This window comes from Gammaproteobacteria bacterium, assembly GCA_037388465.1.
In the GTDB taxonomy this organism is placed as follows: Bacteria; Pseudomonadota; Gammaproteobacteria; order SpSt-1174; family SpSt-1174; genus JARRKE01.
This window is the reverse complement of record JARRKE010000008.1, coordinates 1-55,079: the sequence shown is the minus strand read 5'-3', so window position 1 is coordinate 55,079 and position 55,079 is coordinate 1. Positions and strand designations below refer to the sequence as shown.

Here is a 55,079-nt window from a genome sequence, read left to right as displayed (position 1 = left end):
GGTATTCGGGCGCATTCAGGCTGCGCAGGCTGACCCAGGCCATGTCGCGCAGGGCGCCGGTATCGAACTGGGCCCCGACCGCATCGAAGCGGGCCGCGATGGCGTCCGCATCCATACCGTCCGCGCCACTGCCCACCAGGTTGCTGGTGAGCTGGGCGAGGCCGGGGTGTTTGCCGTCGTAGGCGCTGCCCGCGTGAAACACCAGCCGGATATCCAGCATCGGTACCTGCGGGGCGTGAACGAAATACACCTTCAGTCCGTGCGTGGTGATCCAGTGCTGGATGTCCGGATTCGCCTCGGCCCTGACCGGGCCCAGCAGGACCAGGGCCAGCAGCAGGAACAACGGTTTGCGCGGGGAAATAGCCATTAACGGATCGGACCGGAGCTGGCGCCGCCGGAACGCGGCGGGCGGTTGGGATCGATGGGCAGGGGCTTGAGTTCGGCGATGGTGCGGCCCGCAGCCACCAGGTATTTGCGGGCCACGGCCTGTACCTGGGCGGCGGTGACCGCCTTGATGTGCGCCGTATAGGTCTCGGCGAGATGCCAGTCCAAACCGAGTGCGGCGAGCATGCCCAGCTGCGTCGCCTGGTGCGAAAGCGAATCGCGGGCGTAGACCTCCTGGGCGATCAGGCCGGCCTTGACCCGCGCCAGTTCGTCGGCGGCCACCGGCTTGTTGCGCAGATCGCCGACCTGCTTCAGCAGGGCCTGCTCCACGTCGTGGATGGAACGGCCCTCGGCGGGCGTGCCGTCCAGCATGAACAGGGTCTCGTAGCGCGCGTAGGGGTTGTAGCCGGCACTGGCGCCGGCGGCGACCTCCCGGCCGCGGATCAGGATTCTCGGCAGGCGCGCGCTGTCGCCGCCCGAAAGAATGCCGCCCAGCACCTGCAGGGCATAGGGCTCCCAGGACTCGGTGGCGGTGGGAATGCCCGGCACCTTGTAGCCGATCAGCACATAGGGCAGCTTGGCCGGGGCCTCGACGGTAATACGCCGTTCACCACGCTGCGGCACCTCGGTGCGCGGCTTGTCGACCGGCAGGGGATGCGCCTTGAGCGGACCGAACGCCTGGCGGGCGAGCTTGAATACCTGCTGCGGCTCCACATCGCCGGCCACGACCAGAATGGCGTTGTCGGGCACGTACCAGCGCCGGTACCAGCGGCGCAGGTCATCGATGGTCAGGCTTTGCAGGTCGGGCATCCAGCCGATCACCGGATGGTGATAGGGACTGTTGACGAAGGCGGCCGCCATGAAGCGCTCGAAGGTCAGGGACTCCGGATCGTCCTCCACCCGCATGCGTCGCTCCTCGCGCACCACGCGGATCTCGCGCTCGAAATCACTCTTCCCCAGCGTGAGGTTGTGCATGCGGTCCGCCTCCAGCGCCAGCGCCGTCTTCAGGTGGCGGTGGTCCAGGACCTCGTAGTAGGCGGTGTAATCGCGGCTGGTGAAGGCGTTTTCCTGGCCGCCCAGCCGGTCGATGGTGCTGGTGAAGGTCCCGCCCGGGTGGGCGTGCGTGCCCTTGAACATCATGTGTTCCAGCGCATGGGAGATGCCGGTGATGCCGTCGTTTTCGTCGCTGGCACCGACGCGGTACCAGACCTGCGATACGACGATGGGCGCGCGGTGATCCTCCTTGACGATCACCTGCATGCCGTTGGCGAGCTTCAGGGTGTGGACGTCGCCATTGCCGGCCAGGGCCGTGCCCAACCAGCCCAGCAGCGCCAGGCACAGCCAGAGCCGCCACCGGCGGGCGCCGGTGGTGGTAGCATACGCGGCCTGATATTCGTGATGTTTGTAGCCCGGCAAGACGGAGTCACCGATGTTCGGTTTCAAGAAAAAGCAGCCGAAGGATAACACTGAAAAGGCGCCCGCCGCCGAGGCCAGCCGCCCCGGCATGTTCGCCCGCCTGCGCCAGGGCCTGTCCAAGACGGGACACGGCCTGACGGACGGCATGGCCACCCTGATGCTGGGCAAAAAGCAGATCGACGACGAGCTGCTGGAAGAACTGGAGACCCGCCTGCTGATGGCCGACGTCGGCGTGGAGGCGACCCAGCGCATCCTCAAGGAACTCACCGCCCGCGTCTCGCGCAAGGAACTGACCGATGCGGCGGCCCTGATCGACGCCCTGCACCAGAGCATGGCCGACATCCTCAAGCCCTGCACCGCCCCGCTCGAGGTCGACCGGGAAAAACGGCCTTATGTCCTGCTCATGGTCGGCGTCAACGGCGTGGGCAAGACCACCACCATCGGCAAGCTGGCGCGCCGCTTCAAGGACCAGGGCCTGTCGGTGATGCTGGCCGCGGGCGACACCTTCCGCGCCGCCGCGGTCGAGCAGCTGCAGACCTGGGGCGAGCGCAACGAAATCCCCGTCATCGCCCAGGGCAGCGGCGCCGACTCGGCCTCGGTGATCTACGACGCCCTGCAGGCCGCGCAGGCGCGCGGCGTCGACGTGCTGATCGCCGACACGGCGGGACGCCTGCACACCCAGTCCAACCTCATGGATGAGCTCAAGAAGGTGCACCGGGTGATGGGCAAGCTGGACGAGACCGCCCCGCACGAGGTCATGCTGGTGGTGGATGCCGGCACCGGCCAGAACGCCCTTAACCAGGCCCGCCAGTTCCACGAGGCGGTGAACGTCTCGGGCATTACCGTGACCAAGCTGGACGGCACCGCCAAGGGCGGCATCGTGTTCGCCCTGGCCGAGCAACTCGGGCTGCCGCTGCGCTTTATCGGCGTCGGCGAGGCGATCGAGGACCTGCGCGTGTTCGAGGCCGAAGAGTTCGTCAGCGCCCTGCTGGCGGGTCCGCAAGAAGAGTAGACAGGGGAGTAGCAACGACTCGTGAGGGCAGGCAGAATGTCCCCCGTGACCGTGCACACGCACCATCGCCGCAGAGACCCGGCATGATCCTCCTGCAAAACGTTTTCAAGCGTTATCCCACCGGCCAGGAAGCCCTGTCGGACCTGAGCCTGGAAATCCCCGCCGGGGAGATGGCCTTTCTGACCGGCCATTCCGGCGCGGGCAAGAGCACCCTGCTCAAGCTGATCTCGGTGATCGAGCGCCCCACGCGCGGGCAGATCGTGGTCGACGGCAAAAACCTCTCCAGCCTGGGCCGGCGCCAGATCCCCCGTTTTCGCCGCAAGATCGGCATCATCTTCCAGGACCATCACCTGCTGTTCGACCGCAGTGTGTTCGACAACGTCGCGCTGCCGCTGATCATCGCCGGCTTCCGCCGCGAGGAAATCGGCAAGCGGGTGCGCGCCTCGCTGGACAAGGTCGGCCTGCTGCACAAGGAAAAAGCCCAACCCATCACGCTCTCGACCGGCGAGCAGCAGCGCGTGGGCATCGCGCGCGCGGTGGTCAACAAGCCGGACATCCTGCTGGCCGACGAACCCACCGGCAACCTGGACCCCGACCTGTCCCGCGAGATCATGAACCTGTTCACCGAATTCAATCAGGTCGGCGTGACCGTGCTGATCGCCAGCCACGATCTGGGGCTGATCCGCCCCATGGGCAAGCGCATTCTGCAGCTGAGCAACGGACATCTGGCGGACGCGGCGGCATGAAAACAACCCGCCGCCAGCGCGATCCCCAGATGCACGCCCGGCTGCAGGCCTGGGCGGTCAATCATGTGCGCGCCTTCTTTTTCAGCTTGGGCAAGCTCTACCGCGCGCCCTTCGCAAGCCTGATGACCGTCGCCGTGCTGGGCATCGCCCTGGCCCTGCCCAGCGTGCTCTATCTGGCGATCAAAAACCTGCAGGGGGTGAGCAGCGGCTGGGACCGCAGCGCGAACATCTCGCTCTATCTCAAAATGGAAACCAGCGCCGCCCAGGCTCAGTCGCTGGCACAGCAGCTGGAGGGGTGGCCCGGCGTGGCCCAGGCGCGCTACATCTCGCGCGACCAGGCCCTGGCGGAGTTCAAAAAGACCTCGGGTTTTACCGCCGCCCTGGACGCCCTGCCCGACAACCCGCTGCCGGCCGTGGTCGTGGTGACACCGACGCTGGATCACAGCCAGCCGGCCGCCCTGTCCGGGCTGTTGTTCGAGCTGCGCAAGCAACCGCAGGTCGCACAGGCCCAGCTGGATCTGCGCTGGGTGCAGCGCCTGTTCGCCATCATGGACATCGCCCGCCGCGCCGTGCTGGTGCTGGCCTGGCTGCTGGGGCTGGCGGCCCTGCTGGTGGTCGGCAACACCATCCGCCTGGACATCCAGAACCGGCGCGAGGAGATCGAGGTCGCCAAGCTCATCGGTGCGACAGACGCCTTTATCCGCCGCCCGTTCCTGTACGGCGGCCTCTGGTACGGACTGCTCGGGGGAATGCTGGGCCTGCTGATCGTCGGCCTGGTCATGGGCGCCCTGGGCGGCCCGATCTCGCACCTGGCCAGCCTCTACAACAGCTCGTTCCGCCTGGGAGGGCTGAACGGCGGGCTGGTTTTGCAGCTGCTGGCCTTGAGCGCCCTGCTCGGCCTGGCGGGCTCCTGGCTGTCGGTATGGCGGCATTTGCGGGACATCGAGCCGCGCTGACAACCCCGGATTCTGATCACCCCCGGCCAGAGGGGTGGCATTGAACGCCGCGGCGGCCGATACTGCGCCGCACCCTGTACCATAGGGGAGGAGACAGTTTTCACATGGACATCGACGACAGCGCCCACAAGATCATGCTGGTGGATGGCTCGGAATCCGCCCGCAAAATGGTCGGCCAGCTGCTCAAGAAGGGCATCGACAACGCCGAAATCACCAGTTTCACCTCGGCCCGCGAGGCCCTGGCGCATTTGCAGTTCGAGGATTTCGACCTGATCACCACCGCCCTGGCCCTGCCGGATATGGACGGCGTGGAGTTCACCCGCCAGTTGCGCGACATTCCGGGCCGGCAGCACGTGCCGGTGGTGGTGGTCTCCGGGGATGCCGACAGCCGCCAGCAGGAGGACGCCCACCAGGCCGGTGCCACGGGGTATTTCGACAAGGCCCGCGGGCTCAAGGCCCTGGTCGACTATCTCAAGGGGGTCCTGGGCGTCAGCCCCATCCGCCAGGGCGGCCACGTGCTGTACATCGAGGACAGCGCCACCGCCGCGGCTGCCGTGCGTCAGATACTGGAGATCCATGAAATCGACGTCACCCACGTGCTGAGCGCCGAGGACGGCCTGGAACTCCTGCGCCGCGACGGGCTCGAATCGCCCAAGGGTTACGATATCGTCATCAGCGACCTGTTCCTGCGCGGCGACATGACCGGCATCCACCTGACCCGCATCATCCGCAACGAGATGCGCCTGTCCCCGCTGCAGATGCCGGTCCTGCTGGTTACGGTGAGCGGCAACGAGCCCGAGGAGTACGTCAAACTGCTGAAATCGGGCGCCAACGACTTCGTCACCAAACCGGTGATCGAGGAGATCCTCATGGCCCGGGTGAACATGCTGCTGGCCCTGAAACAGCTTTACCTGGAGCAGCATCCCGCCCAGCCGGCATCGGCCCTGAACGCCTGAACGGGAACTCCCGGCCCGATTAGCACTCTAATATTCCGAGTGCTAAACTGAGTATGTGCTAATAGGGGGTACTAGTTTTCATGACTGAACAGTCCCTGATCCTCAAAGGCTCGTCCATGCCGACCCCGGTCGGCAACCTGGAAACCTATATCCAGGCGGTCAACCGCCTGCCGGTGCTCAGCGCCGACGAGGAACAGAAGCTGGCGCGCCGCTACGGGGAACAAGACGACCTCGACGCCGCCCGCCTGCTGATCATGCATAACCTGCGCTTCGTGGTGCAGGTGGCTCGCGGCTACCTGGGTTACGGGCTGCCGCTGGGCGACCTTGTTCAGGAAGGCAATATCGGCCTGATGAAGGCGGTCAAACGCTTCGATCCCGGCATGAACGTCCGGCTGGTCTCCTTTGCCGTGCACTGGATCCGGGCCGAGATCCACGAATTCATCCTGCGCAATTGGCGCATCGTCAAGGTGGCCACCACCAAGGCGCAGCGCAAGCTGTTCTTCAACCTGCGCAGCAGCCGCAAGCGCCTCGGCTGGCTGAACATGAAAGAGGCCGAATCCATCGCCGAACAGCTGGGTGTGTCCACCAAGGACGTGATGGAAATGGAATCGCGCATGAACGGCCAGGACCTGGGCTACGACCTGTCGGCCGATGACGACGAGGAATCTTCCTATTACGCCCCCGCCGCCTACCTGAGCCAGGAGGGCGAGGACCCGGCCGAACAGCTCGAGGCGGAGGACTGGGAGTCCTACAACCATCAGCGCATGGGGCAGGCCCTGTCGAGCCTGGACGAACGCGCCCGCGACATCGTCGCCCGACGCTGGCTGAGCAGCGAAAAGGCCACCCTGCACGAACTGGCCGCCGAATACGACGTCTCGGCTGAGCGCATTCGTCAGATCGAAAGCGGGGCAATCAAAAAACTGCGCAACGCCATGGCGGACTGACGCCACCCGGCACAACCCGCATCAAACGAAAAAGGCTCCCCTCCGGGAGCCTTTTTCGTTTGATGATGCCGATCGTGAATCAGTGCGCGATCAGCACCGAGAAGAAACTGATCCAGGACCAGACAATCAGCGCAATGATCAGGTAAAGGGGAAGCTTGTTGTAAAACATGGCGGCTCCTGCGCTTTAAAGTCGTACAAATCGGGTGGCTATGCTACTCAATCAGTCCTTGTCCTGCAAGGAATCCTGCTTGTTCCGCTGGGGAATGCGCGGGTCGTCGTCGTCCATCAGAATCCGGTGGGAGACCCCCTCCAGGTCGTCGTACTGGCCGCTCTTCACCGTCCAGGCGAAAAACACCAGCGCGATGACCATCAGTACGATCCCGATGGGAATCAGCAAATAAAGAATACTCATGCCTGCATGTCCTTTACGGCGAACTCAAAACTTGGACCGCATCGAGCGGGGCGGGTTCTTGAGACGCAGGGCATTGATCACCACCATCAGCGAACTGGCCGACATTCCCACCGCCGCCATCCAGGGCAGGATCACCCCGGCGGCCGCCAACGGCAGGGCAACCACATTATAAACCACCGCCCAAGCCAGATTCTGGCGGATCACGGCCAGTGTACGACGCGCCATCTCCACCGCATCGGACAGGTGCATGAGGTTTTCCGACAACAGCACCATGTCCGCCGAGGCATGCGCCAGCTGCGCCCCGCTGCCCATGGCGACTGAGACCTGGGCGCCGGCCAGCACCGGGGCGTCGTTCACGCCGTCGCCCACCATCGCGGTCACCGCCCCCGCCGCCTGCAGACGGCGCAATTCCGCCAGCTTGCCATCCGGTAGCAGGCCGCCCGACCAGGTGTCGATACCCACCTCTTCGGCCACCCGCGCGGCCACGGCGGGCTGGTCTCCGCTCAGCAGGACGACCTGGATGCCTTGCGACTTGAGGCGCTCGATGGCGCGCCGCGCCTCCTCGCGTACCTGATCACGCAGGCTGAATACCGCCAGCAGCCGGTCGTCCTCGCCCAGCACCACCTGACTCACGCCGGCCGGCGGCGTCGGTAGGTCGGCGTCGGTCTTGCCCGGGAAAACGTATTCCCATCGTCCCAGGCGATAACGCCGACCGTCGACCATTGCGCTGATCCCGCGCCCGGATTCCGCCACCGTATCGCTCACCATGGCCGGGAACTCGGCGGCGGCGCGCAGGGCCTGGGCCACGGGATGCTCCGAGCCCTGCTCCAGACCGGCCGCGATATTGAGGCAGGTATCCCGGTCCAGGTCCCCGCGCACCTCCACGTCGGCCAGCTCAAGCCGCCCGTAGGTAAGCGTGCCGGTCTTGTCGAACACCATGTGCGTAACCTTGGAAAGGGTTTCCAGGGCATGCCCGCGGGAGGTCAGCACGCCGAGCTGGGTCAAGGTGCCGGTCGCCGCCGTCAACGCCACGGGCGTGGCCAGGGACAGTGCGCAGGGGCAGGTCACGACCAGCACCGAGAGGGTGATCCAGAACGCCTCGTGCGGCGCGTACCAGTACCAGAAGGCGAATACTCCCACCGCCACCAGCAGCAGGGCGCCGACGAACCAGCCCGCCACCCGGTCGGCAAGCTGGGCCAGGCGCGGCTTTTCCATCTGGGCGCGGTCCAGCAGGCGCACGATGGAGGACAGCACGGTATCGCCGCCCACGTGCGTCACATCCATTTGCAGCGGCGACTCGACATTCAACGTTCCGCCCACCAGTTCCTCGCCGACGCCGCGCCGGCGGGGCAGGCTTTCGCCGGTGAGCAGGGCCTCGTTGATACTGCTGGTGCCCTCGACCACCACCCCGTCCGCCGGCACGACCTCCCCCGGGCGGATCAGCACCCGGTCGCCGGTCTCCAGGTCGTTCACCGTCACCACTTCGGTACGTCCGTCTACCAGCCGGGTCGCACCGGTCGGCAGCAGGCGGATGAGATCCTCTCCGGCCTCCCCCGCCTTGTGGCGTGCCAGCAGCTCCAGGAAACGCCCCACCAGCAGGAAAAACACGAACATGGTGACCGAGTCGAAATAGACATCGCCGACCTGACGCACGGTCGCCCAGGCGCTCGCCACGTAGGCCGCACCGACCGCGATCGACACCGGCACGTCCATGCCCAGCTGGCGTTTTTTCAGATCCCGCCACGCCGAGAGGAAGAACACACGCCCGGAATAAAACACCACCGGCGTGGCCAGCAGCAGACTGACCCAGCGCAGGAAATTGCGGATGTCGGGCGACATCCCGGAATAATCCCCGGCGTACAACCCCACCGCGATCATCATCACCTGCATCATGCCCACGCCGGCCACGGCGATGCGCCTGAGCGCCGCGTTGCGTTCCTTCTTGTGCAGGGCTTCCTGGCGATTGGGGTCGAAGGGGTGGGCGCGGTAACCGATGGCGGCGATCGCCTTGAGGATGTCGCTGAGGTGGATCTGGGCGTTGTCCCACTTCACCTGGGCGCGGTGGGTGGCGTAATTGACGTTGAATTCCAACACCCCGTCCAGGGCGCGTACGTGGCGCTCGTTGAGCCAGACGCAGGCGGCGCAGACGATGCCTTCGAGGATCAGCGACGCTTCGCGGACGTTTTCGGCTTCGGTACGGACGAAACTCTTTTGCAGGTCGTCGCGGTCGTAGAGGTCGTATTCGCGCAGGATGTCCGGCACCAGGGCCTGGGCCGTCACATTGTCGCGGGTGCGGTGCTTGTAGTAATCGGTAAGACCGGCATCGACGATGGCCTGCGCCACCGCCTGACAACCCGGACAACACATGGCGCGCCGCTCGCCACCGATCTGCACCGAATAATCGGTGTCGGGCGGCACGGGCAGACCGCAGTGGTAACAGCTATGATCGTGTTCGTCCGCCACGCAGGTCTCCCGCCGTCAGGCCACCCCGCATCGGCAGGTGCTCACGAAGTCCGACCGGGTGCTTTGAAAACCTCGGTCATGGCCTTGTCCTCGTAGCTGTCCTTGCCGTGGTTGATCCGCAGGAACACGTCCCAGTAGCCCGGCAGCGGCAGCATGACCTGTCCCCGGTAAAGACCGGGGCGCATCTCCTTGAGCACATGGATCTGGTCCAGACGCTCATTGGACGCACGCAGGAAATTCGCCTCGACATGGGCACCGGTCACCGGCACGCCATCGCGGTCCAGTATCTCCACCTCGAAGACCTGCTTGCGGTTGGCCATCGGCTTGTCGGAGAAGCCTTTTTTCACGGTCCAGTGCAGCGCCGCCTGCTGTTTCATCCTGGCCAGATAGGCGTCGTACTGGCCTTCCTTCATCTGATAGTTATGCAGCACCGTGCCGGGGAAGTAGGAGGTCACCTTCACGCCCTCGTCGGGCTTGGGCAGCAGCAGTGCAGCCATATGCTGGGAAAGACCCTTGCTGGACAGGGTGACGATGACCGCATCGACGGTGGCGAGCCCCAGGAAGAACAGCACGATGATGGTCGGCGCCCAGTGAAACCAGCGGGCGTTTTCGTCCTTGCCCTCGTGTTGTTCGCGCATCTCCCAGGTGGAGGTGATGATGCCGAGCACGTACGGCACGACAAGGTAAAAAGCGATATGCACGGCCAGCACGTCCAGGCCTTCCCAATGGGTGATCGCATAGGGCAGGAACGCGAGCATCGCGCCCATGCTGACGATCAACGAGACCTGCTTGCCGCGCAGCGGCGTGAACTTGTAGATCAGGACGAAGGCCAGGAAGGCCAGACCGACGCCGATTCCCAGACTTGTTACCAGACTGCTCATCGAAAACTACCTCAGGGGGTATAAAACCGCGCTGGCACCTTGATCGGCGGGATCTTGCCGTTCTGCGGCGTCAGCACGAATGAAAAATCATGATCCTCGGGAGTGGCGGTATTGCCGGGAAAGCGCACACGCACCAGCACGCGCAGGTACTGTTCGGGCGGAATGGTGAAGTTCTTGAAGTTGCCGACATCCAGCACGGCGCCTTTAAGCCCGTCGAGCCCGACCGTCAGCGTGAGCGGGCTCTGCGTCTTGTTGTTGATCTTGAGCTCGTAGCTGTTCTGGATACTGCCGTCGGACATCACCACGTACAGCGGCTGGCGGATCTGGCGCGACACGGCATCGTATTTGGTCGAATGCGTCATGCTCCACAGCAGCAGGCCGAGCACGATGGCGATCGCTGCCCCGTAACCGAAGGTCTTGCCCTTCAGGAAACGGGTCTTCTTGCCTTCCAGTTCGTTTTCCGAGGTGTAGCGTATCAACCCGCGCGGCCAGCCCATGTTATCCATGATGTTGTCACAGGCATCGACACAAAGCGCGCAGTGGATACATGACACCTGCAGGCCATTGCGGATATCGATACCGGTCGGACAGACCTGCACGCAGTATCCGCAGTCGATGCAGTCGCCGACACCGGCTGCCTGCCGCTGGTCATGCGTCTTCAGCTGCTTGTTTACCTTGTGGCGTCCCGCCTGTCCTTCACCACGACCCTGATCGTAAGACACGATCAGGGTATCTCGATCGAACATCACGCTCTGGAAACGCGCATAGGGGCACATGTAGGTGCACACCTGCTCCCGCGCCAGACCGGCCATGACGTAGGTGGTGGCGGTCAGAAACGCCGTGGTGGCATAGGCCGGGAATGGCGCCTTGCCGGTGAAGAACTGCAGCGTCAGCTGCGGCGCGTCCGCCCAGTACAGCGTAAAGGTGAGACCGGTCAGCATCGCCACCAGCAGCCACAACACGTGCGTGGCGCCGAGCTTGAAAATCTTTTCGAAATTCCACGGTTGCTTGGCCAGCCGGATGCGCGCCGGGCGTTCCCCCTGAACCAGGCGCTCCACCATGATGAACACGTCGGTCCACAACGTCTGGAAACAGAAATAACCGCAAAACACGCGGCCGAGGATGCCGGTTACGAAAAACAGCAACAACGCCGCCAGCAGCAGGAAACCCGCCAGCCAGAAAATATCCTGGGGATGAACCACCAGACCGAAGATATAAAACAGGCGGGTATTGAGGTCGAACAGCACGGCCTGGTCGGGGCCGGTGGGGCGTGCCCAGCGGATCCAGGGCAGCAGGAAGTAAACACCGTAGGCCAGGGCGAGAACGCCCCATTTGATATAACGAAAACGCCCCTTCACGGAGCGCGGATAGATTGGTATGCGCCCCTCGAATAGAGACTCTGTGGATTCGCTCATTTCTGTATAGCCCCCGAGGGGCCGGGCTGAAAACGCAAAACGGGCGGCGCGCAATGCGCCGCCCGGGTGTCAATCGCCTTACTGACCGCCGCCGAGTTCGTGGACGTAAACCGTCAGCAGCTTGATCTGCGTGGACGAAAGGCGGCCCTGCCAGGTCGGCATCACACGTGAGACACCGTGCAGGATCACATGTTCCACGGCGGCGACCTTTTCATCATAGGTCTTGGCGGCGGGAACGTTGGCGATAGTCCAGACATGGTCGGTCAGATTCGCGGAACCCTGCGAGATCAGCCCCGTGGCCTTCTCGCCGTGGCAGTAATAGCAACCGCCTTCCTGGCCGTGGAAGATCTTCTCGCCGCGCATGATGGCCTTTTCATCGCCGCCCTTGGTGCCCGACAGGCTCAGCACGTATTCGGCGACGTCATGCGCCTGGGCGTCGCTGAAGGTCGGACGGAACGAAGGCATGAAGCCGTGGTGACCCGCGGTAATGGTGTGCTGGATTTCCCGCACCGTTCCGCCCCACAGCCAGGAGTCGTCCGCCAGGTTCGGGTAGTGTCCGACCACGCCCGTGCCGCCGGCCTGGTGGCACACGGCGCAGTTGTCGCCGAACAGGGTCTTCGCGTAGGAACGCACAAAGGCCATCATGTCCGGATTGGACAGGATCTGCGCGTAGGAGCTGCCCTCGATCTTCTTGAGGTAAGCGCGCTGCTTTTCCGCTTCCGCACCGTACTCATCTTCGTACATCAGCCGTGCACGGGTGTTCCACGGAACGGTCTTCTTGACCTCCTTGCCGTCCTGTTTCACCTCGTAGGTGACGGTATCGAAACCCTTGGTGAAGGAGGTACCGACCGGCCATGCAGGATAGAGAAACCAGTAAACCACGGCGAAGACGACGGTGCCGTAGAACGCCCACACCCACCAACGCGGAAGCGGGTTGTTGTATTCCTGAAGGTCGCCATCCCAGGCGTGCCCCGTTGTCTGGACAGCGCCGGTCTGTTTCTTGTCAGCTGCGTTGCTCATGGTGATCTGCCTTCTGTTCTTTATCTATATCTGCCTCATCATCGCCGTCCTGGAGCGGGATATACCGGTAGCTTTCCAACCGCTCCGAGCGCCGCTTACCTGAGTAGACGTAAACGACAATGCCGATGAACAGCGGGAACAATAGAAACAACGCGGTCAGGGGGCTGGTCGCTATTGCTTCGATTGTTGACCAAATCTTTTCCAAATCTCATTACCCGCTGTCGGTTTCAGCCGGCGGCCATCAGACCGCCGGCCTCAGACATCAACGGAACTGGACGAAGTAGTCCTGGCTGTATTTCTGGAAATCGACCAGGGTGCCCAGCATCTGCAGGTATGCAACCAGCGCATCCATCTCGGTGATGCGGTCGGGGATACCATCGTAGTCGCCCTGCTCAGCCTGCTTGATCAGGTTGTCCTGAGCATGGTTGATGTCGAGCATCTTGGCAGTCTTTTCGCCGAACCGCTTCACGTTGGCGTCGTATTCCTGCTTCGTGCTGGAGTACGGCACACCGACCTTCTTCAAGGCCTCCATACGTTCGGCGATATCGGAATAGGCCAGGTCGTCCTTAATCAGCCACGGGAAGTCCGGCATGATGGATTCCGGCACAACCGAACGCGGATCGATCAGGTGCTGCACCTGCCACGCATTGGAGTACTTGCCACCCACGCGAGCGAGGTCCGGACCGGTACGCTTGGAACCCCACTGGAACGGATGGTCGTACTTCGACTCGGCCGCCAGCGAGTAATGGCCGTAACGCAGTTCCTCGTCACGGAAGGGACGAACCATCTGCGAGTGGCAGAGATAGCAGCCTTCGCGCTGATAGATGTCGCGACCGCGCAGTTCCAGCGGGGTGTAGGGACGGATGCCGTCCACCTTTTCCACGGTCCCCTTGAGGTAGAACAGCGGGACGATTTCGACCAGCCCGCCGATGCTGATGACCAGCAGGGTCAGGATCACCAGCAGGCCGGCATTCGTTTCAATGCTTTCGTGCTTCATGTTGTTTTACTCCGCTCGATCAGGCATTGGCCATCTTGGATGCGATCTTGGCCTCGATAGCCGCCTGCTCACGCTTGGCGGTCACAACCGTCATATAGAAGTTGTACGCCATGACAATCGCACCAGAGAGGAAGAACATGCCGCCGATCATGCGCGTGATGTAAGGCACGTGCAGGAACACCACGGATTCGACGAACGTGTACGCCAGGTTGCCGTACTGATCGAAGGCGCGCAGCATCAGGCCCTGACCGATACCGGCCACCCACATCGCGACGATGTAGAGGATGATGCCGATGGTGGCCAGGAAGAAGTGCACGTAGACCAAACGGTTGCTGTACAGCTTGGTGTCCCAGAGACGCGGCACCATGTGATAGAAGGAGCCGAAGGTGATCATCGCCACCCAGCCCAGGGCGCCGGAATGCACGTGGCCGATGGTCCAGTCGGTGTAGTGCGACAGGGCGTTGACGCTCTTCAGCGCCATCATCGGGCCTTCGAAGGTGGACATGCCGTAGAAGGACAGGCCGGTGATCAGGAACAGCATGATCGGGTCGGTGCGCAGCTTATCCCAGGCGCCCGAGAGGGTCATGATGCCGTTGATCATGCCGCCCCAGGAAGGCATCAGCAGCAGGATCGAGAAGGTCGCGGCCAGGGTCGAGGTCCAGTCGGGCAGCGCGGTCCAGTGCAGATGGTGCGCGCCCACCCACATGTACAGGAACACCAGCGCCCAGAAGTGGACGATCGACAGGCGATAGGAATACACCGGGCGGCCGGCCTGCTTGGGCACGAAGTAGTACATCATGCCCAGGAAGGCGGCGGTGAGCAGGAAGCCCACCATGTTGTGGCCGTACCACCACTGGGTCATGGCGTCCTGCACGCCGGAGAACAGCGAGTAGGACTTCATCTCCAGCATGCTGACGGGGACCGCCAAGTTATTGAAAATATGAAGAATACCCACCGCCAGGATGTAGCCCATGTAGAACCAGTTGGCCACGTAGATGTGCGGCTGGGAACGGCGGCGCAGGGTCTGGACATAGATCCAGAAATAGAAGATCCAGAGCACCGCGATCGCGATGTCAAAGGGCCATTCGAACTCGGCGTACTCGCGCGACTGGGTGTAGCCCAGCATGTAGCTGATCACGCCCAGAGCAACCGTGATGTTCCATCCGTACAGGATGATCTTGGCCAGCAGGTCGCTGCTGTACAGGCGGGCCTGGCAGGTGCGCTGTACCACATAGAACGAGGTGGCAAACAGGGCGTTAGCCGCAAACCCGAACAACACCGCACTGGTGTGAACAGGACGCAAGCGCCCGAACGTGATGTAGGGGATGTCCATGTTCATGTTGATGTGGAAGGGCCACGCCAACTCGGACGCGATCCACACCCCAACGGACATGCCGATTATGGCCCAAATAACGGCCATAATGGCGAACTTTCGTACGATATCGTAGTTGTACTGTTCGCTTGAACCGATCGCGGTATGCGCCATCTTCATACCCTCTGATGATAAAAATTCGTAGCTGTCAGCGGATAAAGCCCGCGAAGGATACAGCAATTCCGAACCCATGCAAAATTCAGATTGGCCGAATCCGGGGGATTTCGCACTCAGATGGGGCAAAACACACACCCGCGCCGCGCCGGAGGGCGCGCGGGGAACTCAATGCGAGTTCAACTGCTGGAGAAACAGCGGCAGGTAACGGTCGAACAGCAACAGGGCGAACAGCAGCATCAGATAAGCGATTGAAAAAACGAACATCTTTATCGAGTGCTCACGTGCGCCGGTGCGGTACAGGCGGTGCGCATGAAACAGGAAAACGGCGTTCAGAATCGCCACTCCGGCGAGATAGACCACGCCGTTTCCGCCCAGTAGGAAGGGCAGCAGGGTGATAGCGGCCAATAGCCACGTGTAAAGCACTACCTGGAGTCGGGTAAATGCCTCGCCGTGGGTAACCGGCAGCATCGGCACCCCCACCTTGGCATACTCCTCCTTGCGATACAGGGCCAGCGCCCAGAAGTGCGGGGGGGTCCAGGCAAAGATGATCAGCACCAGAATCAGCGGATAGGCCGCCACGTGCCCCGTCACCGCGGTCCAGCCGAGCAGCGGCGGCATCGCACCGGCCAGCCCGCCGATGACGATGTTCTGCGGCGTGGCCCGCTTCAGATAAAGGGTATAGATCACGGCATAGCCGATCAGCGCGAGAAAGGTCAGCCCGGCGGTGAGCAGGTTCACGCGCGTGATCAGGATCGCCAGCCCCACACCGCCGATCAGGGCCGCGAATACCAGACAACGGGTCGCATTCAGATATCCCTTGGGAATCGGCCGGTTCTGGGTACGTCGCATCTCGGCATCGATGCGGCGATCCACCACATGGTTGAGCGCCGCAGCGGAACCCGCCATCAACGCGATGCCGATCGTGCCGTAGATCAGGGCCGCCCACGGCGTGTGGCCAGGCTCGGCGAGCAGCATGCCCACCCATGAGGTGAAGACCATCAACCCCACCACCCTGGGCTTGCACAACTCATAATAGGCCTGGCAGCGCGCCAACAGGCCGGTTGGATTCCATGCCACACGCAAAGTATTCATGACTCGCCCCCCTTCTCTTCAGCCGGCCTGGTCACGCCATACAGCAGCGCCAACACCGACAGCAGCAGCAGTGCCGCAGTCCCGTTATGTGCCACCGCGACCGGCAGCGGCAGATGAAACACCACGTTCGACACCCCCAATGAAAATTGGGTGATCACCAGCACCAGCACGGCCCAGCCCGCCACGAACGTCCAGCCGCGCGTAAAGATCACGCAACGCAGGGCCAGCAAGGCGAGATAGGTGATGGTGATCAGGGCACCGATCCGGTGCGTCACGTGGATGGCCGTGCGCGCGGGATTGGTCAGCACGCCGTACTCATAATTAATGCCGATACCGCGCCACAGGACGAAGGCATCGCGAAAATCCATATGCGGCCACCACTGCCCCTGACAGGTAGGGAAATCGGTACAGGCCAGTGCCGCATAGTTCGAACTGGTCCAGCCGCCGAGCGCGATCTGCGCGATCAGGATCACGAGCCCCAGCAATACCCAGGTACGCATGCGCACCGCGCGCAGCGATGCCCGCAGATCGGGAAAGCGCTGCGACAAAAACAGCCACCACAACAGCGCCAGGGTGGCGAAGCCGCCGAGCAGATGCCCCATGACGATCAGCGGCTTCAACAACAGGGTGACCGTCCACATGCCGAGCAGGGCCTGAAAAATCACCAGCACGACCAACGCCATCGGCAGATAGCGGCCAGCGGCATTGACCCGCCGCAGTGTGAGGGAGATGAACAGCAGTGCGGCAATTATCAGCCCCAGCGTGCCGGCGAAATAGCGATGCACCATTTCCTTCCACGCCTTGGCCGGCTCGACCGGACGCCCCGGATAGGTTTTGGTGGCCTGGGACATGGCATGCGTGCTTTCAGGTACCGTCAGGTGCCCATAGCAGCCCGGCCAGTCCGGGCACCCCAGCCCGGCATTCGACAAGCGCACATAGGCACCCAGCATGACCACCACCAGCGCGAAAACGGTGGCCACCCCGGCGAGACGGCAAAACAGTAGGTAGCGATCCATAATCCTCAGCCGATATTGGAAATTTTCAGCAACCGCTTGAGATCCTTGAGCATGCCTTTCGCCGGCGCCTCGGGCGGATAACGCAACACCAGATTCCCGTGCGGGTCGACCAGATACACGGTCCCCGCCGGATGCTCGCCAAACTGTGCACGTGCATCGGACCAGCCGTCCTGCCGCGGTTCGACGACCGGCATGCCCGGATACTCGTTACGCATCAACGCCATGGTTCCGGCATCGTGCTTGCCTTCCAGCAACAGGAAACGCTGAACCCTGTCCGCATCGTGGCTTAGCGCAAGCCGCACCTGCCGCATCTTGTAGAGCGAGGCCCGGCACGCCAGATCGCAGGATCCGTCGACAAGCATCAGCAGCGCCCAGCGGCCGCGCCAATCGCTGAACGCGACCCGTTCACCCTGGAGGTTCTGCATATGAAACTCATGCAGGGTCTGCACGGGCTGATACAGGACTCCCACGTTGGTGTGCGAGCCGACGAACCAGTCACGGTGGTATTGATAGAGATACGTCGCCAGAAAAAGCGGCGCGAAAAACAGCACGACGAGAAAGATCAACATCAACCGCCCGCGCAGGCGCCGGTCATTCTGCATGGGATTAACGTCCGCCATCATCTGCCTGCCGGAGATTCCTGAACAAATAAATCAGTACGAGTATCAGCGCCATGGCGAACCACTGCACGGCATATCCGATGTGCCGCGCGGGGGTGAACGCCACCGGCTGCCACTCGCGCACATAGCCTTGCGGCTGACCGGCATCCATCCGGATGATCAACGGCAAAACGGGATGCCCCAGGCGCTGCGCCATATTCTTGAAATCGAGAAACTGGATCACCCGTGGCCAGCCGTGCTGCCCGTCATCCATACCGCCCAGATGGAATCCGCGCCCGAATGGCACATAGACTGTGCCGACGACGGCCTGCTCAGCGGGCCGCAAACCAACGTCGGGCAGCCGCTTTCTACTGCCACCCAGAGGAACCCAACCGCGATCCACCAGCAACCAGGGCTTGCGGCCGGAAACCGCCAACGGGGTGATGACCTGATAACCGGGTCTGCCCTCGTTTATTTGGTTGTCGAGTAAAAATTGCCTGTCCGGCACCCAACGCCCATCGATTCGCACATGACGAAAACGCTGGCCGCCCGGATTCTGTACATGATTCCAATCGAGCTCCGATGCCGGCTGGGTCTTGCGCTGCTGCCATGTGTGGATGATGGCCTCTTTTTCCTGCGCTCTCGATAACTGCCACATACCCAGCAGAATGAACAACGACATGAAGATCAATGTCAGCACCGTGATATAGAGTTTGGGTCTGAATTCGTATCGGCCAAGGCGCATCGAAACAATCAGCAATCGTAAAATTCAACTGACCTATACTTGAAGACGCACATCGCTGACAAGGGATACTCCATGCTCATAAAAATCATCGTCATCTTTCTTTTGCTGGTCATCATCGGCAGCCTGGGTTCCGCAATCGTGTACCTGATCAAGGACCGCGGCACCGGCACACGCACCGTCAAGGCCCTGACAGTGCGAATCACGCTTTCGTTTATTGCGTTCCTGCTGCTGATTATTGGATATTTCACCGGCCTGATTCACCCGCACGGAATAATCCCTCCCCAGTAACTCAGGCCCGACAAAAACCGCGAGGCGCCGAATATCGGCGCCTCGTTTTTTAGTTACATCCAGTAGACGAAAATAAACAGCAGCAGCCAGACGACGTCCACGAAGTGCCAGTACCAGGAAGCGGCTTCGAACGCGAAATGATGCTTGGGCGTAAAGTGCCCGCGCAGCACGCGCACCAGCATGACCGTCAGCATGATGGCCCCGATGGTGACATGCAGACCGTGGAATCCGGTCAACATGAAAAAGGTCGAGCCGTAGATACCGGTATGCAGCGTCAGATTGAGCTTTTCATAGGCGTGCGTGTACTCATAGGCCTGCAGAATAAGGAAGGAAATACCCAGCGCCACCGTCACGAACAGACCCAGTGCGAGCACCTTTCTTTTGTTCTCCTTCAACCCCCAATGCGCCCAGGTGATGGTGGCACCGGAGGTAAGCAGGATCAGGGTATTGATCGCAGGAATGCCCCAGGCCTCCATGGGCGTGTACTGCCCACCCACCGCGGCGGGTCCGTTGCTTGGCCACGCCGAGCTGTACGATGGCCACAGGAGCTCCTTGGTCAGGTGGCCGTAACCCTCGCCGCCCAGCCACGGGATCGAGTAGATACGCGTATAGAACAGAGCGCCGAAAAAGGCGCCGAAGAACATCACCTCGGAAAAGATGAACCAGAACATGCCCCATCGAAACGAGACATCGACCTGATCGTTGTACGCCCCTTGTTGACTTTCCTTGATGACTTCACCGAACCACCCGAACATCATGGCGATGATGCATACCCCACCCACGATCATGATGTAGTGCGCGGCATCGACGCCATTCAGGAACAGCGCAAATCCCCCCAACAGACAGGTCAGACCGATCGAACCGAGAATCGGCCAATGCGCATGATGCGGCAGATAATAGCCAGTATGTGTTTCCGACATTGCCATAACCCCTCCGATTCAAATTTCCTACAAAACCCGCCAACCTCGCCACGCCCCGCGGGACGCCTTTTCGCTATGTATCCGTCACGTCGAAAAATGTGTACGAAAGCGAAACCCTGCGCACATTTTTCGGAATGTTCGGGTCGATCACGAAGCTCACCGGCATGTAACGCCCTTCACCCGGCTTGAACATCTGCCGCGAAAAGCAGAAGCAGTCAGTTTTGTTGAAGTATTCCGCCGCCAGACCCGGCGATACGCTTGGCACGGCCTGGCCGATCACTTCCCTGCCTGTCCGGTTGTGTGCATAAAACCGGGTCGAATAAATCTTTCCGGGATGCACCTGCATCGTGGGCACATCCGGGCGAAAATCCCATGGCATCTCCCGGTTCAGCGTGGTCACGAACTCGACCGTGATCAGACGCGTCGTATCGGCGACCATCTGCGCGGTTTCCACCGCCTCCACCCGCCCGGTCTTTCCATTCAGGCCCGTCACCTTGCAAAACACGCTGTACAGCGGAACCAGTGCAAACCCGAAGCCGAACATGCCGATCACGATAGCGGCATGCAGGAACGCGGTTTTTTTGCTGATGGTTTTCATTTATGCGCCACGGAATATATGAAGGCCACATAGAAGAACAGCGCCACCAGAAACAGTATCGCAACCGTCAGTCTGATCCTTGCCTTTTGGTTCAACCGTACAATCTCCGTAAATATGCGGGCGCACCTCGGTGCGCCCGCATCGGCTCACTTGACCTCGGGCGCCACCGCAAAGGTGTGGTAGGGCGCCGGCGAAGGCACCGTCCACTCGAGGCCATGCGCTCCCTCCCAAACCTGATTCGTCGCCTTCTTCCCCTGCCGGATGGTCTGGACCACGAGATACAGGAACAACAGTTGCGACAAACCGAAGCCGAAGGCACCGATGGTCGCGATCTCGTTGAATCCGGCGAACTGCAGGGCATAGTCCGGAATACGCCGCGGCATGCCGGCCAGCCCCAGGAAGTGCATGGGGAAAAAGGTGACGTTCACGAAAATGGTCGAAAGCCAGAAATGCCATTTACCCAGACTTTCGTTGTACATGTGGCCGGTCCATTTGGGCAGCCAGTAGTACACCGCCGCGATAATGGAAAACACCGCCCCGGGCACCAGTACGTAGTGGAAATGCGCCACCACGAAATAGGTGTCCTGATACTGGAAGTCGGCCGGCGACATCGCCAGCATCAGCCCCGACAAACCGCCCATGGTGAACATCACCACGAACCCGATGGCGAACAGCATCGGTGTCTCGAAGGTCATCGAGCCGCGCCACATGGTCGCAACCCAGTTGAACACCTTCACGCCCGTCGGCACCGCGATCAGCATGGTGCTGAACATGAAGAACATCTCGCCCGCCAACGGCATGCCCACGGTGAACATGTGGTGCGCCCACACGATAAAGGACAGGAAAGCGATGGATGCCGTGGCGTACACCATCGAGCTGTAGCCGAACAGCGGCTTGCGCGCGAACGTCGGCAGGATGGTGGAAATGATGCCGAACGCCGGCAGGATCAGGATATATACCTCGGGATGGCCGAAGAACCAGAAGATGTGCTGATACATCACCGGGTCCCCACCACCGGCCGCGGAAAAGAAGCTGGTGCCGAAGAACTTGTCGGTCAGCAGCATGGTCACCGCGCCCGCGAGCACCGGCATGGTGGCGATCAGCAGGTACGCCGTGATCAGCCAGGTCCACACGAACAGGGGCATTTTCATCAACGACATGCCCGGTGCACGCATGTTCAGGATAGTAGCGATGATGTTGATCGACCCCATGATGGACGACAGCCCCATCAGATGGATCGCGAACACCATGAACGGGAAGGCGTCACCGGTTTGCAGCACCAGCGGCGGATACATGGTCCAGCCCGCCGCAGGCGCACCACCCGGCATCAGTAGGGTCGAGATGAGCATGACGAACGCGAACGGCAGGATCCAGAAGCTCCAGTTGTTCATACGTGGCAACGCCATGTCCGGCGCACCGACCATCATCGGCACCATCCAGTTCGCCAGCCCGGTGAAGGCGGGCATGACCACCCCGAAGATCATCGCCAGAGCGTGCATGGTGGTCATCGAATTGAAGAACTGCGGGTCGACGATCTGCAAACCCGGCTCGAACAACTCGGCCCGAATGACCAGCGCCATGGTCCCGCCGATAAAGAACATGATCAGCGCGAACCACAGGTAAAGGGTGCCAATATCCTTGTGATTGGTCGTAAACAGCCAGCGCAAAATGCCGCTGGGATGCTCGGCGTGATGTGCCTCTTCTGCTATGACAGCGCTCATTTCTTGGCCTCCTTAATCTGACGTGCAGCCTTGATCTGTTTGGGTTGAACCACGTCACCGGTATCGTTCCCCCACGCATTCCGCTCATAGGTAATGATCGATGCGATATCCACGTCGGAGAGCTGCGGACCCCAGGGGGGCATCGCCGTACCCGGCACGCCATTCAGGACGATGTGAATATGGTTCTTGACCGGACCCATGACGATCTTGTTGCTGGCATCCAGGAACCCGTACTCCTTGAGATGTTTGGTCATAGCCGGCGAAGCGTTGAAGGCATGTCCCTGCACCATCGGCGGGAAGGTGCCCGGCACGCCCGCGCCGTTGGCCTGATGGCAGGCGGCGCAATGCTGGTCATAGTTCTTCTTGCCCATGGCCATCAGCTGTGTCTTGCCGAGGTCCTTGTCGGACGCCGAGGCAGCCTTTTTCATCTGGGCCTCCTGCGCGGACACCCAGGCCTGGTAATCGGAATCGGACACCGCCTTGACGACGATGGGCATGAAGGCATGCCCGCGCCCGCACAGCTCGGCGCATTGACCGCGATAGGTGCCGGGCTTGTCGATCTTCGCCCACATCTCGTTAACGAAACCGGGAATGGCATCCATTTTCATGCCGAAGTACGGCACCCACCACGAATGGATCACGTCGTTCGAGGTGATCAGGAACCGAATCTTCTTGTTGACCGGCACGACCACGGGATGGTCGACCTCGAGCAGGTAATGCTTGTCCTTGGGTGCCTTGTTTTCGATTTCAGCGGCGGGGGTGGACAGGTTGCTAAAGAAATCGATGCCGCTGTCCAGGTAGGTATAGCGCCACTTCCACTGATAACCGGTGACCTTGATCGTCAGCGCGGGATCGCTGTCGTCGTACATATTGACCAGCGTTTTCGCCGCCGGCACCGCCATGCCCACCAGGATCAGGAACGGGATGATGGTCCATGCGAATTCTACCGCCGTGTTTTCATGGAATTGAGCGGCCTCGTGACCTTTCGACTTGCGGTGCTTGTAAATCGAATAGAACATCACGGCGAATACGCCGAAGCCGATGATCACGCAGATGAAGAAGATCAGCATGTGCAGGTGATAGACATCGTGGCTGATCGGCGTCACGCCGCGATGCATGTTGAGCTCGTAATCCGCCAGCGCCTGGCCCGTGCTTGCCAGGAGGGCAGCCCCGGACAGGCAGGCCTGCCATCGCCGCTTGCATGTTTTGCTCATCATCCCCTCCTAATTTCTGTTGCTTTTCTAAATTGCCGCGGTGGTATGGGAAAAAATCGTTTCGAGACGACCCGCGAGCTTTTTGCGCTCGTCGTCATTCAGGCAGGAACCGACCTCCACCTCCCACCCCCTGGATCTCAGTAGCAGGCGGGTCGGGTAGCCGCGCAGCTCGGGCGCCAGCAAAACGACCCGGGTCCACGCCCTCTCAAAGCAGCATCGGTGTTCTATGCAGCCGTGACCGGCCTCCACCCGGATCACGTCACCATCAACGCGGATAACCTCTTTGTGCTCTGCGCGCCGATGGCAGAAATAAAGTGCGAGCCCGAGCCCCATCATGTTCAGGCCTGCGAAGGGGATAACAGGCCAGAAGCCCAGACCGGCAAGCGCACCCGATACCAACACGGACACCCCGCACATGCCCATGTAGAACCGACATATCCCTACGCCGGAAAGCGAATGGTTCGGTTCCACCACAAACAGGGTGCGATCGATTGGTCGAGACATCTCCGTTTCAGTCATGGCAGCCCACGGGAACGGAATAGTTATGAGCCCGATGCTACCTGATGGGTCAAACGCGCACAAGCATATTTAGTTTTTATATGAGCAATAACTCGATAACCTATGAATTGATTAATAATTTTCTAATATTTTCACTATTAACCTCCAAAAGAATTATTTATTTCAAGCAGTTAGCAAATCTATCAACTATTTATTAAAGACATAAAAAAGGCGCCATTAAGGCGCCTTTTTTATGTCTTTACGATTGATTAAAGATTATTTTTGAATAATCGGAATCACGCCGGGGGACATCTGCATCGGCGGCGGCGCATCGGGTACCCAGGCCTGTCCGTAAATCACCTCATAGGTGGCCGGGTAGCGACCGTCAGGCAGACGAAAGGCCTCGTAGGCCTCGCATACGGCGCGCAGATGCTCCCGCCCCATGAGGCCTCGCTGCCGTCCGGCATTGACGTTTACCGCCCCGATACGCTTCAGGTCACGCATCAGGTCCAGTGGATCCGCGTAGGTGACGGTCAACATTTCCATATCCATGACCGGATCGGCGAATCCGCTGCGCAGCAGCGCATCCCCGATGTCGTGCATGTCGAGAAAATCGTTGACGTGCGGCCTGCCGTCCACCCGCCCCCAGCTGGCGCGCAGCTCCTTGAGCGTATCGGGCCCGAAGGAGGTGAACATCAACAAGCCCCGGCGGCGCAGCACGCGCCTGAACTCGGCCAGGACCCGGTCGAGGTCGGCGCAACACCATTGCAGGGTGAGATTCGAATAAATCAGATCGACCCGTTCCGCCCCGACCGGCAGCTGCCTTACATCGCCGCAGACCACAGCCGGTCGGCGCCGCCAGCGGCCGCGACGCCGCGCGTGCCCCAGCATGCCGGGCGAGAGATCCAGACCGACCACACGACTGCCGGCATAGCGTTTCAGCAGGGCCTCGCTGCCCCGCCCTGTCCCGCAACCCACATCCAGAATCAGCTGCGGATTCAGGCGCACATAATCCAGCCGTTCCAGCATGCGGTCGCCGACCTCGTGCTGCAGCACCGCATGGTCATCGTAACTGGACGCGGCCTGATCGAATGCCTCGCGCAGGCGACCGATGTCGATGTCGAAACCGCTCATCTCAGTCCGACGCCTCCACGATGCAACGCAACCAGGCGCTGAACAGATCCGGATGCGTCAGGAACGGGGCATGCCCTGCCCGCGCCACCACATGGGCACGGATCCGCCCCGGGGCCAGCGCGGTCACGGGCCCGGCGCAATCCACGGGCACCAGCCGGTCATACTCGCCCAGGATGAGGTCCACCGGACAGGCGAGCGACCGCAGCCGCTCACGCAAATCGAGATCACGCAGCATGGTCAACCCCACGGAAAGCGCCTCAGGTTGAGGGGGAAGCTCGAACAATTGATGCGTCAGGGACCGCACCGTGGTCTGAGCACCCTCGACACCGTGAAACTGCAGCGCAAGAAAGCGCTTGAGCGTTTTGCGAAAATCACCGGCCAGATCGCCGGCAAAGGCATTCAGCACCTGCGAATCCATGGCCTGCGGCCAGTCACGGGCCTGCACGAAACGCGGCTGCGCCGCGACCAGCACCAGATGACGGACCCGCCCGGGATAACGGGCCGCGAAGGCCTGAGCCAACAGCCCGCCCAGCGACCAGCCGACCCAGACGGCCGGGCCGGCGTCCATCTCGTCACGGAGATAATCCAGCACCCCGGGCAGGTCTTTCAGCGCGACGGGGTTCCCGCCGTGTCCGGGCAGATCCGGCGCCGACACATCGGCAAAGGACGACAAGCCGGGCAGCACCGCATCCCAGACCCGGGCGTTCATGCCCCAGCCGTGCAGCAACACCAAACGTGGCCGGCCGGTTTGTTCCTGTTTAGTTTTCACACAATGAGTCGGTTATCATCCGCCCCTCGCGATACATGCCGAAGGTCTCATGACAGCAACCAGCCTGATTTTGCCGCTCGCCGCCTACCTGATCGGTTCGATCTCCACGGCGATCATCACCTGCCGCCTGCTCGGCCTGCGCGATCCGCGCACCACAGGATCGGGCAACCCCGGAGCGACCAACGTGCTGCGCACCGGCGGAAAAAAGGCCGCTATCATCACGTTACTGGGGGATATGATCAAGGGCCTGCTCCCGGTGCTGGCCGGCCACTGGCTGCATGTGACGGATCAGGTGCTCGCCGCCACGGCGCTGGCCGCATTTCTCGGCCACCTCTACCCCCTGTATTTCGGCTTCAAGGGCGGCAAGGGGGTCGCTACGGCGATCGGTGTCCTGCTGGGCATCAGTGGCTGGCTGGGGCTGGCGGTGGTGGGATGCTGGCTGGTGGCGTTCGCCGTTTCGCGTATCTCGTCGCTTTCCGCGCTGACCGCGTCGCTGGCCGCCCCCTTCCTCGCCTATTGGCTGCTGGGCTCACCCTGGCTGGTCGGCGCGGTGGCGCTGATGGCCGTCCTGATCTACTGGCGACATCGCAGCAACATCCGCAACCTGATCAAAGGGGAAGAGCCACGCTCCAACACGCGCGCCTGACCGATATTCCATGCGGGAATCTGCGGAGCGGTTTTCACCGCCGGCGTTTCGAGGACAGCTCAGTCCTCGTCGTCGCGCATCGTCTCCGACAGCGGCTTGAGGTCATCGACCGCCCCGGAATCATTATCCTCGTCTTCGTCGTCGTCCTCGGCTTCTTCGGGATCTGCTGAAGCGCCGCTGGGCTGATCAATGACGTCGCTCGGGAACTGGAGACTGTCAGCCCCTTTATTAAGGGCCTTGAGCCCGCCGCCGAAGTTGATCTTCCATTCCAGGTCACCACGCGAATCGGCGCTGTTGAGGGCCTCCTGCAGGGTGATCTGGCCAGTCTTGTAAAGCTCGAACAGGGACTGGTCGAAGGTCTGCATGCCGACCGCACCGCCCTTTTCCATGATCTCCTTGATACCGCCGATCTCCCCCTTGCGGATCAGCTCAGTGATATAAGGCGTGTTAATCAACACCTCGACCGCGGGGATGCGCGTGCCATCTTTGGTCACGACCAGACGTTGCGAAACAATCCCCTTCAGGTTCATCGACAGATCCATGAGGATCTGATTCTTGGCCTCGGGAGGGAACATGTTGATGATGCGATCCAACGCCTGGTTGGCGTTGACGGCATGCAGTGTCGACATGGCCAGATGACCGGTGTCCGCGAAACCGATCGCCGCCTCCATGGTGTGGCGGTCGCGCACCTCACCGATCATGATCAGGTTCGGCGCCTGACGCATGGCCTCACGCAGGGCGTTGGCATAATTCAGGGTGTCGATGCCGACCTCGCGCTGCCCCACAATCGACTTCTTGTGCGAGAACACGTATTCGATGGGGTCCTCAACCGTGAGGATATGACCCGCCTGATTCATGCTGCGGTAATCAATCATGGCCGCCATGGAGGTCGACTTACCGGAACCGGTGGCGCCGACGATCATGATCAGACCGGTATTGCTCATCACCAGATCCTTCAGCACCGGCGGCAGGTGCAGCTCTTCCAGCGAGGGAATCTGGGACTTGATGTAGCGGATGACGATCGATATCTCACCACGCTGCTGATAGACATTGACGCGATAGCGGCCGACGCCCTGGAGCGACACGCCCAGGTTCATCTCCTTGTCGATATCGAACAGGTGGCGCTTCTCCTCGTCCAGCATGGCGTAGGCGATGCGCTTGGTCAGCCCCGGCTCAAGCGGTGTGCGGCTCACCGGTTTCATCACGCCCTGCACCTTCATGCTGATAGGCGCACCCGTGGTGAAGAACAGGTCGGAGGCCCCCTTTTGCGCCATCAACCGGAGATAGGGTTCGATATTCATGACTTCAGTCTGCCGTCGTTGTTATATGTTTATGCCCCAGCGATGATGATCAGCGCCGCATCATCGTACTGCCTTCCTCCTGATTCTGCTCGATCTCCAGTCCACCCACCTCGTCGAGCAGGTCCTGCTTCTTGGCCGCCTTGCTTTCGAGCTTGATGCGCAGGCGCAGGTCGTTGACCGAGTCGGCGTTGCGCAAGGCCTCCTCGTAGGTAATGTAGCCCGTCTCGAACAGGTTGAACAACGACTGGTCGAACGTAATCATCCCCTGCTCGTTGGACTTGGCCATGAGCGATTTCATCTCGTGCACCTCGCCCTTGAAGATGAGGTCCGACATCAACGGCGTATTGATCATGACCTCCACCGCCGGGATACGCCCCTTGCCGTCGGCCTTGAGGATGAGGCGCTGCGAGACGACTGCCTTGAGATTCAGGGAGAGATCCATCAGCAGCTGCGGGCGGCGCTCCTCGGGGAAAAAGTTGATGATGCGGTCCAGCGCCTGGTTGGTGCTGTTGGCATGCAGGGTGGACAGACACAAATGCCCGGTCTCGGCGAATGCCACGGCGTAATCCATGGTCTCGCGGTCGCGAATCTCGCCCATCAGAATGACGTCCGGCGCCTGGCGCAGGGTGTTCTTGAGCGCCACGTCGTAGGAATCGGTGTCCACACCGACCTCGCGCTGGGTCACGATGCAGTTGCGGTGAGCATGGACGTATTCGATCGGATCCTCGATCGTCACGATGTGTCCGTAACTGTTCTCGTTACGGTAACCGACCATCGCCGCCAGCGAGGTCGACTTACCCGAACCGGTACCGCCGACGAAGATGACCATGCCACGCTTAGTCATGGCGATATCTTCGAGGATGCGGGGCAGATGCAGCTCTTCGAACTTGGGGATATCGGAATTGATGGTGCGCAACACCATGCCCGAGGTGCCGCGCTGCACGAAGGCATTGACGCGGAACCGGGCCACACCCGGCAGGCTGATGGCGAAGTTGCATTCCTGGGTGCGTTCGTACTCCCCCGCCTGCTTGTCGTTCATGATCGACCGCACCAATGCCTGGGTATGGGAGGGGGAAAGCGGCTGGTTGGTGATGGGCGTCATACGCCCGTCGATTTTCATGGAAGGCGGCGCCCCCACGGTAATGAACAGATCGGAGCCGTTCTTGCTGAGCATGGTCTTGAGCAGATCATGCATGAACCGTATGGCCTTATCGCGCTCCATAATTCGATCCTCCCGCTATATGGCCGACTACACGGAGTCGGGGTTCGCCATCTTGCGCCGCGCCTCTTCCTTGCCGACCACGCCGCGTTGCACGAGGTCCTTGAGGCTCTGATCCAGCGTCTGCATGCCGAGGTTGTGGCCGGTCTGAATGGCAGAGTACATCTGGGCGATCTTGTTCTCTCGAATCAGGTTACGGATGGCGGGGGTACCGATCATGATCTCGTGGGCCGCCACGCGTCCGCCGCCGATCTTCTTGAGCAGGGTTTGCGAGATAACCGCCCGCAGCGACTCCGACAGCATCGCGCGCACCATGTCCTTCTCCGCGGCCGGGAAGACGTCGACCACACGGTCGATGGTCTTGGCCGCCGAACTGGTGTGCAGGGTGCCGAACACCAAGTGCCCGGTTTCCGCAGCGGTCAGCGCCAGGCGAATGGTCTCCAGGTCGCGCATTTCACCGACCAGCACGGTGTCGGGATCTTCACGCAGCGCGGAACGCAGCGCCTCGTTGAAGCCGAGTGTGTCGCGATGCACTTCACGCTGGTTGACCAGACATTTTTTACTTTCGTGCACGAATTCGATCGGGTCCTCGATGGTGAGGATGTGACCGTATTCCGTCTCGTTCTTGTGATTGATCATCGCGGCCAGGGTGGTCGACTTACCGGAACCGGTCGGCCCGGTCACCAGCACGATGCCGCGCGGATATTCCGAGATGTCCTTGAAGCTCTCCGGACAGCCCAGGTCCTCCAGGGTGAGGATCTTGGTGGGAATGGTGCGGAACACCGCCCCCGCGCCGCGGTTCTGGTTGAAGGCGTTGACACGAAAACGCGCCAGGCCCGGGATCTCGAACGAGAAGTCGGTCTCGAAGAATTCTTCGAAGTCCTTGCGCTGCTTGTCGTTCATGATGTCGTACACCATGTCATGAACGTCCTTGTGCTCCATCGGCGGGACATTGATCCGGCGAATGTCGCCGTCGACACGAATCATGGGCGGCAGGCCGGCCGACAGGTGAAGGTCGGAAGCGCCGTTCTTAACACCGAATGCAAGCAGCTGAGCGATATCCATCTGACATCCTTTGCATACTTAATCTGAGTTTGGACCGTGACGTTGGGGTAACGTGTCGACGACCAATGGGTTATATAATGTCTTCAATCGTAGGGAAAGCAAACTATAGCACAGCACCGTGTCACCCCTTTGTGAACGTCTCGCGCGTCTGGAGGCCGAAATCCGCGCGGCGGAACAGCATTTCGGCCGCTCCCCGGGCAGCGTCAAACTGCTCGCGGTGAGCAAGACCTTTCCCGCCGAAATCGTCCGTGCAGCGATCGCCTGCGGACAACGGGACTTCGGCGAAAACTACGTCCAGGAATTCGAAACCAAGGCGCACGCCCTGCGCGACGCCGCCCCCTGCTGGCATTTCATCGGACCCCTGCAGTCCAACAAGACCCGCATGGTGAGCGAACTGGCCGACTGGGTGCACAGCATCGACCGCCTCAAGATCGCCCAGCGGCTCGACGACCAGCGACCGGCCGCAAGTCCGCCGCTCGATGTCTGCCTGCAGGTCAACGTCAGCGGCGAGGCCAGCAAATCCGGCGTCGCGCCCGGGGAACTGCCGGCCCTCGCCGAGGCGGTCGCCGCCCTGCCCCGGCTGCGACTGCGCGGCCTGATGGCCATCCCGGCCCCCCGCACGGACTTCGACGCCCAGCGCCGTCAGTTCGCGCGACTGCGCGGCCTGTTCGAGGATCTGACCGGGCGGGGCTTCGACCTCGACACCTTATCGATGGGCATGTCGGGAGACTGGCAGGCCGCCGTCGCCGAGGGCGCCACCATCATCCGCATCGGCACCGCCGTCTTCGGCGAACGCGCCTACCGGCACAGCGCCTGACCGGTACGGGCTGTTAGAATAACCAGCCATATTCCGCAACCAACGGTCGATCCATGTCCAAGCTCTGTTTCATCGGCGCCGGCAACATGGCGCGCAGCCTGATCGGCGGCCTGCTTGCCGACGGCTGGTCCCCCGGCGACCTCTGCGTGGCGGACCCCGATGCCGCCCAGCGCGACCAGATCCGCCAGCAATGGCCGGCCATCCCCACCTACGAAGACAACGGGGAGGCGGTCGCCGCTGCCGACGTCGTCCTGCTCGCCGTCAAGCCGCAGATCCTGCAAAGCGTGGCCCGCGCCCTGGTGCCGGCGCTTAAGGAAAAGGACAAGCTCGTCATTTCCATCGCCGCCGGGATCACCACCCCCGACCTCGACCGCTGGCTGGGCGACGGCCAGGCCATCGCCCGCGCGATGCCGAACACGCCAGCCCTGGTGCGCAGCGGCGCGACCGGCCTGTTCGCCAACACGAGGCTCTCCCCTCCACAACGCGACCTGGCCGAAACCATCCTGCGCGCCGTGGGGCTTATCGTCTGGTTCGAGGACGAAGAACAGCTCGACGCCGTTACCGCCCTGTCCGGCAGCGGACCCGCCTATTTCTTCCTGGTGATGGAGGCCCTGCAGGCGGCCGGCGAGGAGCTCGGCCTGACCAGCGAGCAGGCCCGCCTGCTGACCGTGGAGACCGCACTGGGCGCCGCACGCCTGGCGCTGGAAAGCGAGGAGACGCCCGCCGACCTGCGCGCCCGCGTCACCTCCAAGGGCGGCACCACCGAACGCGCCATCGGCATACTCGAGGAAGGCGGACTGCGCGAACTGATGGCGCGCGCCGTCCAGGCCGCGGCGATCAGATCCAGAGAACTTGCCGAACAACTGGGGGTGGACGCATGACCGGCATGGGACAGGACATCGGGGCCTTTCTGGTCCACACACTGTTCACGATCTATATCGTGATCGTCATGCTGCGGGTACTGCTCGCCCTGGTGCGCGCCGACTTCTACAACCCCATGTCGCAGTTCATCGTGCGCGCGACCAATCCGGTGCTGGTGCCGTTCCGCCGGCTGATCCCTTCCATCGGACGCATCGACACCGGCGCCATCGTCCTGCTGTTGCTGCTCAAGCTCATCGAACTGGCGCTGTTGCTGATGCTCGGCGGCGGCAACTTCGGGCAGTCCATGAGCGTCCTGCCGCTGCTGCTGTTCATGGCCGTGTTCGAACTCATCCGGCTGCTGATCAACGTCTACATCTTCGCGCTCATCATTCAAGCCGTGTTGAGCTGGGTCTCGCCCGGCGCCTACGGCAACCCGATGGCGCTGCTCCTGTACAGCCTCACCGAACCGCTGCTGCGGCCGATCCGCAACATCCTGCCGCCGATGGGCATGATCGACTTCTCGCCCATGGCGGCCATCATCCTGCTCTATATCCTGCAGATCGTGCTCAACCACGCCATGCAGGGAATCATCTCCGGCCTCGCAGGCGGATGAGCGGGAATTTCTATCAATGGCAGGGCGCGGACCTGATCCTCCAGGTCCGCGCCCAACCGCGCTCCAAACGCGAAGGCTTCGCCGAGATCGTGGGCGAGGCCGTCAAGGTCAACCTCAAGGCACCGCCGGTGGAGGGCAAGGCCAACGAGGCCCTGGTCCGTTTTCTGGCCGCCCGCTTCGGGGTACGCCGCGCCCAGATCACGCTGCTCAGCGGAGAACACGCCCGCGCCAAACGCCTGCGTATCGAAAATCCCCGCTCGCTGCCCGAAGAACTCGGCCTGCAACGCCCCGCGACGTCCTGACAGTTGCGCCTTCCATGCCCCCTGTTTAGACTCTTTCGCCCTCCGTATTCCCACCAACCGCAATGCCCGATTCCATCCCGCCTGACTCCGTCGGCCTCGTCACTCCGCAGACGGCGCGTTTCGAGGAATCTCTCGAACTGGAGAGCGGGCGCGTGCTGCCGCACTACGAACTGGTGTACGAAACCTACGGAGAGCTCAACGCCGCACGCGACAACGCCATCCTGATCTGCCATGCCTTGTCGGGCGATCACCATGCGGCCGGCTATCACAACATGGAAGACCGCAAGCCGGGCTGGTGGGATTCCGCCATCGGCCCGGGCAAGCCGTTCGACACCAACCGGTTCTTCATCGTCTCACCCAACAACCTGGGCGGCTGCCGCGGCTCCACCGGCCCCACCAGCATCAACCCGCAGACGAACAAACCCTACGGCGCCGACTTCCCCATCGTCACCGTCAAGGACTGGGTGCAGGTGCAGGCACGTCTGGCCGACGCGCTGGGTATCCGGCAATGGGCCGCCATCATCGGCGGTAGCCTTGGCGGCATGCAGGTCATGCAATGGGCCATCGATCTACCGGAACGCCTGCGGCACGCGGTCGTCATCGCCGCCGCGCCGCGCCTGTCGGCGCAAAACATCGCCTTCAACGAGGTGGCGCGCCAGGCGATTCTCTCCGATCCGGAATTCCACGGCGGACATTTCTACGAACATGACACCGTGCCGCGCCGCGGCCTGATGCTGGCCCGCATGCTGGGACACATCACCTACCTCTCGGACGAAAGCATGCGCGCCAAGTTCGGGCGCGAGCTGCGCGAAGGCAGGATCAACTTCGGGTTCGATGTCGAATTCCAGGTGGAAAGCTACCTGCGCTACCAGGGCCGCAGTTTCGTCGACCGCTTCGACGCCAACACCTATTTATTGATGACCAAGGCGCTGGACTATTTCGATCCGGCCGCCGAATACGGCAACGACCTGGCCGAGGCCTTCCGGCGCGCGCTGGCCAAATTCCTGGTGATCTCCTTCACCAGCGACTGGCGTTTCGCGCCCAGCCGTTCCCGCCAGATTGTGCGCGCCCTGCTGGATGCGGACCGCTCGGTCACCTACTCGGAGATCGAGGCGCATCATGGTCATGACGCCTTCCTGATGCCCATACCCAAATACATGAGCGTGTTGTACGCGTACATGGAAAAAGTCGCCGGGGAATGCAGCTGATGCGCGCCGATCTCGAAATCATCAGCAAATGGATCAACCCGGGCTCGCGCGTACTCGACCTGGGCTGCGGTGACGGCACCCTGCTTTCCTGGCTGGCCGACCAGAAACAGGTCACCGGTTACGGCATGGAGATCGATCCCGACAACATCGTGCGCTGCATCGAGCGCGGCGTGCACGTCGCGCAAACCGACCTGGATAACGGCCTGGAAGAATTCTTCGACGAGGATTCCTTCGACTACGTGGTGATGACGCAGACGCTGCAGGCAATCCGCCACCCGAAACATCTGCTGGCGGAGATGATGCGGGTCGGGCGTGAGGGCATCGTTACCTTCCCCAACATCGGTCACTGGCGTTCACGCATACAGTTCAGTTTCGACGGACGCATGCCCGTCACGCGCTCTCTGCCGAACCAGTGGTACAACACGCCCAATATCCACCTGTGCACCCTGCGCGATTTCGAAGCGCTTTGCACGGAGCTCGGTATTCGCATCCTGCAGCGCAGCGTGGTGGACATCAATCACCACACCCATCTCGGCATGCGCCTGTTCCCCAACCTGCTGGGCGAAATCGCCCTGTACCGCTTCAGCCGCGCCTGACACGCACCCACCTGCAGAAGCGTTGATCATCGCCTAAACTCGTTCAAAGGCGACATATCAAATAACAACGCCTAAGGAGGAGCCGTCATGAACCGCCTCTATTTCCTGCTGTTTGCCGTGCTGATGATCGCAGTACCCTTTACCGCTGCCGCCGAGCAGTCGGTGAGCGGCAACCGCTTTACCATTCATTACAATGCGCTGAACAGCGACATGCTGACGCCGTCCGTTGCGCGCAACTACAACATCACCCGCAGTAAAAACCGCGGCCTGATCAACATCTCCGTGCTGGAGAAAAGCATGGGCGTGGTCGGCAAACCGGCACGCGCCGATGTCAGCGTGTCCGCCATCAACCTGAACGGCCAGATCAAGAACGTGGACATGCGGGAAATCAACGACCAGGGCGCGATCTACTACATCGGCGAGTTTCCCATCAGTAATGCGGAAACCCTGAAATTCCACATCAAGGTCACGCCGCAGGGCGGCAGGCCGCACGAAATCGAATTCGATCAGCAGTTCTTCACCGACTGACCTTTTCCCGAACGCCTCTGGCGCCATGCGATGGCGTCAGAGGCTGTGCGCGATCCCCCACAAGGCGAACACGCCGAAGCTCAGCACCATGAGGCCGGCGATCTGGCGCACCAGCGGCCGGCGGGTGAAGTGCGCCAACTGGGCGGCGAACACCCCCATCGCCAGCAGATTGGGCAGGGTGCCCAGACCGAAGCTCAGCAGCAGCAGCGCGCCATGCACCGCCGAACCCGCGGCGATGGACCAGATCAGTACGCTGTAAACCAGCCCGCAGGGCAGCCAGCCCCACACCAGGCCGAGCTGAAAGGCCGCCCAGGGCGAGCGCACCGGGATGAAACGGCGGCCCAGCGGCTCCAGCCGTTTCCACAGGCGGCCGCCGGCCTGCTCCAGGCGGGCCAGGCCGCGCCACCATCCGCCCAGATAAAGGCCCAGCGCGATCATGAACAGGGCGGCGAATCCGTGCAGCCAGAGCTGGGCATCGCGAATGGACAGCCAATGCGCGGCGAACCAGCCGACACCGCCCATCAAGGTGCCGGCCAGGGTGTAACTGAGAATGCGCGCCAGGTTGTAGGCAAGCAGGTAAGGAAACAGTCCGCGCGGCCGGCTGCGTACCGGTTCGGGCAGCCCGAAGGTCAGCGCGCCGACGATGCCGCCGCACATGCCGACGCAGTGCACCCCGCCGAGCAGGCCGACGATGAACGCGGCCAGATAACCGGCCTGATTGCCGAGCGTCAGATCCACACCCGATCCCCGCTGAAACCCCTGCCCTGACTGACTTTCATACGATCAACACTCTCGCACATTGGTAAGGTGCATGCTAAGGTATTCAAAATTTTGTCATCAGCATCAACTGGAACCAAGGAGTACTCCATGGCAGCCAAGAAAAAGGCCGCAAAAAAATCCGCCGCAGCTCCCGCCAAGGCACCCACCAAGAGCGAAATCCTCGCGCACATCTCGGAAGAGACCGGCCTGACCCGTAAAGAGGTTACCGCGGTCTTCGATTCGCTGAACGGCATGATCCAGAAGAACCTCAAGCCGCGTGGCCCGGGTCTGTTTTCCGTGCCCGGCTTGATGAAGATCAAGGTCGTCAAGAAGCCCGCCACCAGGGCGCGCAAGGGTATCAATCCTTTCACGGGTGAAGAAACCGTCTTTAAGGCCAAGCCGGCCCGCAAGGTGGTTAAGGTGCTGCCGCTGAAGGGCCTGAAGGATATGGTCTAAAGGTAGGGGCTAGCCTTACTCCGAACGGCCCGCTGCAGGCGAAACCTGCAGCGGGCCGTTTTCGTTTTCCTCCCCCGCGCAGTCCTCTCCGGTGCCCTGCGTCTCGGCCTCCACCACACACTTGGCGCGAATGAAGGCACTGTGAGGGACGTAAAGCAGGTCCGCAATCTTGCGGACGTGGTATTCCTCGTACTTGTCCAAACGACCGTCGGCGTAGGCGACGCGCCATAACGACTCGATGACGGCGTATTTCTGCTCGGGCGAAAAGGCATCGTTGATCCTGCGCAGCGCAGGATGCAGCGAGGTGGCATCCGCCTCCCGCTGCTCGGCCAGCGCCAGCACCTCGCGAGCCTCCGCATCCGAAAAGCCGAAGGTCGTCCCCAGCGCCTGGACTATCTGCGTCCGCTCGCGTCCGTCGGTGTCGAAATCCGCGCGCGCAATCTCAAGCATCAACAGGGTAACGGCGATTTCCAAGGCCCGCGGCGACGCCTCGTTCCCCGGCTCGTCCAGGTAGCGCGAAAACAGGCCGCGCAGATTATCCATCAACGAGGTCACGGTCATACCTCTCAGTTGCTGCGGACCCGCAGATGATAGACGCCGTCATCGAAATCACTGAAGAAGGTCTCGACGTAGGGATGCTCGATCGGTTCGAGCCGCGAATCCGGTTCCAGGTTGCGTTCGGCCACATAGGTGGTGGCATCCATCCCGTCCACCAGGACGTGATACCAGGGCTGGTCCTTGGGGGGACGTGACTTGGCCATCTGCTCGTACCAGTCATCGCTGCCGTCGAAGGTCGGATCGACATCGAAAATGACGCCGCGATAATCGAACAGCTTGTGATGGACCAGTTGACCGACGGAAAAACGTGCTTGATGCATGGTTATTAAAGCGACCGGTTACTGACTTTGCCAATCTTTATACAATGGGGCCGTGTCGACCATTACTCAAGTTTCGAACACGGCGGCGACGCAGGGTTCCGTCATCCTGCTGAGCGGCGGCATCGAGAGCAGCACCCTGCTGCACGACGAGGCCCGTCGGGGCGAAATGCTGTATCCGCTGTTCATCGACTATGCCCAGCGGGCCGCGCAGCAGGAGTTCGCAGCCGCCGAGCATCAATGCAGACAGCTGGGCCTGGCGCTCAAACACCTGGATCTGTCCGCTGCCGGGGAGGCATTCCGGGCCGGGCAGGAAAAACGCCTGCACGTCCCCATACCGCATCGCAACCTCACCCTGTTGAGCCTCAGCCTGAGCTGGGCGGCGCAGATGAGGGCCCGCCGCCTGCTGCTCGCCCTGAACCGCGAGGACACCACCGCCTACCCCAGCGCCGGCACGGACTTCCTGACGCATTTCAGGGCCATCGCACGGACGCTGGCTGACCTCGACTGCGAAGCCCCCTATATCGAACTCGGCAAGGCCGAAGTGATCGAACGCGGCGTGGGCCTGGGCGTGGATTACACCCACACCTACAGCTGCCTGCTGGGATACGAGCTGGCCTGCGGGGCCTGTCCGCAGTGCGAAAAACGCCGCGCCGCATTCGAAAACGCGGACCAACCCGACCCGACCCGTTACAGGCCAGCGACACGGGTACAGTAAGATGGCCGTTCCCCGACCGCAGCTTCATTTCCCATGAAACCCTACACGCCCGTAGCGCCCCATGTCCGCGAACGCCTGGAGATCGCCATCCTGACCGGCGAACTGCTCGACCTGCACTGGGTCGAAGAGGACTCCGACCACGCCTGGATGGCGCGCCTGCGCCCCACCGGCATCGACGAAAAGGACGGGGCCCAGTATCTGGAAGCACTGAACGATCAGGGTGAAACGCAGCGCATCCGGCTCGACCTGATCCGCAATCTGCCCACCCCGGTGAAGTAACGTCCCCTTAACTGAACTCGACACCGGATCGGGATCAAACTAAATGTTAGGAAAGCCCCGTCAGCGACGGGGTGGCCGTTTTCGGTTTACGCCAAGGAATCCCAGATGACGACAGAACACTTCGTAGTCGCGATCTACCGCGACGAGAACCACGCCCACCGCGCCGTCGAGGCGCTGGCCGAACAGGACTTTCCGCTCGACCAGGTATCGGTGCTCGGCAGGGTGGATTCCAGCGGCGACGACGTGCTCGGCATCCTGCATCCGGGCGTGAATGAGCGCATGAAGGTCTGGGCCGCGCAAGGGGCCGCCTGGGGCGGACTGCTCGGTTTGCTGGCAGGCGCCGCGGGGATGATCTTCCTGCCCGGCATCGGCTCGGTAATGATCGTCGGCCCGCTGGTGCAGGCGCTGGCCGGCGGGATGACCGGGGCGGCGATGGGCGGAGGCGGCATGGGCGCGGCGGCCGCCCTCTCCCAGCTCGGCGTGGCCATGCATCGCCACGGCATCCCGGAGACCGAACTCGAACGCCTGCACCGCGCCATCAAAGCCGGCCAGTATCTCATTCTGCTGAAAACACCGGCGGATCGGACGGATGCCGTGCGCCATCCGTTGCAGCAGGGCGATCCGCTGGAAGTCACCGAACTCGGGCCGGCTCAATCGCAATGATCCAAGGAGGTGTCTATGCAAATCGCCATGATCGGTCTGGGCCGTATGGGCTCGAATATGGTGCGCCGCCTGCTCAAGGCGGGCCACGAATGCGTCGTCTACGACACCAATCCGGAAACGGTCCGGCAACTGGTTCAGGAGGGCGCCAGAGGGGTGGATTCACTCGACGCCCTGGCCGCAGCGCTGCAACCGCCGCGGCACGTGTGGATGATGGTCCCGGCCGCCATCGTGGACCGGGTGAGTGGAGAGATGGCCAAACACCTCGAGCACGGCGACTGCCTGATCGACGGCGGCAATTCCTACTATCACGACGACCTTGAGCGGGCGCAGGCCCTGGCCGAAGACGGCATCCACTATCTCGATGTCGGGGTCAGCGGCGGCGTGCGCGGACTGGAACGCGGCTACTGCCTGATGATCGGCGGGCCGAAGGTAGCCGTGGAACAGCTCCATGCCGTCTTCACCGCCCTCGCGCCGGGCCTGCAGGCCGCCCCGCGCACGCCTGCACGCCAGGGACCGCACGCCCCCGAGGAACGGGGTTATCTGCATTGCGGCCCCAGCGGGGCAGGCCATTTCGTCAAGATGGTGCATAACGGCATCGAATACGGACTGATGGCCGCTTATGCCGAAGGTTTCAACATCCTGCGCAACGCCAATGCCGGCAACCAGAACCGCGACACCGACGCCGAGACCACGCCGCTGCGCGATCCCGAACATTTCCGCTACGACCTGGATCTGGCTGCGGTGGCCGAGGTCTGGCGACGCGGCAGCGTGATCGCCTCCTGGCTGCTGGACCTCACCGCCGACGCCCTGCACGACGACCCCGAACTGGCCGACTACACCGGGAGAGTGTCAGATTCCGGCGAAGGGCGCTGGACGATCAAGGCCGCCATCGACGAAGGTGTGCCGGCACCTGTATTGAGCACCGCGTTGTACGAGCGGTTCGGCTCCCGCCATCACGATGCCTTCGCCGATCAACTGCTTTCCGCCATGCGCCGCGAATTCGGCGGTCACCACGAAAAGTCAGATTAATTGCCGGCTTGGCGACAGGGGATAAACCGGCCTCCCACTGAGTTAAGGTGTACTCTTAAAAGTAAAATAATCCTCCGAGGGCCGCTGCTTGTCCGACATGGCGGAAACGACAAACAGGTTGTTGCACCTCAACCGGGGTACGCGTCTCGTGGTATTGAGCGTACTGCTGGGCGTGATCGGAGCATTGGGTGCACAGCTGTTTTTATGGCTGCTGCACCTCAGTGAGCAGGCCCTCCTCGGCACGCTTGCCGATCATTATTTCCTGACGGTAGAGGCGGCACATGCCGCCGGCAAACTGCCACCTGAAACGCATTACGCCTGGCTGATCCCCGTGGCGACCACTGTCGGTGGCCTGCTATCCGGACTGCTGGTGTATGGTTTCGCCCCGGAAGCGGAGGGTCACGGCACGGATGCCGCGGTCAGGGCCTTTCACCAAACCGGTGGCTGGATCCGCTACCGGGTGCCGCTGGTCAAAACCCTGGCCAGCGCCATCACCATCGGCTCCGGCGGCACCGCAGGGCGCGAAGGACCGACGGCCCAGATCGCCGCAGGCATCGGCTCCATTATCGGGTCACTGCTGAAACTATCCACCGACGAGCGCCGCTATATGGTGCTGATCGGTATGGCGGCCGGACTTTCCGCCATCTTCAAGAGCCCGCTCGGTACGGCCATCTTCGCGGTTGAGGTCCTCTATTCGATGATGGCCTTCGAAGGCGAAGCCCTGATCTATACGCTGATTGCGGCATCCGTATCCTACGCCGTCACCGGTTTGTTCGACGGCTTTGCACCGCTATTCATTCTCCCCGCGGGGATCGGCATCAACGGCCCTCGCGAACTGCTGTGGTTCGCCCTGCTGGGACTCATCTGCGGCGGAACCAGCGCCCTGCTGCCCAGCATCTTTTACAAACTGAGGGACGGCTTTCGCGCCATCCGCATCCCGAACCATTTCAAGCCCGCGATCGGCGGGCTGATCCTGGGTCTGATGGGCGTTTTCCTTCCCGGGGTATTGGGCGGAGGCTATGGCTATATCCAGCTTGGACTTCAGGGCGCGGCGGGCCTGAGCGTAGGTCTTTTGCTCCTGCTCGCCTTCGGCAAGATCGTCGCCATGGCTCTCACCATCGGTTCAGGTGGATCGGGCGGTGTGTTCGCCCCCACGCTGTTCGTGGGCGTCATGCTGGGCGCAGCCCTGGCCGCGCTGCTGCATGATCTCGGTATCCCGGTTAACGAAGCCGCACTCGCCGTGGTGGGCATGGCCGCGATGTTCGCCGGCGCGGCGCGGGTACCGATCGCAGCACTGGTCATGGTGACCGAGATGACCGGCGGCTATCATCTGGTGGCGCCCGCCATGCTGGCGGTTTCCATCAGCTTTATCGTCCAGTACGCGCTCACCCGTCGCGCTACCTACCCCTCTCTTTACGAGGCCCAGGTGGACACCCAGGCAGAAAGCCCCGCCCACCATGGCAGCATGAAGACGCTGGCACTCAGTCTGCTGCACAAGCAGGGCATTCACTTCGATCAATCCCTGTGTTTCGACGACCTCCCCACCCTGGCGGCCACCAAGGGCATCCCCATCAGCGACAGCCGGGAACGCCTATATCGCCTGGACATTCCGACAGGCTCGATACTGGCCGGGCAGACCATCGGCGAGGTGCTGCCCACCCGACACAGCGTGCACGTCGTCGCCATCGTGCGCGGCGAGGATGAAGTCCCCCCCAAACCGGATACGGTGCTGGAAGTCGGTGACGTGCTGCTCGTCAAAGCAGAGGAGCATGCCATCCAGGCGTTTCGCTCCGCGGTAGAGGCGTTCTCGCAGCCGGTCTCCGATCCCCAGGGGTAGCGTCGTCGTGGACTTGCCACAGGGTTTCCGGCTCGCCTACCTGCTCGACGGCAAAGGCCGCGGCCGGCGCCTGAGCTGGGTCGAGGTCCAGGACTGGCAGCCGGAGGACGGCCTGATCTGGGTTCACCTGGATTACAGCGACCCCTCGATCCAGACCTGGATTCGTGAGGAGAGCGGCCTCGACGATGTCATCTGCGAGGCCCTGCTGGCCGAAGAGACCCGCCCGCGCAGCACCCCCTTCCAGGACGGCCTGATGCTGACCCTGCGCGGCGTGAACCTGAACCCCGAATCCGACCCCGAGGACATGGTCGCCATCCGGCTGTGGGCAGAGCAAGGCCGCATCATCAGCACCCACCGCCGCCGCCTGCTGAGCGTCGACGAACTCACCCAGGCATTGGAGCGGGGCCTCGGCCCGGTGGACACCAGCGAATTTCTCGCCTCACTGGCGGATCATCTGGTGGACAACATGGCCGGGGTGATGGAAAACATCGAGGACGCCACCGCCGAACTAGAGGACCGCGTGTTGTCGGAGCAGGGGTCGGAACTGCGCCTCGCCCTCTCCCATCTGCGCCGCCAGGCCATCGTCCTGCGCCGTTATCTGGCCCCGCAGCGGGACGCCGTGGCGCACCTGCAGGCGGAGCGCATCCCCTGGCTGACGGAAAAGGACCGGCTGCTGCTGCGCGAGGTGGGCGACCGCATCGTGCGTTACGTCGAGGACCTCGACACCGTGCGCGAACGCGCCACCATCACCCACGAGGAACTCGTCAGCCGGCTGTCGGAACAGCTCAACCGCCGCATTTACATCTTGTCCATCGTTGCAGCGCTGTTTCTGCCCTTGAGCTTTCTCACCGGCCTGTTCGGCGTGAACCTGGGCGGCATCCCCGGTCAAAGCGACCATGCCGGCTTCGCCTGGCTGATCGCCGGCCTGGTCGTCACCGTGGGCATCCAGATCTGGCTGCTGCGCAAGTACCGCTGGTTCTAGGCCGGGTCGTTCAAACCGATTGAACATCTAGGCCTGAATATTCCGCTATCAAGTCCCAGTAAATCACTAAACAATTGCTTCCCATCGAATCACGTTTGAGCGGAGGCTGACATGCTGGAACTGCGCAAGGCCGCTGAACGCGGACACGCCGTGCACGGCTGGCTCGACAGCTGGCACAGTTTCTCGTTTGCCGATTATTACGACCCCCGCCACATGGGCGTCTCCACCCTGCGGGTGATCAACGAGGATCGGATCAAGCCCGGCGCGGGCTTCCCCACCCATCCGCACCAGGACATGGAGATCGTCACCTATGTGCTGGAAGGGGCGCTGGAACATCGTGACAGCACGGGCAACCACGCCGTGATCCGCCCCGGCGAGGTGCAGCGCATGACCGCCGGCACGGGCATCACCCACAGCGAGTTCAATCACTCCGCGGAGGAGCAGGTCCATCTGCTGCAGATCTGGATCCTGCCGAACCAGCGTGGACTGACGCCCGGCTACGAACAGCGCCCCTTCGCCGCAGCGGAACGCCGCGGCCGCCTGCGCCTGCTCGCCTCCCCCGACGGCACGGACGGTTCGGTCACCATCCATCAGGACACCCGCCTGTACGGCACCCTGCTGGCGGACGGCGAACAGACCGAACACCGCCTGGACCCGGACCGCATCGCCTACCTGCACGTGGCGCAGGGCAGCGCCCGCGTCAACAACCAGGAGCTGAACGCCGGGGATGCGGTGACCGTCAAAGACGAATCACACATCGAGCTACAGGGAACCGCTCAGGCGGAACTGCTGCTTTTCGACATGCCGAACCGGTAACGAACAACACACTGAGGGGACATACACCATGACACAGGCACAAGTGCAGACAACTACAGCCGAAACCCGGATTCTCGACGACCAGTCGCTGAACGTCCTGTTCCGCGAGGCCCGCAGCTTTCCCAAATGGCTGGACCGCCCGGTGGAAGAGGCCGTGCTGCACGAACTGTACGACCTGGTGAAGATGGCGCCGACCAGCATGAACAGCAGCCCGGCGCGGCTGGTTTTCGTCACCAGCGAGGAAGGCAGGGAACGCCTGCTCCCGGCGCTCTCACCCGGCAACGTGGAAAAGACCCGCAGTGCGCCGGTCACGGTGATCGTCGCGCACGACACGGCCTTTCACGAACACCTGCCCACGCTGTTCCCGCACATGCCCGACGCTCGGGGGCTGTTCGAGGGCAACGAATCACTGCGGGAAGCGACCGCCTTTCGCAACGGCGCCCTGCAGGGCGCCTATCTGATCATGGCGGCGCGCGCCCTGGGGCTGGACTGCGGCCCCATGTCCGGCTTCGACAACGCCAAGCTCGACGCGGAGTTCTTTCCCGACGGGCGCTACCGTTCTAATTTTCTGGTCAACCTGGGATACGGCGACCACAGCGGACTGTTCCCGCGCGGACCGCGGCTCGGCTTCGAGCAGGCCTGCCAGATCGTATGAATCATTCGGCTGCGGCAGGGACGCCGCGGTCAGACCAACAGCCCCTCGAACCAGTCCGGAGACTCGAGGCGTTCCAGAAACCACCCCAGCGCCTTGCCCATGCGGTCGGTACGCCAGGCCACATACAGCTGGGGACAGGGCAGCCCGCCTTCGAGCCGCTTGGTGATCAGCCGCCCTTCGGCTAGGTCGTCGCGCACATAGTGCTCCGGCACATGGCCCACCCCCAGCCCGTGGCGATGCGCCTCGCATTTGGCGCGCATTCCCGACACGGTGAAGACATCCTGCAGTCCCGCGAGTCCGACGGTACGCGGCGGCAAATCCCGCGAACTGTCCGCCGCCGCTACCACGCGATGCGGCCGGATCTGGTCCTCGGTCAGCGGCTCGGGCGCATCCGCCAGCGGATGGCCGGGCGGCACCACGAACACGAACCGCATACTGCCGATCACCCGTGAGGCATAACCGCCGAACGGCGGCGGGTCGCCCGTGGCGCCGATGACCAGCTCGGCGCGCCTGGTGGTGAGTGCATCCCAGCTGCCGCCCAGCACCTCGGTGCCGACCCGCAGGCGCGTACGGTTACCCTCCGCATAAAATGCCTCGAACAGCGGATAAAACCGTTCGAGCGGAATCAGATCATCGACCGCGATGTTGAGTTCGGTTTCCCAGCCGGTCGCCGTGCGTTTGACCAACCCTTCCAGGTCGTCCGCCGTTCGCAGCAGATGACGCCCTTCCTTCAGCAGCAACTGCCCCGCCGGCGTCAGCCGTGCACGGTGTCCGCTGCGGTCGAACAGCTCGACGCCGAGATCCTGCTCCAGTTTCTGCACGGTGTAGGTGATTGCCGAAGGCACGCGATGCAAAACCTCGGCGGCGGCCGCGAAGCTTCCCTTGCGGTCGATCGCATCCAGTACGGCAAGGGCATCGAGTGTCAGGCGCATGAGCGATAGTGATGGCGGGAAATCGGATTTGCTGAGCTTACCCCATCACCTGCACGACGTCTGCCGGCAGAAATGACCACCGCACACCGACAGCGGCTACACGAAGCGTTACAATGCGCCGCAACCCGCTTTGAACAGAGATGCCCGGAACTCCCCACTCATGAAACTCGAAGACATCAAGGTCAAGATCACGCCGGAGAACAAGTGCGGTTTCTGCACCAACAGCAAGTGCTGCACCTACGTGACCCAGGAGATCGACACCCCGAAGTCCAAATACGATTACGAGCACCTGCTGTGGCAGGTGTCCCACCAGGGCATCTCGATCTACAAGGACGAGGACGGCTGGTACCTGCTGGTGGATGCGCGTTGCACGCATCTGAAGCCGGACGGCCGCTGCGGCATCTACGACGTGCGTCCCCAGGTCTGCCGCGACCACACCAACGACTACTGCGAGTTCGACGCCCCCGCCGAGGACGGCTTCGATCTTTACTTCCCGGACTACGACTCGCTGCTCAAGTACTGCAAGAAGCGCTTCAAGAAGTGGAAGCGCGGCTGACGGCCGTCCCGGGCACCAGCCAGCGGAAATCATCCACTGCGTTGAACTCGCCCGTTTCCTTGTCCTGCTGAGCCGAATCGGGTCGCCGCACGGCCAGCACCTGCCCCAGGCCGAAACCGGCCGCGGCACTCAGGACGTCGAGGTTATCGTCGATCAGCAGGCTGCGGGCGGGATCGAAGGCCTCCACCGCCTGCAAATGGCTCCAGAAACCGGGCTCCTCCTTGGCGCAGCGCAGGTCGTGCGCGCTGATCACCCGGTCCAGATGCCCGCTCAGCTCGGTCATTTCCATCTTCAGGGCCACGCTGCCGCGGTGGGCATTGGTCAGCAGCACACGCCGCTTGCCCATGACCGCCAGCTGCTGCAGAAACTCGGGCACGTGCTCGCGCATCACGATGAGATCCGCCACCTCGCGTTTCAGCGCCACCAGGTCCAGGCCCAGTTCGCGCGACCAGTAATCCAGGCAATACCAGTCCAGGGTGCCGCGGATCGCGTCGAAGCGCCGGTACAGCTCCTGCCGCGCGTGCCGCTCATCGATGCCGTGAATCTCTGCGTAACGCACCGGCATGTGCTCGAGCCAGAAATGGTTGTCGAACCTCAGATCGAGCAGGGTGCCGTCCATGTCCAGGAAGACCGTATCGATGTCATCCCAGTCCAGGGGTTCACGCTGAATCTTTCTCAAACTGCTATCCTTTCCGGGTAATCCGGCTTGATCATAGACCATGCATAAAACACTGGGTTTCGCCGCTGGCCTGATGGTTACCGTGGCCGCCTTCGCGACCCCGGCGGACGACGCCTGGCTCAACGACGACAGCGAATTCCGCGCCGAGCAGGTCAACGAAGGCACGCTGGTCTTCCTTCGGCACCAGCCCGCCAAGCCCACGCATCACCACGAAAATCATATCGTGATCACCCGCGACAGCCTGCGCAACGGCTGGATCCGGCTCACCCAGTGCCACGAACATCTCGATGCCGTCCCGCGTGCGCAGGTCGTGTACAATAAACACCGCATTCGTAACCTGCGTATTACGGTTGCGAATGGCATCGAGCGGGCCTGGATCGAAGGCGCCAGCGTGCAGCTCGTCGATATCGGGCACCATGCACGGCTCTGCGTCAGCGCCGAATCCCGCGCGCTCTGGAAAAACCCGGATGGCAGTTACAGCCTGCGCAATGGACCCTTTATGCGCCGTTTCCTGGATGGCTTTTATCCCCTGCATGTGAGCATGAGCGTCGAATATCCCCACCGGTTACTCAAGTTCGAATCGATCTCGCCCCGCCCGCAAACCGGTTTTCGTTTCTGGAAGGATGTTGGCGGCCTGCATTACGACACCTGGTTCGAAGGCAAACTGCGCACCGATATCCGTTTCGAGCCCGTAGGCTGAACATGGCGCGCAAGCCCCGCATCCTCACCACGCAGGTCATTGCCGAAAGCCGCTTGTTCTGCATCGAGGAACTCGACCTCGAATTCTCCAACGGCGTGCGTACCCGCTACGAGCGGTTGCGCAGCGCCGGCAACGGCGCGGTGCTGATCGTGCCCTTTATCGATCCCGACACGGTGCTGCTGATCCGCGAATACGCCGCCGGCACGGAGCGCTACGAGCTCGGCCTGCCCAAGGGCCGTGTGGAGAATGACGAGGACTTGATACTGGCCGCCAACCGCGAACTGCGCGAGGAAGTGGGCTACGGCGCGCGCGACCTGCACCACCTGACCGGCCTGACGCTGGCGCCGGGCTACCTGGGACATCACACCCAGATCATCATTGCGCAGGACCTCTACCCCGACCGCCTGCCGGGCGATGAACCGGAAGAGCTCGAGGTGCTGCCCTGGAAAGTGGATGCCCTGGACCGGCTGTTCGCCCGCGAGGACTTTACCGAGGCGCGGTCCATCGCCGCGCTGTATCTGGCCCGCGACTACCTGAGAAACCGTTCATGACCCCAGACGCCGACACACTCGACCGCCTGCGCAACGCAGCCCTGCACCTGGCACACAAGGCCGGCGAGGCCATCATGGAAGTCTACGAACAAGGCTTCGAGGTCACCCGCAAGGACGACAACACGCCGTTGACCACGGCCGACCTCGCCGCCCATCGCACCATCACCGCGGGATTGGCCGACCTCACGCCGGATTACCCGGTCCTGTCCGAGGAATCTGAATCGCTTCCCTTCGAGGTCCGTGCCGGCTGGCAGACCTACTGGCTGATCGACCCGCTGGACGGTACGCGCGAATTCATCAAGCGCAACGGCGAATTCACCGTCAACATCGCCCTGATCCACGATCACGTTCCCGTCCTCGGCGTCGTTTACGCACCGGCGATGGAGGTCGGCTATCACGCCGTGCAGGGTCAGGGGGCCGTCAAGGAAGACGCCCAGGGTTCACATCCCATCCAGGCCCGCGCCCTGGGCAAACGCAAACCCGTCATCGCGGGCAGCCGTTCTCATGTCAGCGAACGACTGCAGGCCTTCCTGCACCGCGTCGGCGAGCACCAGCTGATCAGCATGGGCAGCGCCCTCAAATCCTGCCTGGTGGCCGAAGGCAAGGCGGACCTGTATGCCCGCCTCGGCCTGACCTCGGAATGGGATACCGCCGCCGCCCAATGCGTGGTGGTGGAGGCCGGCGGCCAGGTCACCGACACGGAAATGCACCCGCTGCGCTACAACACCAAGGACTCGCTGCTCAATCCGCACTTCTTCGTGTTCGGGCGCGACTCGCGGGACTGGTCCCAGCTGCTGTAACCCACCGCGCCCGGCTCACCGCTCGGCGAGGATCACCACCTCGTGCTGCTCCAGCGCCCCTTCGCCCGAAAAGGCCTCCTTCGGCATAGGATTGCTGTGAGCCAGCTTGAAGTCCTCGCTGCCGACCCAGTTCCTGAAGGCCTGTTCGCTTTCCCAGTGGGTGAGCACCACCCACGGCGTATCCGGCGTTTGGGGCTTGAGGATCTCCATGCGCACGAACCCCGGCTGCTTGTCCACCTGGCCGGCCCGGTTGCGGAACCGCGTCTCGAAGTCCTGTTCCCAGCCTTCGGCGACGGGCACGCGATTGGCGACGACATACATAAACGATCTCCTTAATGAAGTTGTGAGTCCGCGGCATTGCCGGTCCGGCCATCCCGGGTGCAACCGGCGTACATTGACAGCCCATGCGGCGTGAGTTGTCATAGCTCGAAGGCCGCCCCATGAATGCGGAACTGAACCATATCATCAGCTTTCTCACCCCGTGGGAGTTTTCTCTCACGGTGCTGCTGACCTGCTCGGTCACGGTGGCGGTCTATGTAGGCGGGCTGTGGCGCATGCGCCGTGCCGGCGAAGCGGTCAACCCCTGGCGCGCCGCCGCCTTCCTGCTGGGGCTGGTGGGAATCTACCTCTTTTTGCAGTCCTATCTGGACTACCTCTCTCAGCATATGTTCTGGGTGCACCGCCTGCAGCACCTAGTGCTGCACCACGCCGGACCATTTCTGATCGCATTGTCGGCGCCCGGCGCGATTCTCGCCCGCGGCGCACCGGCCTGGATGAAGGCCGGACTGCGGGCGATCTGGGCGATTCCCGGTGTGCGGCTGCTTTATCGCATCGTGCAGCATCCGCTGGTGGCGAGCCTGCTGTTCGTTGGGCTGATCGCCTTCTGGCTGCTGCCTGAGGTGCACTTCCAGGCCATGCTCTCCGAACCGCGCTACAAGGCCATGAACTGGAGCATGGTGATCGACGGCCTGCTGTTCTGGTGGCTGATCCTCGCGCCCGGCGGCGAGCCCTATACACCCGGCTACGGCACCCGTTTGCTCATGCTGTGGGGGGTGATGCTGCCGCAGATCGCCATCGGCGCCTATATCGGGTTGAGTAATCACGTACTGTACGATGTCTACAGCGTCTGCGGCCGGGCCTGGCCGATCGCACCGATGACGGATCAGGAACTCGGCGGGCTCATCACCTGGATACCAGCGAGCATGATGAGTGTGCTGGGCGCCCTGGTGCTGCTGCGCCGCATCCTGCTGTCACGCCCGTCCCACCGACGAACGGCCGCGCTGGAAATAAACGAATAAACACCAGAGGAATTGCATGTCCCGGAACCGACCGCTACGCCGCTTCATCCTGCAACTGTTGACCGTCCTGCCCATCCTGTTCGCGGGGACCTTGTACCTGACGGCCTGCGACCGTGGGAAACCCTGGCAGCTGACGGACATCAATGGGCTCATGCCCACGCTGCATTTCAAATTCACCAACGACGAAGGCAAACCGGTGCGCGCCAGCAATTACCACGGCAAGATCGCCCTGCTGTATTTCGGCTACACCCATTGCCCGGACATCTGCCCCATGACGCTGGGCAAACTCTCCCTGGCGCTCAAGCAGCTCGGGCCCGAAATGAACGACGTGCGCGTCCTGTTCGTCAGCGTGGACCCCAAACGCGACACGGTGCCGGTACTGCATCGCTACGTGAAATACTTCGGTCCCGAATTCGTCGGCCTGCGCGGCGACAACGACATGCTGCGCGAGCTCACCAAGCGCTATCGCGTCACCTACAGCTACGGCAAACCCGACGCCAAGGGTGACTACGAGGTCACCCACAGCAGCGCGGTATTCGTGTTCGGTCCCGAGGGTAAACCTCGGCTCATGATCCGCCACAACGATCAGCAGGCGAAGATCACCCACGACCTGCGCCGTCTCATCGGGGAAACCATCGGGAAATCGTCTTCCTGAAAGTCGGCTGCCGAAACGCCGGCGGCATCGCACTAGCCGAACAGGGGTTGTTGTTCGGCAATCTCCGCGCTGTGGATCACCCAGCTCTGCTCCCTGGCCACCTTGCCTTCCTTGGAGCGGTAAAGCGCCTGGTCCGCGACGCGCAGCAGATCGCGTCCGCTATCGATGTACGGATACACCGATACGCCGATACTGGCGTGGACGGTGATTGCGATATCCTCCGAAAGCTCGAAGGGCTCGGCCAGCGCAGCGGTGATTCTTTTCAGCACCGCCGGGAGCTGTTCCATTCCGTGCAAGTCCTCCAGCACCAGCACGAACTCGTCGCCGCCCAGGCGGGCGAAGTACTCGCCCTTGCGCAGCAGGCTGGACAAGCGCTTGGCGAAGGAGCCGAGCAACCGGTCCCCCATTTCATGGCCATGGCGGTCGTTCACCGGCTTGAAATCGTCCAGGTCGATTACGCAAACGGCCAGCAGGGTTTCTTCGCGACTGGCGCGGGCCAATGCATGCTCCAGGTATTGATCCAGGGCAGCCCGGTTGGGGAGGCAGGTCAGCGTATCGGTCAACGCCAGCCGGGCCAGCCGGCGATTGGCGCGCACCAGCCAGACCCGGTGCTTGAGCAGTTCGGTCTGAATGCGCACGAAACGGTAAAAGATCATGCCGAAGATCAGGGTGCCCGCGATGAAATTGTTCAGCTTGGAGATGTACAGGCCAGCACTGAACAGCTTGCCGCCCAGCACGAACAACACGATATCGATGGCCACCGCGCAGGCCACAACCGCCATCCAGATCGAAAGAACCGTCTTGCGCCGCGCGGTGACCAGCGCCACCCACGCGATAACCATCGCCACGAACTGAACGCCGTTGACCCATAGGTTAGGCGGAGTGGCGTAGTCGACATCCCGCAGGATCACGGGCAGAGGAAACGGCCGGTAGACGAGATACAGGGCCAGCAGGACGATAAGCAGCAACCCGCCGCCGATGGCGAGACGCGCCCGGACCCAGAAGCCGTTGCGTTTGAACAGCCCGCTGCCATAGGCGTTCATCAGCGCGTACACAAAGACGCCCAGCACGAACACGCCGTGCCAGAACCTGAACAGCCACAACCGGGTGGCCACGTCCTGCACGCACAGCAGATTGACCACGATCACCATGCCGCCGAGCAGATACCCAAGCCCCAGCGCCAGACCCGGATCGTGGCGCAGCAACAGTGCTTGCGTAAGCAGCAGAAGACCGGTGGTGATTTCCGCGAAGGCCGCGATGCCGGCGCCGGCGTACAACAGATTGGATTCCGGCCACTGCTCCGCGGCAAAGGGAATGGCGATCACAAAGCCCAGTAGCAACAGGGCCATGACAGTCCATGTCGCACGTATCTCGGCCTTGAACGGCCGGGCGTGCAACAGGTTGATGTCGTTGAGCGTCAGCTCAGCATATTCCCCACGGCGTCCGTTCAAGGCGGGGCCCCCGTCTCTTGTTATGCGACCCGGTGTCTCACCTGGGTCCGCGGCCCGATATCGTCATTGAAATCCGGCTTAAAATGCAAACGCGATTGTCACACTACTTTTTCGGTATCTTTTGTGACGGCGTTCACAAATTAAAAAAACCCCTAGGAATCTACCATCAAATCAAACTGTTAGGGCCGGCAATCCATAACAAAAACAAATACCAAATTGGTCCGCATGGCCTATTTCTGCCGGGCCACACCAATAAAAAAGGCCGACGGAATACCGTCGGCCTTTTTTATTGGTTCGGATGGTGGCCAGGGACAGAATCGAACTGCCGACACGGGGATTTTCAATCCCCTGCTCTACCAACTGAGCTACCTGGCCAAAATGAGGGCGGGATTAAAGCGGTTTTTACCCGTTGCCGTCAAGTCCTCAGGACTGCGGCACAAAGCCTTCAGGCTTGGTGGAGCCGCCACTGAAGAAGAATTTCTCCATTTCCTCTTCCAGGAACTTGCGGGCCTTGGGGTCCACCGGGGTGAGGCGATATTCGTTGATCAGCATGGTCTGGTGCTTGAGCCACATCTGCCAAGCTTCCTTGGAGACGTTCTCGAAGATGCGCTTGCCGAGCTCGCCCGGGTAGGGGGGTAAGTCCAAGCCCTCGGCCTCTTTGCCCAGGAGCACGCAGTTCACCATTCGTGCCATTCCAAGATTCCTCAACTCGTGTGTGCTTTCAACAGGGTCGCTACGGGCCTGGGGAAGCCGCCCGGCGCGGGAGAACCGGTGTTATACCAGACCCGCCCCGCCCCTTCCATCACACTGGCGGCAGGGTTATTCACCTGTACGGCCACCGGCCGGATGGTGAGACGGAAATGGGTGAAGGTGTGCGTGAAGGCCGCCAGTGCCTCACTGGCCTGCGGGCTGCAGCCCAGTTCCTTGCGGCACCAGGCATCGATCTCGGCTTCCCTGGCCACTTCGGGCAGGCTCCACAACCCGCCCCACAGCCCGCTCGGCGGGCGGCGCTCCAGCAGCGTCTCCCCCTCTGGATTGCGCACCACCAGCATCACCGTCTCGCGCTCGGGCAGGCGGCGGCGCGGACGCGGTGCGGGGAAGGCGGCGGTCTGGCCGGCCTGAAAGGCCTGGCAATCGGACTGCAGGGGACATTCGTCGCAGCGCGGCCTGGTGCGTGTGCAGCAGGTGGCGCCGAGATCCATCATGGCCTGGGTGTACTCGCCCACCTGTTCATGCGGTGTGTGGTTCTCGGCCAGCTCCCACAAGCGCCGCAGGACACCCGCCTGCCCGGCCCAGCCCGCCATGGCGTGGTAGCGCGCCAGCACGCGCTTGACGTTGCCGTCCAGGATGGGCGCGCGGATGCCAAAACCCAGCGACAGGATCGCCCCGGCGGTGGAACGGCCGATGCCTGGCAGGTCGGTGAGCGCCTCCAGGTCGGCCGGCAGTTCGCCGCCGTGATGCGCCACCATCTCCTGCGCGGCCTTGTGCAGGTTACGGCCCCGCGCGTAATAGCCCAGACCGCTCCAATGGCCCAGCACGTCGTCCTGCCCGGCGCCCGCAAGGGCAGGTACGTCCGGAAACGCCGCCATGAAGCGCTCGAAATAAGGAATGACCGTCGCGACCTGGGTCTGCTGCAGCATGACCTCGGATATCCAGACCCGGTAAGGCGTGGCCGGATGCTGCCAGGGCAGGTCGTGGCGTCCGTGGCCGGCGAACCAGGCCAGTACGCGGGCGGCGAATTCATTCATCGCCGCCTCCCTGCGCGCCTTCGGCTCGCGCCCGGGCGATGGACTCCAGCCGCTCGAAGCTTTCCCGCATCTCGCGGCGCAGGTTGCTGCGCACCACCGCCGGCCCGATCAGGGGCGGAATCCAGAACGCCGGGCGCATGCTGGCCCGGTAGGTCACATCGGTCTGGGTTCCGAGGGGGCGCAGCCCCCAAAAGGTCTGTCCCGACTTGAAGCTGGTATGGTCCGGTACCATGGTGCTGACCAGACTGCCGCCCGGCAGTTGCTGTACGTCCTCGATGCGTTTCATGTCGACACAATAGAAAAAGGCGCAAGCATGCACCAGGGTCTGCACGCGGGTCACGCCCGGTGCGGGCGACGGCAGCACGCGGCTTTCGCGGATATCCGGATTGATATCCGAAAGATGTCGGTAGTCGGTTAGCGTGGCCCGTACGGCGTCGACCGGCGCATCCACCCGTACCCTGGCTTCGATCCGGTATTCGCCTTTTTCACTGGTAACCTGGAGATGGCGCAGCTCGCCGGCGCACAGCCCAAAGGGCAGCAACAGCAGGCAACAAAGCAGCCAGCGGCTCATCGTTGCGCCCGTCGGCCGGCCCTCTCCAGTCTCGAAACGGCAAGAAAGAATTGATGGCGTACCTTGCGTTCGATCAGGTAGGGGCCGATGAGCGGCGGCACCCAGATATCGGGTACCAGATGGGCGTTCAGCACCAGCCGTGAGCGGTATTTGCCGACCGCCTGCAGATGCCAGCGAATGGTGCCGGATGCGAAATCGCCCGCGCCGGGCACGGTTTTAGCCAGGCTGCGCCCGTTGTCGTCCCGCTTCACGTCCATGACGTGATCGAGATCCCGGCAGAATATCCAGATACAGCCCTGGAGCTCCGCGTGCACGCGTGTCCAACCCGGCGGCGCCCCCGCGATCACCTTGCTGTTCTGCACCACGGGCATGAGCAGAGAGAGGTTGCGGTAGTCGGACAGCACGCTGCGCAATGCAGCGACGCGGGCGTTGAGTTCGGCGTCGAGCTGAACGTTGAGGGCGCCGTCCACATAATGCACCTCCAGGGTATGTACCTCGGCGGCCTGCCCCCACAGGGGCCAGAGCAGCAGAACCCAGAGGTAGCGATGCACGGTTACTTCAGCTTGAACAGGTCCTGCAGGCCTTTCTGCAGGTCCTGCTGCAGTTTTTGCTTTTGTTTTTCAACCTCTTTCTGCACCGCTTTCTTGGCCTCCTGCTTGGCGGCCTGCTCCACCATCTTGTCCAGCTGCAACTGATAGTTGAGCTTGGCGAAGGGCCCGCTGATGCGGATCGGCAACCAGCGCGTGTCGGGCTTGAGCTCGCCCACGGACAGCACGTAGTCCACCCGGTTCCGGACCAGATCCACCTTGCCTGCTCCCTTGGCGCGCCAGCCGGGGGTGAGCAGCTGCAGGTCCTGGTTGTTCAGCACGCCCTGCTGAATGGCGCCGGTGCCCGACAGCGTGCTGAATTTGCTGGGCTCGAAGCCGCCGGCCGGAACCGGTTTGCCCTTGAGCACCGCCTCGGCGGTCAAGATATTCTGCGCCAGCTTGGAGTCCTGAATGCTGCCGTCGGTGATCTTGAAACTGACGTTGCCGCCCAACGCGCCGCGCAGGGCGCTGATCCGGTTACCCTGCGTGCTGATCTGGGCGCTGGCCTGGGTGAGCCCCGACAGATAACGGTCACCCGCATAGTCCTGCAGCAGGTCGCCGAGTTTCACGTTCTGCAGATTGAATCCGCCCCGCCACACCGGCGTGGCCTGGCGCACATCCAGGGCGGCGTTGGCGTTGAG

65 protein-coding genes and 1 tRNA gene (1 of these 66 running past the window's edge) are annotated in these 55,079 nt (G+C 62.4%); 29 read left to right on the top strand and 37 right to left on the bottom strand.

Annotation, left to right across the window (positions count from 1 at the left end):
- Both P8Y64_03125 and P8Y64_03120 read right to left on the bottom strand, forming a co-directional pair.
- The coding region annotated (locus tag P8Y64_03125; protein ID MEJ2059469.1) for a pitrilysin family protein crosses the window boundary (this coding region is incomplete at its 3' end): on the bottom strand, positions 1–367 show 367 of its 842 nt. Its footprint begins 475 nt before the window's first position.
- A complete protein-coding gene (locus tag P8Y64_03120; protein MEJ2059468.1) occupies positions 367–1,800 on the bottom strand; it encodes a pitrilysin family protein in 1,434 nt (477 codons plus the stop codon). The genes P8Y64_03125 and P8Y64_03120, both read right to left, overlap by 1 nt.
- 13 nt (positions 1,801–1,813) lie before the next feature.
- Here P8Y64_03120 and ftsY point away from each other — a divergent pair, with 13 nt between their 5' ends.
- The 5 genes from ftsY to rpoH all read left to right on the top strand — a co-directional run bounded on the left by ftsY (position 1,814) and on the right by rpoH (position 6,414).
- Positions 1,814–2,812 carry a signal recognition particle-docking protein FtsY gene (gene ftsY / locus P8Y64_03115; protein ID MEJ2059467.1) on the top strand — a complete coding sequence of 333 codons (999 nt, stop codon included), beginning with the start codon at positions 1,814–1,816 and terminating at the stop codon, positions 2,810–2,812.
- A gap of 83 nt (positions 2,813–2,895) precedes the next feature.
- A complete protein-coding gene (ftsE, locus tag P8Y64_03110) occupies positions 2,896–3,558 on the top strand; it encodes a cell division ATP-binding protein FtsE (protein ID MEJ2059466.1) in 663 nt (220 codons plus the stop codon).
- Positions 3,555–4,514 (top strand): permease-like cell division protein FtsX, encoded by a 960-nt coding sequence (ftsX, locus tag P8Y64_03105; GenBank protein ID MEJ2059465.1) that lies wholly within the window; start codon positions 3,555–3,557, stop codon positions 4,512–4,514. Before ftsE ends, ftsX begins: the two co-directional genes overlap by 4 nt.
- A gap of 104 nt (positions 4,515–4,618) precedes the next feature.
- Entirely contained in the window at positions 4,619–5,470 is an 852-nt protein-coding gene (locus P8Y64_03100; GenBank protein MEJ2059464.1) for a response regulator, read from the top strand.
- 80 nt (positions 5,471–5,550) lie between these two features.
- The gene (gene rpoH, locus P8Y64_03095) at positions 5,551–6,414 is read left to right on the top strand and encodes an RNA polymerase sigma factor RpoH (protein ID MEJ2059463.1); all 864 of its coding nucleotides are present in this window, start codon (positions 5,551–5,553) and stop codon (positions 6,412–6,414) included.
- Positions 6,415–6,634: 220 nt separating this feature from the next.
- Here rpoH and ccoS read toward each other — a convergent pair whose 3' ends face one another.
- The 12 genes from ccoS to P8Y64_03035 all read right to left on the bottom strand — a co-directional run bounded on the left by ccoS (position 6,635) and on the right by P8Y64_03035 (position 18,543).
- Positions 6,635–6,826, bottom strand: coding sequence for a cbb3-type cytochrome oxidase assembly protein CcoS (ccoS, locus tag P8Y64_03090; protein MEJ2059462.1), 192 nt, complete (start codon positions 6,824–6,826; stop codon positions 6,635–6,637).
- A 24-nt stretch (positions 6,827–6,850) separates the two neighbouring features.
- On the bottom strand, positions 6,851–9,289 hold the full coding sequence (locus P8Y64_03085) for a heavy metal translocating P-type ATPase (protein ID MEJ2059461.1): 2,439 nt from the start codon (positions 9,287–9,289) through the stop codon (positions 6,851–6,853).
- A 41-nt stretch (positions 9,290–9,330) separates the two neighbouring features.
- Positions 9,331–10,170, bottom strand: coding sequence for a FixH family protein (locus P8Y64_03080; GenBank protein MEJ2059460.1), 840 nt, complete (start codon positions 10,168–10,170; stop codon positions 9,331–9,333).
- An 11-nt stretch (positions 10,171–10,181) separates the two neighbouring features.
- Entirely contained in the window at positions 10,182–11,585 is a 1,404-nt protein-coding gene (gene ccoG / locus P8Y64_03075; GenBank protein MEJ2059459.1) for a cytochrome c oxidase accessory protein CcoG, read from the bottom strand.
- A 78-nt stretch (positions 11,586–11,663) separates the two neighbouring features.
- Positions 11,664–12,605: a cytochrome-c oxidase, cbb3-type subunit III gene (gene ccoP, locus P8Y64_03070; protein MEJ2059458.1), complete on the bottom strand. Its 942-nt coding sequence runs from the start codon at positions 12,603–12,605 to the stop codon at positions 11,664–11,666.
- Positions 12,589–12,810, bottom strand: coding sequence for a cbb3-type cytochrome c oxidase subunit 3 (locus tag P8Y64_03065; protein MEJ2059457.1), 222 nt, complete (start codon positions 12,808–12,810; stop codon positions 12,589–12,591). Before P8Y64_03065 ends, ccoP begins: the two co-directional genes overlap by 17 nt.
- A 57-nt stretch (positions 12,811–12,867) precedes the next feature.
- Positions 12,868–13,602: a cytochrome-c oxidase, cbb3-type subunit II gene (ccoO, locus tag P8Y64_03060; protein ID MEJ2059456.1), complete on the bottom strand. Its 735-nt coding sequence runs from the start codon at positions 13,600–13,602 to the stop codon at positions 12,868–12,870.
- Between the two features lie 19 nt (positions 13,603–13,621).
- The gene (ccoN, locus tag P8Y64_03055; GenBank protein ID MEJ2059455.1) at positions 13,622–15,088 is read right to left on the bottom strand and encodes a cytochrome-c oxidase, cbb3-type subunit I; all 1,467 of its coding nucleotides are present in this window, start codon (positions 15,086–15,088) and stop codon (positions 13,622–13,624) included.
- Between the two features lie 168 nt (positions 15,089–15,256).
- On the bottom strand, positions 15,257–16,183 hold the full coding sequence (gene cyoE, locus P8Y64_03050) for a heme o synthase (GenBank protein ID MEJ2059454.1): 927 nt from the start codon (positions 16,181–16,183) through the stop codon (positions 15,257–15,259).
- On the bottom strand, positions 16,180–17,199 hold the full coding sequence (locus tag P8Y64_03045; protein ID MEJ2059453.1) for a COX15/CtaA family protein: 1,020 nt from the start codon (positions 17,197–17,199) through the stop codon (positions 16,180–16,182). The genes cyoE and P8Y64_03045 overlap by 4 nt, the downstream gene beginning before the upstream one ends.
- A 5-nt stretch (positions 17,200–17,204) precedes the next feature.
- The gene (locus P8Y64_03040) at positions 17,205–17,801 is read right to left on the bottom strand and encodes a cytochrome oxidase assembly protein (protein MEJ2059452.1); all 597 of its coding nucleotides are present in this window, start codon (positions 17,799–17,801) and stop codon (positions 17,205–17,207) included.
- A 4-nt stretch (positions 17,802–17,805) separates the two neighbouring features.
- Positions 17,806–18,543 carry an SURF1 family protein gene (locus P8Y64_03035; protein MEJ2059451.1) on the bottom strand — a complete coding sequence of 246 codons (738 nt, stop codon included), beginning with the start codon at positions 18,541–18,543 and terminating at the stop codon, positions 17,806–17,808.
- A gap of 72 nt (positions 18,544–18,615) precedes the next feature.
- On the opposite strand from P8Y64_03035, the gene P8Y64_03030 reads away from it, so the two are divergent.
- Positions 18,616–18,831, top strand: coding sequence for a twin transmembrane helix small protein (locus tag P8Y64_03030; GenBank protein ID MEJ2059450.1), 216 nt, complete (start codon positions 18,616–18,618; stop codon positions 18,829–18,831).
- A gap of 53 nt (positions 18,832–18,884) precedes the next feature.
- Here the strand turns inward: P8Y64_03030 and P8Y64_03025 are convergent, their stop codons facing one another.
- The 7 genes from P8Y64_03025 to bioH form a co-directional block, all read right to left on the bottom strand.
- Positions 18,885–19,751, bottom strand: a complete 867-nt coding sequence (locus P8Y64_03025; protein ID MEJ2059449.1) for a cytochrome c oxidase subunit 3 — start codon at positions 19,749–19,751, stop codon at positions 18,885–18,887.
- Positions 19,752–19,824: 73 nt separating this feature from the next.
- Positions 19,825–20,349, bottom strand: coding sequence for a cytochrome c oxidase assembly protein (locus P8Y64_03020; GenBank protein MEJ2059448.1), 525 nt, complete (start codon positions 20,347–20,349; stop codon positions 19,825–19,827).
- Between the two features lie 146 nt (positions 20,350–20,495).
- Positions 20,496–22,070 (bottom strand): cytochrome c oxidase subunit I, encoded by a 1,575-nt coding sequence (ctaD, locus tag P8Y64_03015; GenBank protein ID MEJ2059447.1) that lies wholly within the window; start codon positions 22,068–22,070, stop codon positions 20,496–20,498.
- The gene (gene coxB / locus P8Y64_03010; protein MEJ2059446.1) at positions 22,067–23,188 is read right to left on the bottom strand and encodes a cytochrome c oxidase subunit II; all 1,122 of its coding nucleotides are present in this window, start codon (positions 23,186–23,188) and stop codon (positions 22,067–22,069) included. Before coxB ends, ctaD begins: the two co-directional genes overlap by 4 nt.
- A gap of 123 nt (positions 23,189–23,311) precedes the next feature.
- Entirely contained in the window at positions 23,312–23,803 is a 492-nt protein-coding gene (locus P8Y64_03005) for a DUF2244 domain-containing protein (GenBank protein MEJ2059445.1), read from the bottom strand.
- A gap of 255 nt (positions 23,804–24,058) precedes the next feature.
- On the bottom strand, positions 24,059–24,916 hold the full coding sequence (gene bioC / locus P8Y64_03000) for a malonyl-ACP O-methyltransferase BioC (protein MEJ2059444.1): 858 nt from the start codon (positions 24,914–24,916) through the stop codon (positions 24,059–24,061).
- A 1-nt stretch (position 24,917) separates the two neighbouring features.
- Positions 24,918–25,685, bottom strand: a complete 768-nt coding sequence (gene bioH / locus P8Y64_02995; protein ID MEJ2059443.1) for a pimeloyl-ACP methyl ester esterase BioH — start codon at positions 25,683–25,685, stop codon at positions 24,918–24,920.
- A 49-nt stretch (positions 25,686–25,734) separates the two neighbouring features.
- On the opposite strand from bioH, the gene plsY reads away from it, so the two are divergent.
- Complete coding sequence (plsY, locus tag P8Y64_02990) at positions 25,735–26,331, top strand: glycerol-3-phosphate 1-O-acyltransferase PlsY (GenBank protein ID MEJ2059442.1); 597 nt, start codon at positions 25,735–25,737, stop codon at positions 26,329–26,331.
- Positions 26,332–26,390: 59 nt separating this feature from the next.
- Here plsY and P8Y64_02985 read toward each other — a convergent pair whose 3' ends face one another.
- From P8Y64_02985 to P8Y64_02975, 3 genes are read right to left on the bottom strand one after another with little or no spacing between them, the layout of a single operon-like run.
- Complete coding sequence (locus P8Y64_02985) at positions 26,391–27,632, bottom strand: PilT/PilU family type 4a pilus ATPase (GenBank protein ID MEJ2059441.1); 1,242 nt, start codon at positions 27,630–27,632, stop codon at positions 26,391–26,393.
- A gap of 49 nt (positions 27,633–27,681) precedes the next feature.
- Positions 27,682–28,854 (bottom strand): PilT/PilU family type 4a pilus ATPase, encoded by a 1,173-nt coding sequence (locus P8Y64_02980; protein ID MEJ2059440.1) that lies wholly within the window; start codon positions 28,852–28,854, stop codon positions 27,682–27,684.
- A gap of 27 nt (positions 28,855–28,881) precedes the next feature.
- Entirely contained in the window at positions 28,882–29,916 is a 1,035-nt protein-coding gene (locus P8Y64_02975) for a type IV pilus twitching motility protein PilT (protein MEJ2059439.1), read from the bottom strand.
- Positions 29,917–30,064: 148 nt separating this feature from the next.
- Between P8Y64_02975 and P8Y64_02970 the strand changes: the two genes are divergently transcribed.
- The 7 genes from P8Y64_02970 (at position 30,065) to P8Y64_02940 (ending at position 34,841) form a co-directional block, all read left to right on the top strand.
- Positions 30,065–30,733, top strand: a complete 669-nt coding sequence (locus P8Y64_02970) for a YggS family pyridoxal phosphate-dependent enzyme (GenBank protein MEJ2059438.1) — start codon at positions 30,065–30,067, stop codon at positions 30,731–30,733.
- 53 nt (positions 30,734–30,786) lie between these two features.
- Complete coding sequence (gene proC / locus P8Y64_02965; GenBank protein MEJ2059437.1) at positions 30,787–31,614, top strand: pyrroline-5-carboxylate reductase; 828 nt, start codon at positions 30,787–30,789, stop codon at positions 31,612–31,614.
- Positions 31,611–32,207, top strand: a complete 597-nt coding sequence (locus tag P8Y64_02960; protein ID MEJ2059436.1) for a YggT family protein — start codon at positions 31,611–31,613, stop codon at positions 32,205–32,207. The genes proC and P8Y64_02960 overlap by 4 nt, the downstream gene beginning before the upstream one ends.
- Entirely contained in the window at positions 32,204–32,509 is a 306-nt protein-coding gene (locus P8Y64_02955) for a DUF167 family protein (GenBank protein MEJ2059435.1), read from the top strand. Before P8Y64_02960 ends, P8Y64_02955 begins: the two co-directional genes overlap by 4 nt.
- Before the next feature lie 62 nt (positions 32,510–32,571).
- Positions 32,572–33,717, top strand: coding sequence for a homoserine O-acetyltransferase (locus tag P8Y64_02950; protein MEJ2059434.1), 1,146 nt, complete (start codon positions 32,572–32,574; stop codon positions 33,715–33,717).
- Positions 33,717–34,313, top strand: a complete 597-nt coding sequence (gene metW / locus P8Y64_02945; protein MEJ2059433.1) for a methionine biosynthesis protein MetW — start codon at positions 33,717–33,719, stop codon at positions 34,311–34,313. Before P8Y64_02950 ends, metW begins: the two co-directional genes overlap by 1 nt.
- A gap of 87 nt (positions 34,314–34,400) precedes the next feature.
- Positions 34,401–34,841, top strand: a complete 441-nt coding sequence (locus P8Y64_02940) for a DUF4426 domain-containing protein (protein MEJ2059432.1) — start codon at positions 34,401–34,403, stop codon at positions 34,839–34,841.
- A gap of 36 nt (positions 34,842–34,877) precedes the next feature.
- On the opposite strand, the gene P8Y64_02935 is transcribed toward P8Y64_02940, so the two are convergent.
- Positions 34,878–35,579, bottom strand: a complete 702-nt coding sequence (locus P8Y64_02935; GenBank protein MEJ2059431.1) for a sulfite exporter TauE/SafE family protein — start codon at positions 35,577–35,579, stop codon at positions 34,878–34,880.
- Between the two features lie 129 nt (positions 35,580–35,708).
- On the opposite strand from P8Y64_02935, the gene P8Y64_02930 reads away from it, so the two are divergent.
- Positions 35,709–36,056: an HU family DNA-binding protein gene (locus P8Y64_02930; protein ID MEJ2059430.1), complete on the top strand. Its 348-nt coding sequence runs from the start codon at positions 35,709–35,711 to the stop codon at positions 36,054–36,056.
- A 15-nt stretch (positions 36,057–36,071) separates the two neighbouring features.
- Here P8Y64_02930 and P8Y64_02925 read toward each other — a convergent pair whose 3' ends face one another.
- Both P8Y64_02925 and hspQ read right to left on the bottom strand, forming a co-directional pair.
- Complete coding sequence (locus tag P8Y64_02925) at positions 36,072–36,617, bottom strand: TerB family tellurite resistance protein (GenBank protein ID MEJ2059429.1); 546 nt, start codon at positions 36,615–36,617, stop codon at positions 36,072–36,074.
- A gap of 5 nt (positions 36,618–36,622) precedes the next feature.
- Entirely contained in the window at positions 36,623–36,934 is a 312-nt protein-coding gene (gene hspQ, locus P8Y64_02920) for a heat shock protein HspQ (protein MEJ2059428.1), read from the bottom strand.
- Positions 36,935–36,986: 52 nt separating this feature from the next.
- On the opposite strand from hspQ, the gene P8Y64_02915 reads away from it, so the two are divergent.
- The 8 genes from P8Y64_02915 (at position 36,987) to P8Y64_02880 (ending at position 43,910) form a co-directional block, all read left to right on the top strand.
- Positions 36,987–37,649, top strand: a complete 663-nt coding sequence (locus tag P8Y64_02915) for a 7-cyano-7-deazaguanine synthase (GenBank protein MEJ2059427.1) — start codon at positions 36,987–36,989, stop codon at positions 37,647–37,649.
- Positions 37,650–37,682: 33 nt separating this feature from the next.
- Positions 37,683–37,928, top strand: a complete 246-nt coding sequence (locus P8Y64_02910; GenBank protein ID MEJ2059426.1) for a hypothetical protein — start codon at positions 37,683–37,685, stop codon at positions 37,926–37,928.
- 105 nt (positions 37,929–38,033) lie between these two features.
- A complete protein-coding gene (locus tag P8Y64_02905; GenBank protein MEJ2059425.1) occupies positions 38,034–38,591 on the top strand; it encodes a hypothetical protein in 558 nt (185 codons plus the stop codon).
- 15 nt (positions 38,592–38,606) lie between these two features.
- Positions 38,607–39,620, top strand: a complete 1,014-nt coding sequence (gene gnd, locus P8Y64_02900; protein ID MEJ2059424.1) for a decarboxylating 6-phosphogluconate dehydrogenase — start codon at positions 38,607–38,609, stop codon at positions 39,618–39,620.
- A gap of 97 nt (positions 39,621–39,717) precedes the next feature.
- Positions 39,718–41,457: a chloride channel protein gene (locus P8Y64_02895; protein MEJ2059423.1), complete on the top strand. Its 1,740-nt coding sequence runs from the start codon at positions 39,718–39,720 to the stop codon at positions 41,455–41,457.
- Between the two features lie 7 nt (positions 41,458–41,464).
- A complete protein-coding gene (gene zntB, locus P8Y64_02890; GenBank protein ID MEJ2059422.1) occupies positions 41,465–42,439 on the top strand; it encodes a zinc transporter ZntB in 975 nt (324 codons plus the stop codon).
- Between the two features lie 111 nt (positions 42,440–42,550).
- Positions 42,551–43,255, top strand: a complete 705-nt coding sequence (locus tag P8Y64_02885) for a pirin family protein (GenBank protein MEJ2059421.1) — start codon at positions 42,551–42,553, stop codon at positions 43,253–43,255.
- Positions 43,256–43,283: 28 nt separating this feature from the next.
- Complete coding sequence (locus P8Y64_02880; GenBank protein ID MEJ2059420.1) at positions 43,284–43,910, top strand: malonic semialdehyde reductase; 627 nt, start codon at positions 43,284–43,286, stop codon at positions 43,908–43,910.
- A 29-nt stretch (positions 43,911–43,939) separates the two neighbouring features.
- Here the strand turns inward: P8Y64_02880 and P8Y64_02875 are convergent, their stop codons facing one another.
- Positions 43,940–44,842 carry a LysR family transcriptional regulator gene (locus P8Y64_02875; protein ID MEJ2059419.1) on the bottom strand — a complete coding sequence of 301 codons (903 nt, stop codon included), beginning with the start codon at positions 44,840–44,842 and terminating at the stop codon, positions 43,940–43,942.
- Between the two features lie 160 nt (positions 44,843–45,002).
- Between P8Y64_02875 and P8Y64_02870 the strand changes: the two genes are divergently transcribed.
- Positions 45,003–45,398, top strand: a complete 396-nt coding sequence (locus P8Y64_02870) for a YkgJ family cysteine cluster protein (protein ID MEJ2059418.1) — start codon at positions 45,003–45,005, stop codon at positions 45,396–45,398.
- On the opposite strand, the gene yrfG is transcribed toward P8Y64_02870, so the two are convergent.
- Complete coding sequence (yrfG, locus tag P8Y64_02865; protein ID MEJ2059417.1) at positions 45,376–46,068, bottom strand: GMP/IMP nucleotidase; 693 nt, start codon at positions 46,066–46,068, stop codon at positions 45,376–45,378. The genes P8Y64_02870 and yrfG overlap by 23 nt on opposite strands.
- A gap of 49 nt (positions 46,069–46,117) precedes the next feature.
- Between yrfG and P8Y64_02860 the strand changes: the two genes are divergently transcribed.
- The 3 genes from P8Y64_02860 to cysQ are packed head-to-tail and all read left to right on the top strand — an operon-like array spanning position 46,118 to position 48,128.
- On the top strand, positions 46,118–46,777 hold the full coding sequence (locus tag P8Y64_02860) for a hypothetical protein (protein MEJ2059416.1): 660 nt from the start codon (positions 46,118–46,120) through the stop codon (positions 46,775–46,777).
- 2 nt (positions 46,778–46,779) lie between these two features.
- Positions 46,780–47,328, top strand: a complete 549-nt coding sequence (gene nudE, locus P8Y64_02855) for an ADP compounds hydrolase NudE (GenBank protein MEJ2059415.1) — start codon at positions 46,780–46,782, stop codon at positions 47,326–47,328.
- Positions 47,325–48,128: a 3'(2'),5'-bisphosphate nucleotidase CysQ gene (cysQ, locus tag P8Y64_02850; protein MEJ2059414.1), complete on the top strand. Its 804-nt coding sequence runs from the start codon at positions 47,325–47,327 to the stop codon at positions 48,126–48,128. The genes nudE and cysQ overlap by 4 nt, the downstream gene beginning before the upstream one ends.
- Before the next feature lie 15 nt (positions 48,129–48,143).
- Here cysQ and P8Y64_02845 read toward each other — a convergent pair whose 3' ends face one another.
- Entirely contained in the window at positions 48,144–48,449 is a 306-nt protein-coding gene (locus tag P8Y64_02845; GenBank protein ID MEJ2059413.1) for an antibiotic biosynthesis monooxygenase, read from the bottom strand.
- A gap of 119 nt (positions 48,450–48,568) precedes the next feature.
- Here P8Y64_02845 and P8Y64_02840 point away from each other — a divergent pair, with 119 nt between their 5' ends.
- Together P8Y64_02840 and P8Y64_02835 are read left to right on the top strand one after the other, a co-directional pair.
- On the top strand, positions 48,569–49,426 hold the full coding sequence (locus tag P8Y64_02840) for a cytochrome c oxidase assembly protein (GenBank protein MEJ2059412.1): 858 nt from the start codon (positions 48,569–48,571) through the stop codon (positions 49,424–49,426).
- A 16-nt stretch (positions 49,427–49,442) separates the two neighbouring features.
- Positions 49,443–50,081 carry an SCO family protein gene (locus tag P8Y64_02835; protein ID MEJ2059411.1) on the top strand — a complete coding sequence of 213 codons (639 nt, stop codon included), beginning with the start codon at positions 49,443–49,445 and terminating at the stop codon, positions 50,079–50,081.
- A 32-nt stretch (positions 50,082–50,113) separates the two neighbouring features.
- Here the strand turns inward: P8Y64_02835 and P8Y64_02830 are convergent, their stop codons facing one another.
- The 7 genes from P8Y64_02830 to P8Y64_02800 all read right to left on the bottom strand — a co-directional run.
- A complete protein-coding gene (locus tag P8Y64_02830; protein MEJ2059410.1) occupies positions 50,114–51,532 on the bottom strand; it encodes a GGDEF domain-containing protein in 1,419 nt (472 codons plus the stop codon).
- Between the two features lie 299 nt (positions 51,533–51,831).
- A tRNA-Phe gene (locus P8Y64_02825) sits at positions 51,832–51,907 on the bottom strand.
- 48 nt (positions 51,908–51,955) lie between these two features.
- Entirely contained in the window at positions 51,956–52,225 is a 270-nt protein-coding gene (locus P8Y64_02820; GenBank protein ID MEJ2059409.1) for an oxidative damage protection protein, read from the bottom strand.
- An 11-nt stretch (positions 52,226–52,236) separates the two neighbouring features.
- Positions 52,237–53,280, bottom strand: coding sequence for an A/G-specific adenine glycosylase (mutY, locus tag P8Y64_02815; GenBank protein MEJ2059408.1), 1,044 nt, complete (start codon positions 53,278–53,280; stop codon positions 52,237–52,239).
- Positions 53,273–53,851: an SRPBCC family protein gene (locus P8Y64_02810; protein ID MEJ2059407.1), complete on the bottom strand. Its 579-nt coding sequence runs from the start codon at positions 53,849–53,851 to the stop codon at positions 53,273–53,275. Before P8Y64_02810 ends, mutY begins: the two co-directional genes overlap by 8 nt.
- Positions 53,848–54,402 carry an SRPBCC family protein gene (locus P8Y64_02805; GenBank protein ID MEJ2059406.1) on the bottom strand — a complete coding sequence of 185 codons (555 nt, stop codon included), beginning with the start codon at positions 54,400–54,402 and terminating at the stop codon, positions 53,848–53,850. The genes P8Y64_02810 and P8Y64_02805 overlap by 4 nt, the downstream gene beginning before the upstream one ends.
- A gap of 2 nt (positions 54,403–54,404) precedes the next feature.
- On the bottom strand, positions 54,405–55,079 hold a 675-nt coding region (locus P8Y64_02800), incomplete at its 5' end, for an AsmA-like C-terminal region-containing protein (GenBank protein MEJ2059405.1).

Coding starts and splice junctions, on each gene's coding strand:
- ccoN (MEJ2059455.1), bottom strand. CDS start 15,088: ATGGCGCATACCGCGATCGGTTCAAGCGAACAGTACAACTACGATATC.
- mutY (MEJ2059408.1), bottom strand. CDS start 53,280: ATGAATGAATTCGCCGCCCGCGTACTGGCCTGGTTCGCCGGCCACGGA.
- bioC (MEJ2059444.1), bottom strand. CDS start 24,916: ATGAGCGGTTTCGACATCGACATCGGTCGCCTGCGCGAGGCATTCGAT.
- P8Y64_02955 (MEJ2059435.1), top strand. CDS start 32,204: ATGAGCGGGAATTTCTATCAATGGCAGGGCGCGGACCTGATCCTCCAG.
- P8Y64_03005 (MEJ2059445.1), bottom strand. CDS start 23,803: ATGACTGAAACGGAGATGTCTCGACCAATCGATCGCACCCTGTTTGTG.
- ftsX (MEJ2059465.1), top strand. CDS start 3,555: ATGAAAACAACCCGCCGCCAGCGCGATCCCCAGATGCACGCCCGGCTG.
- ccoP (MEJ2059458.1), bottom strand. CDS start 12,605: ATGAGCAACGCAGCTGACAAGAAACAGACCGGCGCTGTCCAGACAACG.
- P8Y64_02950 (MEJ2059434.1), top strand. CDS start 32,572: ATGCCCGATTCCATCCCGCCTGACTCCGTCGGCCTCGTCACTCCGCAG.
- metW (MEJ2059433.1), top strand. CDS start 33,717: ATGCGCGCCGATCTCGAAATCATCAGCAAATGGATCAACCCGGGCTCG.
- P8Y64_02835 (MEJ2059411.1), top strand. CDS start 49,443: ATGTCCCGGAACCGACCGCTACGCCGCTTCATCCTGCAACTGTTGACC.
- ftsE (MEJ2059466.1), top strand. CDS start 2,896: ATGATCCTCCTGCAAAACGTTTTCAAGCGTTATCCCACCGGCCAGGAA.
- P8Y64_02960 (MEJ2059436.1), top strand. CDS start 31,611: ATGACCGGCATGGGACAGGACATCGGGGCCTTTCTGGTCCACACACTG.
- P8Y64_02860 (MEJ2059416.1), top strand. CDS start 46,118: ATGCATAAAACACTGGGTTTCGCCGCTGGCCTGATGGTTACCGTGGCC.
- P8Y64_02910 (MEJ2059426.1), top strand. CDS start 37,683: ATGAAACCCTACACGCCCGTAGCGCCCCATGTCCGCGAACGCCTGGAG.
- ccoS (MEJ2059462.1), bottom strand. CDS start 6,826: ATGAGTATTCTTTATTTGCTGATTCCCATCGGGATCGTACTGATGGTC.
- P8Y64_02885 (MEJ2059421.1), top strand. CDS start 42,551: ATGCTGGAACTGCGCAAGGCCGCTGAACGCGGACACGCCGTGCACGGC.
- P8Y64_02905 (MEJ2059425.1), top strand. CDS start 38,034: ATGACGACAGAACACTTCGTAGTCGCGATCTACCGCGACGAGAACCAC.
- P8Y64_02810 (MEJ2059407.1), bottom strand. CDS start 53,851: ATGAGCCGCTGGCTGCTTTGTTGCCTGCTGTTGCTGCCCTTTGGGCTG.
- P8Y64_02895 (MEJ2059423.1), top strand. CDS start 39,718: ATGGCGGAAACGACAAACAGGTTGTTGCACCTCAACCGGGGTACGCGT.
- hspQ (MEJ2059428.1), bottom strand. CDS start 36,934: ATGCATCAAGCACGTTTTTCCGTCGGTCAACTGGTCCATCACAAGCTG.
- P8Y64_02820 (MEJ2059409.1), bottom strand. CDS start 52,225: ATGGCACGAATGGTGAACTGCGTGCTCCTGGGCAAAGAGGCCGAGGGC.
- P8Y64_03025 (MEJ2059449.1), bottom strand. CDS start 19,751: ATGTCGGAAACACATACTGGCTATTATCTGCCGCATCATGCGCATTGG.
- plsY (MEJ2059442.1), top strand. CDS start 25,735: ATGACAGCAACCAGCCTGATTTTGCCGCTCGCCGCCTACCTGATCGGT.
- P8Y64_02870 (MEJ2059418.1), top strand. CDS start 45,003: ATGAAACTCGAAGACATCAAGGTCAAGATCACGCCGGAGAACAAGTGC.
- proC (MEJ2059437.1), top strand. CDS start 30,787: ATGTCCAAGCTCTGTTTCATCGGCGCCGGCAACATGGCGCGCAGCCTG.
- P8Y64_03030 (MEJ2059450.1), top strand. CDS start 18,616: ATGCTCATAAAAATCATCGTCATCTTTCTTTTGCTGGTCATCATCGGC.
- P8Y64_03080 (MEJ2059460.1), bottom strand. CDS start 10,170: ATGAGCAGTCTGGTAACAAGTCTGGGAATCGGCGTCGGTCTGGCCTTC.
- P8Y64_02845 (MEJ2059413.1), bottom strand. CDS start 48,449: ATGTATGTCGTCGCCAATCGCGTGCCCGTCGCCGAAGGCTGGGAACAG.
- ccoG (MEJ2059459.1), bottom strand. CDS start 11,585: ATGAGCGAATCCACAGAGTCTCTATTCGAGGGGCGCATACCAATCTAT.
- P8Y64_02985 (MEJ2059441.1), bottom strand. CDS start 27,632: ATGAATATCGAACCCTATCTCCGGTTGATGGCGCAAAAGGGGGCCTCC.
- ctaD (MEJ2059447.1), bottom strand. CDS start 22,070: ATGAGCGCTGTCATAGCAGAAGAGGCACATCACGCCGAGCATCCCAGC.
- P8Y64_03040 (MEJ2059452.1), bottom strand. CDS start 17,801: ATGCAGAATGACCGGCGCCTGCGCGGGCGGTTGATGTTGATCTTTCTC.
- P8Y64_02975 (MEJ2059439.1), bottom strand. CDS start 29,916: ATGGATATCGCTCAGCTGCTTGCATTCGGTGTTAAGAACGGCGCTTCC.
- P8Y64_02980 (MEJ2059440.1), bottom strand. CDS start 28,854: ATGGAGCGCGATAAGGCCATACGGTTCATGCATGATCTGCTCAAGACC.
- cyoE (MEJ2059454.1), bottom strand. CDS start 16,183: ATGAATACTTTGCGTGTGGCATGGAATCCAACCGGCCTGTTGGCGCGC.
- P8Y64_03045 (MEJ2059453.1), bottom strand. CDS start 17,199: ATGGATCGCTACCTACTGTTTTGCCGTCTCGCCGGGGTGGCCACCGTT.
- P8Y64_02925 (MEJ2059429.1), bottom strand. CDS start 36,617: ATGACCGTGACCTCGTTGATGGATAATCTGCGCGGCCTGTTTTCGCGC.
- coxB (MEJ2059446.1), bottom strand. CDS start 23,188: ATGCATCGCGGCGTGACGCCGATCAGCCACGATGTCTATCACCTGCAC.
- P8Y64_02875 (MEJ2059419.1), bottom strand. CDS start 44,842: ATGCGCCTGACACTCGATGCCCTTGCCGTACTGGATGCGATCGACCGC.
- P8Y64_03020 (MEJ2059448.1), bottom strand. CDS start 20,349: ATGAAAACCATCAGCAAAAAAACCGCGTTCCTGCATGCCGCTATCGTG.
- gnd (MEJ2059424.1), top strand. CDS start 38,607: ATGCAAATCGCCATGATCGGTCTGGGCCGTATGGGCTCGAATATGGTG.
- ccoO (MEJ2059456.1), bottom strand. CDS start 13,602: ATGAAGCACGAAAGCATTGAAACGAATGCCGGCCTGCTGGTGATCCTG.
- ftsY (MEJ2059467.1), top strand. CDS start 1,814: ATGTTCGGTTTCAAGAAAAAGCAGCCGAAGGATAACACTGAAAAGGCG.
- rpoH (MEJ2059463.1), top strand. CDS start 5,551: ATGACTGAACAGTCCCTGATCCTCAAAGGCTCGTCCATGCCGACCCCG.
- P8Y64_03100 (MEJ2059464.1), top strand. CDS start 4,619: ATGGACATCGACGACAGCGCCCACAAGATCATGCTGGTGGATGGCTCG.
- P8Y64_02940 (MEJ2059432.1), top strand. CDS start 34,401: ATGAACCGCCTCTATTTCCTGCTGTTTGCCGTGCTGATGATCGCAGTA.
- P8Y64_02840 (MEJ2059412.1), top strand. CDS start 48,569: ATGAATGCGGAACTGAACCATATCATCAGCTTTCTCACCCCGTGGGAG.
- nudE (MEJ2059415.1), top strand. CDS start 46,780: ATGGCGCGCAAGCCCCGCATCCTCACCACGCAGGTCATTGCCGAAAGC.
- P8Y64_02880 (MEJ2059420.1), top strand. CDS start 43,284: ATGACACAGGCACAAGTGCAGACAACTACAGCCGAAACCCGGATTCTC.
- P8Y64_02930 (MEJ2059430.1), top strand. CDS start 35,709: ATGGCAGCCAAGAAAAAGGCCGCAAAAAAATCCGCCGCAGCTCCCGCC.
- P8Y64_03035 (MEJ2059451.1), bottom strand. CDS start 18,543: ATGCGCCTTGGCCGATACGAATTCAGACCCAAACTCTATATCACGGTG.
- cysQ (MEJ2059414.1), top strand. CDS start 47,325: ATGACCCCAGACGCCGACACACTCGACCGCCTGCGCAACGCAGCCCTG.